The following is a 57671-nucleotide window of genomic DNA, read 5'->3' as shown; positions in this document are numbered from 1 at the left end:
TGTTAGCCATGTATGGCGAGATTGGATTCCTTGGGGTCATGGTTGGGTAGATGTCAAAAAGTCAGTAGAAGTATCCTGTGACTTTTTCTTTTACGATTTAGCCTACCACCTCGGTATAGATCGCATTAACGAAACCATGACAGAGTTTGGTTTTGGTGATTACACCGGAGTTGATATTTATGAAGAATCAGATGGAAATATGCCAAGCCGCGGTTGGAAAAAAGCACGCTATAACGAACCTTGGTACATCGGCGACACCATTTCGGTAGGCATTGGGCAAAGTTATTGGACCGCAACGCCACTGCAATTAGCAAAGTCGGTGAATACGTTGGTAAATAAAGGTAGACGAATTGTTCCTCAAATATTACGAGGAAGAATTGTAGAAAATGAAATGGTTTTAGATCCGCTAAAAGAACTCCAACCCATCCCCATAAAAAACAGTGAAAATTGGGATCTGGTTCTAGCGTCTATGTATGGAGTTATCCATGAACCTCATGGTACAGCGCGGGGCGCTTTTGTAGACGTTAATTATGAGCCTGCTGGCAAGACCGGTACTGCTCAAGTTGTGTCTATTGCACAAGATGCAAAATATGACGCTGAAAAGTTAGCAGAAAAACATAGGGATAACGCGATGTATATCGGTTTTGCGCCTTATGATGATCCGCAAATTAGCATTGCTGTCGCACTTGAAAATGCCGGTGGAGGTAGCTCCCAAGCTGCGCCAATCGCTCGAAAAGTGATGGATTTTTATTTTAAAGATAAACAGCATCAGTTGGTTAAAACTAACGTCGATGAATCTGAAACCGATAATCAGACACAACAATAAGCATTGACTATGTTAAGAACAAAATTAGAACCAAATAAACAATCCATTTTCACCAAAATACACATAGACGTTACTTTGTTGATTGGACTATTAGTTCTAATGGCTGTGGGTTTAGTCACTATATATTCTGCTGGCGGCCAAGATATGGCGTTGATACAACGACAAGTAATTCGACTTGGAGTCGCCCTATTAGTCATGTTCATGTTAGCGCAAATCCCCGTTTTGGCGTATCAACGAATGTCGGTGTATTTTTATATCGCAGGCGTGTTAATGCTGGTTGCAGTATTACTTTTTGGGGTGTCAGGAAAAGGCGCGCAACGCTGGCTAGATTTAGGGGTTGTGCGATTTCAGCCATCAGAAATAATGAAATTGGCCGTTCCGATGATGATTGCTTGGTATATTAGCCGCTACAACCTGCCCCCTAAAATCTGGAACATTTGTATCGGATTTTTATTTGTGGCTGTACCGACATTATTGATCGCCAAACAACCAGATTTAGGTACCTCACTGTTAATCGCCAGTTCAGGCGTATTTGTATTATTTCTAGCGGGCATGAGTTGGAGCCTGATATTAATGGTCACATTTTTGTTGTCGGCCTTTGCGCCAGTTATGTGGTTCTTCCTAATGAAAGAATATCAAAAGCAGAGAGTTTTGACTTTTCTTAATCCTGAGAGTGATCCCTTAGGATCCGGATACCATATAATTCAATCCAAAATAGCAATAGGTTCCGGTGGTGTTAGCGGCAAGGGGTGGTTGCAAGGAACACAGTCCCAATTAGAGTTTCTACCGGAAAGACACACCGACTTTATTTTTGCGGTATTTAGTGAAGAGTTTGGTTTGTTTGGAATATTGGCGCTGTTAGCCATATATTGCTACATCATAGTGGTTGGCTTGATGATCGCCATGCGAGCTCAAGATGCATTCGCTAAACTACTAGCTGGTAGCATCACCTTAACCTTCTTTGTTTACGTATTTGTTAATATGGGAATGGTCTCTGGTTTATTGCCGGTAGTGGGTGTGCCTTTACCACTCGTCAGCTATGGCGGAACATCAATGGTGACTTTATTAGCCGGATTTGGCATTCTAATGGCAATCAGTACCCAAAAACGTCTGCTTTCCAGACAATAATAACTAAATAAACGGCCTAAGCGGGCTGATTTCCAAGCGGAGAGAAAATGCGTGCGCTAACAAAATGTATATTGTTTTCCATTTTATGCCTGAATATGACACAGGGAATGGCTAACCAAGACGTCGATTCAAAAGTTGATGCGCAAATAGAAGAGTTCATTACAATGATGGCTGAAAAGCATCAATTTGATCCCGACTTTATAAAACAAACATTAAACGGGGCTAACAAGAACCAGACTATTTTAGAAGCCATTGCTAAACCTTGGGAAGCCAAACCTTGGCATCAATACTTCCCTATTTTCCTAACTGAAAAGCGTCTTGCCAAAGGACTAGCCTTTTGGCAAGAGCACCAAGAGGATTTGCAACGAGCTGAGCAAGAAACCGGAGTCCCTGCTCAAATCATTGTCGCGATTATTGGAGTTGAGACCTTTTATGGCACGTATAAAGGTAAATATTCGGTATTAGATGCATTGTATACGCTGGGTTTTTACTACCCTCCCCGTGCCACTTTTTTTAAAAGTGAATTAGCGGAATATTTTCTACTCACCCGAGAAGAAGGCTTCGATTTAGCCGATGTTAAAGGTTCTTATGCTGGGGCCATGGGCTGGGGTCAGTTTATCTCTTCTAGCTATCGGCATTATGCAGTAGATTTTGATGACGACGGCGTTCGCGATCTTTTAAACAATCCCACAGATGCGATTGGCAGCGTGGCTAATTACTTTAAACGTCATGGATGGCAATCAGGCGAACCTATTGCATTTAAAGCAACAGTTGCAACATCCAGTAATAAAGTTGATGATTTAGTCAGTAAAAGCTTAAAATATAAGCACACATGGCAAGAGTTAAATGACGCGGGCGTAAGACTAGATGACAAAACTTCCTTATCAGCACAACAAAGCGTGAAATTACTCGCATTTGAACAACCTGATAATACTGAGTATTGGGTAGGACTACCTAACTTTTACACGATAACTCGCTATAATCACAGCCCATTATATGCCATGGCAGTATTTCAGTTTAGTCAACAGCTACAACAAGCAATGGAATTAAAATGAGAATAATTGGTTGTTTGATACTTTGTGCGCTAATTGCGTCTTGTAGTAATACAGGTCGTTATAGCCAGCATTCAGATTCAAAACCAAAAACGATTAGTCGAGATATTGATTTTCGTGATGTGCAGCCTAAATACGAACCATATCTTGCCGCATCGATGCGACCGTACACTGTTTTAGGCAAATATTATAAACCTCTTACAACAGGAAAAGGCTACGTTAAACAAGGTATTGCATCTTGGTACGGACAGAAGTTCCACGGCCATTTAACCGCTAACGGCGAAGTCTACAATATGTTTGCCATGAGTGCCGCCCATAAAACCCTACCGCTGCCATCGATCGTCAAAGTGACAAACATAGAAAATGGTAAAATTGCTGTGGTACGAGTCAATGACCGAGGGCCATTCCATCACAATCGTATCATCGATTTATCTTATGCAGCAGCGATGAAAATTGGCGTGTTAGATACCGGAACGGCTCATGTGAAAGTAGAAGTAATGCACGTGGATCAAAATGGCATGCTGACTGTAGGTAATACACCAGCGCCATCAGCGTCTGAAATAGCATCAGCAAAAGCAAAAGCAGATAACCAGCTATTTATTCAAGTTGCGGCTTTACAAGATGCAACAAAAGTACAAGCATTAGCTCAAGGTCTTCAAAGCCAGTATCAAGTATCCGTCAACACACCAAACGAAAATGGTCTATTCAGATTGCATTTAGGTCCTTTGGATGATGAAAATCATGCAGAACAACTTTTGCAACAATTAAAATTAGATGGCTATAACAGTGCCTTTCGCATATACAGCCAAACGACTATGACCCCCTAATGAAGTTGTATACTGAGTTGAAAAACAAGTTAAACTTTTTTTAACTTTTAGTGGTCGTAACATGAGTTGTAATTAAGGGAATTGTGGATATTTAGTGAATACCCATGCGTCTATTGTTGAGCCAAATATGTCGTCCGCCATAAAATCTAAACGATTAAACGAACTTGAAGATATTTTTCACGAAAGTGATTGGCAGAAATGATATATTACGCACCGCTCAAGAAACACTTTTTAAAAGATTAATAATAATGGTAGGTCAATGAACAATATTAAGTCTATTTTTTTCGGGTTGTTTTGCTCAGTAAGCACAGCCGTATTTTCGGTTAGTGCATTTTCAGCTGTAGTCATCCCCCCTCCTCCGACCGTTGCCGCTAAAGGCTTCTTGTTGATCGATCATAATACCGGTCATGTGATTGCAGAACTAAATGCGGATATACAACTTGCTCCAGCAAGTTTAACTAAAATGATGACCAGTTATGTTATCGGCAATGAACTCAAGTTAGGTAATATTTCAGAATCCGATATGGTGACGGTATCTGAAAATGCGTGGGCCAAAAACTTTCCAGATTCATCGAAAATGTTTATTGAAGTCGGTAAGCAAGTTTCAGTACACGATTTAAATCGCGGCATTATCATTCAATCAGGTAACGATGCTTGCGTGGCCATGGCTGAACACATTGCCGGAACAGAGAGTGCATTTGTTAGTTTAATGAATGCCCATGCTGAAAAATTAGGCATGACATCAACCCATTTTGTTAATAGTCATGGTTTGCATGATGCGGATCACTACACGTCTCCTCGTGATATGGCTATTCTTGCTAGTGCACTAATTAATGATGTTCCTGAAGAGTACGCTTTGTATGAAGAGAAAGAATTTACTTACAACGATATAAAACAATATAACCGTAATAGTCTGTTGTGGGACAAAAGCTTAAATGTAGACGGGATCAAAACCGGTCATACTTCTGATGCTGGTTACAGCTTAGTTACATCTGCTACCCAAGGTGATATGCGCTTGGTGGCAGTGGTTATGGGCGCTGATAGTGAAAGAGCCCGTAAAAATGAAAATAAAAAATTATTAAAGTATGGATTCCGTTTCTTTGAAACCGTCACGCCATATAAAGCGGGTGACAGCTTTGTTTCCCACCGTATTTATATGGGTGATAAAGAAACTGTAGACTTGGGAATTAACCAAGACACCCCCATAACTATCCCTAGAGGTCAGGTCAAAAATCTCAAAGCAAACTTTGAACTAGAAAAAAGTTTGGAAGCCCCCATCGCAAAAGGTGAAGTGGTTGGTAAGCTATTTTTGCAACTAGAAGGTGAAGATATTGCTGAATACCCGTTAGTCGCCCTGCATGAAGTGCAAGAAGGCGGATTGTTTGACCGGGCATATGATTATATAAAATTACAACTTGGATTTGGTGACTAGTCAATTCACTAGCATTCAAATCCCTAAATTAGTGAAGAGTAAAAAGTGGATACTAAATTCGATCAATTGTTGGATTTTCCTTGTTTGCAGACATTCAAAGTAATGGGAGTTGCTCATGAGCAGCTTCCTAATGATGTTATTTCTTGTTTGCAGAACCATGCACCAGGTGATTACAGCCCAACAGTAAAACCCAGTTCTAAAGGTACCTACCATTCGCTATCTATTAGCGTAAAGGTGACTAGTAAAGAACATATGGAAACCATTTACACTGAGTTATCTAGCTTAGAATTAGTAAGAGTTGTGCTGTAATGAAATCGGTAGTGGCGTTTGCGTAATATGTCTTTAGTTGTTCGTCAATTAGGTAAACAAAGTTATCAGCCCATCTGGCAGGCAATGCAAGATTTTACCGATTCTCGAGACGCAACTGTTGCAGATGAAATATGGTTAGTTGAACACTTACCTGTGTTTACCCAAGGTCAGGCTGGTAAAGAAGAACACTTATTAGCACCTGGGGATATCCCCGTGGTGAAAGTCGACCGAGGTGGACAGGTTACTTATCACGGTCCAGGTCAGCAAACTATGTATGTTTTGTTGGACATTAAGCGGCGTAAGCTTGGTGTAAGGAACTTGGTAACTGCCCTTGAAAGCTGTGTTGTGAATACTTTGCAGGATTATGCAATCAACGCTTATCCTAAAGCTGACGCTCCTGGGGTATATGTTGACGAAAAGAAAGTCTGCTCAGTTGGGCTACGTATACGTAAAGGCTGCTCATTTCACGGCTTAGCATTGAATGTAAACATGGACTTGTCGCCATTTAATCGTATTAATCCTTGTGGCTATGCTGGCCTTGAGATGATAAATTGCGCAACTATTGGTGGCCCGCAATCTGTAAATGCAGCAGGCACTAAATTGGTTGAGCATTTTTGCAATTTGTTAAATATTGATCACAAAGAATATAAAGAAGGTTTTGATGAGTAACGCACGACCACAAGCTGGAGTAAAACTCCGCGATGATGAGAAAGTAAAACACATTCCCATTACGATTGTTCCCACAGAAAAAGAACAAATGTTGCGTAAGCCTGAGTGGATCAAAATTAAATTACCCCGTACAACGGAAAAAATTGATCACATCAAACAAACCCTGCGCAAAAATAATCTGTATTCTGTATGTGAAGAAGCAAGCTGCCCTAACTTAGCGGAGTGTTTCAACCATGGTACAGCTACCTTTATGATTTTGGGTGATATCTGTACCAGACGTTGTCCATTTTGTGACGTTGCCCACGGAAAGCCTTTACCTCCAAGTGCAGAAGAACCGATTAAACTTGCTAAAACCATTGCTGAGATGGGATTAAAGTACGTGGTCATTACGTCTGTTGACCGTGATGATTTGCGTGATGGCGGTGCTCAACATTTTGTCGATTGTATTAATGCTATTCGTGAACACAGCCCATCGACCAAAATTGAAGTACTGGTACCCGACTTTCGTGGCCGTATGGATCGCGCACTAGAAATATTTAAACAAGGTGTGCCAGACGTGTTTAATCATAACTTGGAAACCATACCTCGTCTTTATCGAGAATGTCGTCCAGGGGCAAACTATCAGTGGTCACTCGATCTTCTCAAAAAATTCAAAGAACAACATCCTGAGATCCCGACTAAATCAGGCTTAATGATGGGAATGGGTGAAGACAAGCAAGAGATAAGCGTAGTGTTAGACGATTTGCGTGCTCACAATGTTGATATGCTTACGTTGGGACAATATCTGCAACCTAGCAAACACCATTACCCTTTAAAACGTTATGTACACCCGTCTGAATTTGACGAATTAGGTGACTATGCTCACAGCATTGGATTTACTCACGCAGCCTGCGGACCTATGGTGCGTTCCAGTTATCATGCTGACAAGCAAGCCGCTGGGGTCGAAGTAAAATAGCCAAAAACCTAATTAAGTTTACGGATTAAACAAAGCCCGTTAATGTAGTCATTAACGGGCTTTTTTATACAAGGAATAACCATGAAACCTTTCACCACACTTTTAATCGTTGTTGCATTCTTTTCTTGTTCAGCTTTGAGTAAAGTTCAAACAGAATGGCGTGCACCTAGATTAGAAAACCAAGTTTATATGCAAACTGACGAAGGATTAGTGATCATCGAGCTTGCACCATTTATTGCGCCTAATCATGTTACGCGGTTTAAAAACTTAGTGAACCAAGGTTATTACGACGGCTTAGACTTTTATCGGGTGATAGACGGTTTTGTTGCCCAAGCAGGTGATCTTGAGGATAAAAAACCAACTCAATTTAATAGTCCATTAAAGGCAGAGTTTACCCGCCCTATTCCCCCCATTAGTGCCTTTCAACTGGAACAAAAAAATGATTTCATGGCACCTGAAACTGGCTATTTACATGAATTTCCTGCCGGTCGAGATTTACAAAGTAAAGAAGAGTGGCTTCTTCACTGCCCAGGTAATGTAGCCATGGCCAGGGATGTAAATAAAGACTCAGCCACTACCCATTTTTATATGGTCATTGGCCAAGCTACTCGACACCTAGATCGAAACATGAGCTCCTTTGGTCAGGTTATCTATGGCATGCCTGCCTTGCAATCCTTAAAACGGGCAAGTGTCAATGAAGCGAGTGGCGTTATCGAACAAGCTGAGCAGCGTAGTAAAATACATTGGATTAAAATGGCAGAAAATATTGCCCCTGAAGAGCGCATTAAAATTGAAATACAAAAACAGGACTCTGACGCCTTCCAAAAGCGTTTACAAAGCGCTCGTGGTTTAGAAAGTGAATTCTTTCACTTTAAGGGTAACGGTAACTTGGACATGTGCTACTACAAGCCCAAAACTTACATAAACGAATAACGGTTTTATCTACACCGAGTGGCTTTGAGCACTCAGAATGTCAAAATAGCCGGGCAATATTGACCTCAGTAATTCTTTACTTGTTGGAGTCAAAGATAGCAAAACTGCCCTTGCATCTTGCTTATCCTTTTTGGAAGACAATAACGAGGCTGCAATAAGCTTCTTTATGGCTCGACTCAATACCGGCTTTGATACATCTAACCTTTCTGTTATTTCATGGGCAAGGAGGTGATCACGATCCGGCTCACGATCAATCACCATCATGACTAAAAATCGTAATTGAGAAAGGTTGTGGCTAGCAAAGTAGTCCTCTAATTTTCGAATCAAAGTGCTGTATTCTCGCAGTCCTTGCAATTTTTTAGCGACATCTTCACTTCGCTCAGGAAAGTAATCTTCACTGTAGCGGTTTATCATTGCTTGAGTCGGTAGCTCTTTTAGAAAAAACATACTTTTAAACTTCTACCATTATTTAAGCAAAGCCATGGTTTTTATCTCAACAGGCTCAGCTAACCACTCTTGATAAGCAGCAAACACCTGTTTTGTATAATCTTGCTGATAATGTTGTTCAAGGGCACTTTCATCCTGCCATTGTTCATATAAAAATAGCTGTGTTTCACTTTGATTTGTGTGGACGTCAAATTGCAAGCAGCCTTCTTCTTTTCGAGTAGCCCCTAATATTCCAAGGATAGCTTTTTTTGCATATTTAAAATATTGGGGCTTTGGTGTAATGGTGGCAAAGATACAATGCACAGAGCAGTCCTTAATCAAAACAATATAGTTACCATGGTAACTACATGCACTAAGTTGTCAAGCAGATATGTTTTTTGTCTATTTATGCCATGGCTTTTTATATTCAGACTCGTTAAGCAGTTAACACCTCAATTTGACTACCCGCTCTGCCTGATTTCACATCAACTCGCAGGGCCATTTGACTTTTTAACTCACTAACATGGGAAATGATCCCAATCATGCGGCCAGTGGATTGCAAATCGATTAAAGTGCGGATGGCTAAATCTAACGACTCAGAGTCTAAACTACCAAACCCTTCATCTATAAATAATGTATCCAGTCGAATACCACCTGAATAGGACTGCACCACATCAGACAAACCCAAGGCTAATGATAAGGCAGCCATAAAGGACTCTCCCCCTGACAGAGTGGCAACAGGACGCGATTTGCCGGTGTAGGCATCATCTACTTCCAGTTCAAGTCCAGATGCTTTGTTGCCTTTCGCACGCTCTTCCTTGCGAATAAGTTGATATCGGCCTTTACTCATTAACGACAATCGCTGTGAAGCCTGTATCAATACATCATCTAACAAGACACTGAGCACAAATCGCTGCAAACTAACTTTATCACCGGTGAGTCCGTTAGATACCTCGTATAAGGTTCCTACGGTTTGATATTGCACTTCAAGTGCTTGGTTCTTTTTATGGGCAGCAATTAACTTGGTTTGCACCGAAAGAAGCTGATTTTTGCGCTCTTCTAATTCCCGCCATATGCGATCTTTTTCATTAAGCACTGAATTAGCCAAGGCAAGTTCGTCTTGGATCACAACAAGGTTAGGTTTGCTTTGGGCGGTTAACTCAGATTTAAGTTGGGAAACCGCTCCGGTTAAATTATCCAGCCTAGTTTTAAACTCTTCAATATTGGTTTGTAACTCAAGTTGTTGTTGATCACTTAGTTGCGCGGCTAAAAAAGCGTCTTCATTAATAAACTCACTTGCCCCTAAAGCGGTTTCCCAATTTTTTTCGGCCTCTCGACTTTCGGTTTCCAACTCAGCTAAATTTGCCTGTAATGCCTGGTTGTTGGCATGACCTTGGTCGAATTGAGATTGGGCGACTTCTTTGTCTTGTCGAGCAGACACTAAGGCCTCATTAAGCTGACTAATCTTACGTTTTAGACCATCTATATTGGATTCTAGCTCGGAAATATTACGTTGCTGAGAGGGGACTTGTTTTTCAAGTTGCGCAACATTCGCTTCAGCTGTGATCAAACCTTTCTCATCTACCGCTGCTTGGTCTTGCAAACCAGAGAGTTTAGCTTGGTACTCTTTGAGTGTGTTTTTATTGTTTTCTAGGTTTTCAGCTACAGTTGTCAGGTTTTTTTGAACCCTTAATAACTCACTGACTTTGTGCTGCTGAGTGTCGTGCTCAGTTTGCATCTCTTCTATGCTTTTAGATGCAATATCGCCTAACTCTTGGTTTAGGGAATCAATTAAGCTCTGTTTAACGGTTTCCTTGCTGACAGCGTTATCTAATAGTGCTTTTGCCTTATCTCGCGTGTTAGTTGCTTGTTGTTCTAGGGCTCTAACCTCATCGACTTTTTCTTTGCTGGTGAATTCAATAACACCTTGTGTCGTGGCAATATTAGGGTGCTGCAAACTACCACACACAGGACATGCCTCTCCGTCTTCTAACTCTTGGGCCAAAATAGCCGCTTGACTAGCATGCCAAGAAAACTCGGTTTTTTTAACTAAGCGTGAACTGTCTAATAAGCTATTTTGGGCTGAATCATAATCACGTCTGGCCAGAGCACTTTGCTGTTGCAGTTGCTTTAATTCGTCCCGTAATTTCTGTAAATTTTTACCCTTGGTCAAGTTTTGACTTAACTTTTCAAGTAATAGTTGTTGTGCTGCGATGGCGCTTACTTGCTCTGAAAGTTGCTGCCATTGTTGTTCTAAACCCATTATTTGTGAACTGATAGTGTCTATCTGACCTTGTTGCTTATTAAGTTTACTTTTACTCTCCGTCGCCTGTGATTGGGCCTTTTCTTTTAACACTGTGGCGGCGTTTAAGTTTTGCGCCACTTTTAAAAACTGTTCCAGTTGATTGAGTTGTTTTTGCACAGACTCAACTTGTTGCTGCTCAACTTGTGCGGCGCTAAATCTTTCTACTGCTTGTTTTAACTGGGCGTCATATTGGCTTAATGCCGATTGACTGTTAGCTAATTTTTCCTGCCCTTGAGCTAGTTTTGATGCCACGCTCTTTTTGTCTTTAAAAAGAGGTGCTAACTTTTGTGCAACTTGAGCAAGCCTCAGCTGTTGTTTTAGCTTGTCGAACGCGGGAATGGATTCTTTAAGTTGTTCTAACTCATGACTTTTCAACTCAAAGTCGGTGAACTTTTTAACTAATTGATTAGCCGCTTCTAAGGCTTTTTCCGTTTGTTTAACCTGGCTTTGTGCATCTTGTTTTTGAGTAAATGCCAGTACAAGTTCTGGTTTTATCTGCACAATGCTTGTTTCAACCTGCTCTTCTGAGTTAACGTCAGCACTTTGCAATATGCCTTTTATTTGGTTCTGATGTTGCTCCACCGCTTTTTTAATCTCTGCAGCTTGGAGTTTTAAACCATCTTCAATCCTCTTATAGATGGAAGTTTGAAATAACTGGCTAAATATTTTTTCGCGATCTTTAGAGTCCGCTAACAACAATTCTCTAAACTTACCTTGAGGTAACACCATAACCTGACGGAATTGTTCAACATCTAATCCAATAAGACTTCTAATCTGGTTGTCTGCTTCTTTCACGCTAGATGAAACTAGTAGCCGATTGTTCTCGCTACCATCAAGCTCCCAAAGGCTGGCTTTGGAATTTTGCGACGTGGTGCCTTCTCCAACACTCTTAGCCCTCTCTTGCATAGGGATCCGAGAAATACGATAAGCCTTATTGCCCAAGCTAAAATCTAAGGTTACCTCGGTCAGTAAATTTATATCGGCGAAATCACAGCGCATTTGCGAGGCTGAGCGTTCAGCCCCGGTTGTTTGGCCATATAAGGCAAAACAGATGGCATCAAGTATGGAGCTTTTGCCCGCGCCGGTCGGGCCATTTATCAAAAATAAGGGGTTAGATCCCAACTCCGCAAAATCAATACATTCAGTACCAGAAAAAGGGCCAAAAGCATGTACAGTCAGTTTAAGTGGCTTCATGTTAATGTCCCTATTTGGTTAATCGATTAATTAGTTCGGAGACCAATTTATCTTGATCCTCTGACATGGCTTGGCCGGCAATTTGCGAATAGAAATCTCGAAACATATCCAGCTCCCCTTGCTTTAACGACTCTTGATTTAATTGTGTTGAGTTGGTTTCTAGCATGCCAGGTTTTTCAAGGTGCAACACATTGGGGTACACCTCTCTTAACTTACCCATGGGATCTAAGATTGCGTGCTTATCTGTTAGCCTAACTAAAAGATAATCGTCATTGTTGGGGTCGACTTTACCTTGTTCTAAAATAGTGCTTAATTCACCTTCAATAATACGCATGTCTCTGAGTGGCTTAAGCGCTAGGTGTGTCATTGATACTGGCATTTCAGAGTCGAATTCAACAAGGGTTACACCTTTTTTCTGGTGCTGCTCTGAAAAACTATATTTCATGATCGAACCAGAGTAACGGATATGTTCTTTTCCTTTAAACTGCGGACTATGCAGGTGCCCTAAGGCCACGTAATCAAAGTCGATACAAGGTTGATAACTCACTCGGTCTGCACCGCCTATTTGTAATGGTCGTTCAGAGTCAGATTCGCTGGCACCATCAATAAAACAATGGCTGATCAACACATTTTTTTGTTTGTCTGACATCACTTTTTTAATTTCTTCGACCAAGTAACTGTGAGCCTCATCATAACTGCTAACCTCCACATCAAAGGTATTTCTAACCATTGCTGGCTCACAATATGGAATACCGTAAAAGGCGACTTCAAGTCCGTCAACTTCAATAACCGTTGGTTGGGTCACTTGCTGTAATTCACCCATAATATGTAAACCCGATTGTTTCATCTGGTTGGCACCAAATCGGATTCTTTCGGCACTATCGTGGTTACCTGGGATCAAAATAGTCGGTATTTTCAACTCCATGCAAATCGTACTTAACACCCGATCTAAAAGTTCGACCCCATTGGCTGGAGGTAATGCACGATCATATATATCCCCAGCTATAATTAGCGCATCAACTTCTTGTTGTTTAATGTACTCGATCAACTGATTAAGCACATATTGTTGATCTTCAAGTAGAGAAACGTTGTGGAATTGACGGCCAATATGCCAGTCTGAGGTATGTAAAAACTTCACAAAAGTCCTTTAAAATTACGATATTGGAAATTATTAAGGGAAATAAAAAGGCGAGACCTAAGCCTCGCCTATCATACTAACTCATCGAAAGAGCGCTGAAAACGCTGTAAAGCTAGCAAACCTTATGTGATTAACTTTTTTGACTCTCGATCCAACGATCAATTTTTGCTTCAAGAATTGGCATAGGTAATGCGCCATCTATTAGCACTTGGGTATGGAACTTACGCACGTCGAACTTATCACCCAGTGCTGCTGAGGCTTTATTGCGTAACATACGGATATGTCGTTGACCTATTTTGTAAGCGAGCGCTTGGCCGCCGATTGAAATATAACGTTCAACTTCTGCAACAACATCGCTTTTGGCCATAGATGAATTGGCTAACATGTAGGCGATGGCCTCCTCTCTAGTCCAGCCGAATGCATGTAATCCAGTGTCGACCACTAAACGCATAGCACGCAATTGTTCGTCGCTTAGTCGCCCGTACCACATATAAGGGTCAGTGAAGAGCCCTAACTCTTTACCTAAGCTTTCTGCGTATAACGCCCAACCTTCAGCAAACACAGTGTAACCACCAAATTTACGGAATTTTGGAAGGGATTCTACTTCTTGCTGAATCGCGATTTGGAAATGGTGCCCGGGTGCCGCTTCATGAATACTTAGGGTTTCTAGTGAAAACTTTGGTTGGCCTTTTAGATCACGGGTATTAATATAAAAAATCCCCGGTCTCGAGCCATCCGGTGCCGGAGGCATATAACTGGCTCCTGCTTCAGAAGCTTCCCTGTATGCCTCAACCGGTTTCACCACGTAATCCGCTTTAGGAAATACTTCAAACAGTAATGGTAGTCTTTCATTAATCTTTTCTTTTACTTCTGTATAACCATCAATGATCCCTTGCTTAGAATCGAAGTAAAATTGGTCATCTGTACGCAAAAACTCGAAAAATGCAGGTAAATCCCCTTCAAAGCCGACAGTTTCTTTTACTTTAATCATTTCTGATAAAATGCGAGCCACTTCTTGCTTGCCAAATTCATGTATTTCTTCAGCGGTTAAAGGTAATGTGGTATTCGTTTCGATTCGGTATTCATACCATTTTTTACCGTTAGGAAGTGCCGATAAGCCAACAGTATCACGGCCATTTTGCAGATATTCGCCTGCTACAAATTTTGCCACCTTGGCATATGCAGGAATAATGACTTGCTTAATAACGGCAATATATTCACTTTTTAATTTAGCTTTTTCATCTTCGGATATATTTTCATTATCCTCTAACGCGGCTACTGGGCCGTAAAAAACGCTTTTGCTAACATCATCTACAACATGAGCACTTAATTGCGGTATCAGCTTTTCAATAATAGGCTTGGGATGGACTACACCTTTTTTAATGCCTTCTTGCATAGTCGTAATTACGCTGTCCATGTAAGCAGAAAAGCCAACCGAGCGCTTCATAAAGTTACGATAATCTTGCGCGGTATTAAAAGGCTGTGCACTACTGCCTGAGCCTAACATTGCAAAATAACTATGTACGCCACCGAACTGACTTATTGGCATCAAGTGTTCAGGCAATCCAAACTCTCTGATACCTACTTCAAGATCCCGTTTAAATACTTCATAGCTCAATAAATCCTGACCACTCAATTTACTTGAATCGATAGTATTAACAGACGCTAAATATTTCTTCTCAAAGGCTAAACGTTTAGCGAAAACAGCTTCCGTTAGCGGTTCATCAAATTGATCGTTATATTTAGTTTCGCCAACAAAAGTAGAATAAATCGGATTAAACGCCATACTTTCATTAAAGTAATTTTCAGTTAATTCTTGGATTTTTTTCGACTCAGCTAATTGAGTCATTTTTTCAGCCGCCACCTGATTACCCGTTGAATTGTTCGTGCTGTTACCTGCACAACCCGCTAAAGCAATTGATACAGACATAGCGATCAGTGCTTGTTTTATCGCCATCGGCTTAATTCTAATTTTCATATTTTTTTCCTGTGTTAGTGCGTGTTTTTATTGTTAGATGTCAAGCATAACAAAGCACTTCGAGACTAGCTTGATAATATAAATCCTGTAACACTTTTTATTTCTAGAAAGTGTTATAAATCATGCTCTATTTAGGCTGAATTAGGTGGAGTTTTGTTTGCCGGCCATCTAGGTAATGCACTCCGCTACTATCAAAAAATGCATTTTCCTCTAACATAATCCGAATTTCCTTTTTCCATTCTGGAATAAAAGAAGCGGCATTCAATTCGATGGAATAAGCAGTGTTGAGGTGCAAGGGATAATCACCTGTGACCGGCACACCACCTTGAGAATCCCACATCCCAAGAGTGGTTCCAGCTGCATGACCATGATAACCAATTGGGTGAGTATAAATTGAGGGTTTAATACCCTCAGCAATAGCTTGCTCTCTAGACATCTTTAGTACTTCATTTCCAGTTCGTCCTGGTTTGAAGTTATTGGTAAAAATATCTTGTAATCGATTAGCTTTTGTAAATGCCTTTTGCAGATAGTCAGGTGCATCCGTCTCACCTGGTTTTAACACATAAGCATGCTGTTGTTGATCAGAATGTAAACGCAAATAAACCAATCCGAAGTCCACGTGCAAAAGGTCACCCGCTTGAATAACCTGTTCCGCATTGCTAGCTGTAAAGGCTTTTAAATGGTCAAACTTCACTGTACTTGAGCGTTGAATTGAAACGGATGGATGAAACCAATTGGTTAATTTTAGTTCTCTGCTTTTTTCCCTCAACCACCAAACCACATCTTCCGTAGTTGTTTCTCCGGGAGTAATAACCTGATTGGAAAAAGCCTCAGCAATTAAGCGATGACCGATTTTAATTAAGCTTGGATACACTTCCAATTCTTTGCCGCTACGGGTTTCTAACCACGCGATGGCTAAATTTTGTGATGAAACCACTTTGTTGGATAGCTCGGAAGGTAAAGCGTCCATTAACTCTTGGTATTCTGTTGCACTCAGACCATCAGCTAAAGCAAAATGAGCAGATTTATTGAGGGCTATTTTTTGTGGATTTTTTTGTTTTATTAATTCCACAAGGCGTTGCCATTGGTTGGGTTGTTTTTCTTTATCCCATCCTTTTCTAAACATGCTATCGACGTCGTATCGACTTACTGCAAGACGTTCCACAGCTTGTCCATTTCCGGGATTAAACAGCACCAAAATAGTTCTGCGTCTAGCCGATAGCCAGGTTGCTGGTAACATGGTTTTTAACACTGGATCTTCGTTATACTCCCTAGATATCAAAATCCACATGTCGATCCCTTCCCGCTCCATCAACTTGGGAAGCGTTCGCTCAAGACGATCTTTGAGTATGTCATCTATTAATGCTGCACGTTCGCGCATACTCAACACTTCTTCTGAGTGGGAAGTCGCTGCGAACAAAGTGCTTACTAGAATTATCGTTAATAAAGTAACTGTCTTTATATTAATCAAAATTTGTCCTTTGCTTTTGAAAAACTACCCACTTTAGATAGTTACCTCGTTATCATCATTTTTGTAAATACTCAGTGAAATTACAACAATATATCGTCAATAAGGGAATATTTCAGGTTAGAATGTCGGCATTGCATTAATAGACATAAAAAATAATGACTCACACTAAAAAACGAATTTACGTGGCCTATACTGGCGGCACAATTGGTATGCGCCCTTCATCCCATGGTTATGTTCCAGTCTCTGGTTTTTTGACCGAGACCCTTAATAATATGCCTGAATTTCATCGCCCTGAGATGCCCGAATTTACGATTCAGGAGTATCACAGTCTAATCGATTCTTCAGACATGAGCCCCCATGATTGGCAAAACATCGCCGATGATATCAGTGCTAACTATGCCGACTATGATGGTTTTATTATCTTGCATGGTACTGATACGATGGCATATACGGCTTCAGCGCTATCCTTCATGTTAGAAGACTTAGGCAAACCAGTGATTGTGACAGGCTCGCAAATTCCCCTTGCTGAATTGCGTTCAGACGGTCAAGTAAACCTGTTAAATGCCCTTTACATCGCGGCTAACTACCCTATTTCCGAAGTATCATTATATTTCAATAACCGTCTGTTTCGTGGAAATCGTAGTCGCAAAGTTGACGCTGATGGTTTTGACGCTTTTGGCTCACCAAATTATCCAGAACTACTTAGAGCGGGAATCGATATCGAACTTATTGCTGGGAAAATCAGCCAAGACAGCCAAAAAGTAATGAAGGTCAGCCCTGTAAATGCACAACCCATAGGTGTAGTAACCTTGTATCCGGGGATCAGTGCAGAAGTCATTAGAAACACCTTACAGCAACCAGTCAAAGCGTTAATTTTATTGAGTTATGGTGTCGGTAATGCACCGCAAAACCCGGCGTTGTTAGCACAACTCAAAGAAGCCCAGCAGAACAATATTATTGTACTAAATTGCACACAATGTTTTAGTGGTAAAGTGAACATGAGTGGCTATGCAAACGGTCATGTATTGCGTGAAGTTGGAGTGGTGTCTGGACATGATATGACACCAGAAGCAGCATTAGCGAAACTACATTATCTGCTCAGTAAAGAGCTTCCAGTGGAAGAAATAAAACGTCAATTAATAACAAATTTGCGCGGTGAATTAAGTTAATTCACCGGCCAATTTTTGCATTTAATTGATAAAGTGGGATTTTACCCGTTCGAGTAACTGCCGATCTTTATCACTCGCCTCTGCAGCTAATTTCCCTTGTTGAATAAACTGTAATAGTAATGTGTCTTTATCTAGCTGTTCACCGTGTTGTAACTTATCGGTCATCATTTGTAACTGCAGATTTCTACGCAATTGAGAATCCTCTTTTGGACTTTCTTCAGATCCAAGAATCTCCAACAAAACTGCAATTTGGTTACGGTTAAAATCAGTCGCTTTATCACTAAGGTAAGCTTGTCTCCATGCTTGGGGTAACTGCTCTACTATGTCTTTAGTTTCTTGCTCACTGATTGAGCCGCCTAACAATTCGAATACGTTATCTAACATTCGGCGCTGCTTATCACTAGTCACCGATCGTTTTTTGCTGGCGAGTTGTTTCTCAATTTTGATTAATTTACTGCTAAGCGACTTTAAGACCTGTTCATTATCATCAAGACTGGCTCTAAATTGCTGCAATTGTTCAACTACTTTCTCAATAGCAGATAAACTGTCGGCACCATCTGCTCCTTGTTGAATCCCCTGCAAAGCAACTTCAGCTTCTTCAATGCCTTTTTGCAATGCTTGTTTATTGTTGTTTTGAATGGCATTGCGTTTTGCAAATAACTGGTCATTAACATGTCTAAATTGTTTCCATAATAAAGCGTCTTGTTTGCGACCAGCATTACCGATTTCTTTCCACTGATGTTGCAGCTTTTTGGCTTGCTCAATTGCTTCATTAATATCTTCATGGGTAAGCAACACCTGCGCTTTGCTAATTAGCATTTGCTTAGATTCTGCGTTGTCATGGTGGAATTGCTGAATTTGCGCTTTTAGTGGTTTGAGTGCATTTGAATATGCCTCATTGATTGTATCTAAAATCTTATAATCCACTTTACCAATACGCTTCCACTGCTGTTGAATTTGACTGACTTCTTCTTCTATTGCACTGACTGATTTCTCTTCAGTTTGCAATAATTTGCAGCGCTCGATTAATGCTAACTTTTGCAGTTCATTGTCTTTGCGTTGAGACTCCATCTCAGCGAAATGTATGCGGCAAGGTTCAAATGCTTTTTCAATCGCCATATCAAAGGCTTTGTTAAGAATAGTGTCCGCCTCTGAGTCTGTATTGCCGAGACTATTCCAAGCACTTCTTAGGCGTTTAACCTCCGCGACTTGTTGTTCAACAGGCAATGGATGCAAAGCAATAGTTTCGGCTTCTTTGAGCACTGCAGGTTTACGAGGTTGAGCAATGTACTGCTGCCAATCTTTTAGATTTTCAACTTGTTCTTTAATTGCTTGGAGTTGACGGCTAACAATATGTTGATTGCGTTCAGGAAGTTGCTCATACCAACTTGTGACTTTTTCATACAAGCCCATTGCAGCATTATATTTACCTTGGGAAATCAGTCCGTCGATGGCTCTTAACTTGGCTTTACAGCGATTTTCGTTCTGTTTTACATCATCTAAAAGCTTTTTTAATCCCGCGTTAAACGCTTTACGGCAATCCTGCCACTCAACTTCAAGTTCCTTAGGCCAACCTGAACCGTAAGGCGCAGACAACGCTTTCCAATATGATGTTTGCTCAGTTAAATACTCTTTAGAGGCACTAATCTGGCTTATATCTGTAGGCGGCTTGAGACGTTTAAATTGCTCAATAAACTCTTTACCAAGAGTCACCGCTTTTTTAAATTCAGGCAAACGTTCTAAGGTTGAACGGCATTGAATAATTTGTGAAGAAATAGATTCCCAAATTCGTTTTAGTGCAATATCGTGGGATAGTTCAGGAAATATTATAGTTAATTGTTGCTGACAATCTTGCAAAGCATGTTCATAAGCTTCCACAGCCCCAAGAGTTACCTTTTCCACATCTTGTGACAACTCTTTATTCGCTTCAGCTAAAATTAAATTCACTTTTTGTGCAATTTTTTCTAGCTGTGCATTAAGCGCTTTAAATTGCTCTGCTGCTTCGAACTTGGGTGCTAATTGTTGAATTAAGCCGGTGACTTTGTGGCTAATCTCGTCGAAGCGCGTATTTAATTGCTCTTTTGTTTCGTCTTTTAAACAAGCAAAATCTTGTTGCAGAGCAGTAAATGAATCCGTCAGTTCTCGGTTTTGTTGTTTGATTAATGCATAGTCAGATTTATCTTTTAACGCCAATAAACGAGACAGTACTAATTTTGCGTCTTTCTCAATTTCTAAGGGCTTGAGTTTTGCTTCTTCGATTTTTTGAAGCTTACTGGTAATCGCGTCTTTTACTCCACTAAAAGCCGTTCTTTTTAACGCTTTATTTAGAGTAGCCTCATCATCTATCAATGCCAATAAACTCAGTTGTACCTTTTCATTATTGCTATTGATAAATTGTTGTTTGGTGACATGGGGCTTATTTAGCTTGTTTAATACCTTGAGCAATAAACCAGACTCATCATTTTTAACCGATGGTAATTGCAGCAGCTTTTCCAACAATGAATTACTTTTGCATTCAGCAATAAATCTTTGTCTTTCCTGGTCGGTGATCAACAAATCACCTTGTTCAAACAAAGCATTTTCCACTGTGATCTGTGCCCGTTTCTTAACCCGTTCAGACTTGGCTGTTTCAGCCATTTTACACCACAGCGCGAAACTATTTAGTCGCGTTAAAGCAGCCAAACTTACATTTGGATCTTCGTCATTAAAGGCGAGCTCGTGTAATTGAGTCTTATGTTGAGATTCTTCTGGGATTAAGTTTGCAATTGCTTGGATTCTAACTTGCGGATTAGGATCCTGATATTTGGGTCGAAAAAAGTGTTTAAAAATCATCCTGCTTGAACCGTGCTATGCTGCTTTGTGGAGCAAACTGCTCTTTAAGTTGTTGACGGCTTTTATGATTAATTTGGCCATCAGCATTTAACGTCATATGTTGATCAAGTTTTAAAACTTTAACCTGATACATCATAACCGCTTGCATGCTGCTCTCTCGTTGGCTTTCTGTCAAGGGCAAACCATCAAGCCATTTTCCCGTTTCCACTGCTTGTAGCAGCTTTTCATAGGTATCTTTTGTCATTGACGACACTAACGCATCTATACTCACTAATTAGCTCGCTTTATAAAAATTAATCGAATTCGATTGACCACGTACCAAACAAAACCAGTAACGGAAACGGCAATCGCCATAGTATGTTGCAGGTCACCGGGTTGCGCACCACCCCAATACATAAAACCAAAGCCAGCCACAAACATCAACATCGCCAGCAAAGACTGGTTTTGTATACTGTGTTGTTTCTTAAATTTGTTTAAATTCTTTTTTCGTAACAGATCTTCAGCAGATGCATCGCCCACCGGAAAATCACAATGGGAACAAGTATCCGCTTTATCGGAAATTTTCTTATTGCACGAAGGGCAGTCTATCAGTGCCATATTTATACTCCAAATACACGTTGACGGTAGTTTTACCTCCGTCAACGCTACACAAATCGATTATTGCTTATATTTTACTAAATCAGGATTTATTTTCTTTATTAAATCTTTCCCAATAATCCTTAACCGAACTTTTCATCTCTTTACTGAGCATTAAAATACCAAACAAGTTCGGTAAAGTCATGACAACGATAGCGACACTTGCCAATGTCCAAACTAACTCAGTGTCTGAAAATGAAGCCCAAACAAAACCGGCAACATAAACCACTCGGTATGGCATTACTGAGCGCGGCCCGAGTAAATAAGTCATTGCCCTATCACCATAATAAGACCACGCGATGGCAGTCGAAAAGGCAAACAACAGTAGTCCAACAGAAACTATGTATTGGCCAAAATCACCGAAAAAGCCTTTAGTAAATGCAATAGTGGTTAAGCGCGCCGAGTGTACCAAAGATTTCCCGGTTAAAATCAAGTTTTCTTTTACAATGCTGCCATCCACTATTTTGACTGAGCCGGTGAATAAATCTTCGTTTCCACCCACGGTAAACATCACATCTTCAGCCAAAGAACGAGCATGAATAATCGTAAAACCACTACTCACCGCTTTGCCAGATACAACTTGAATATCACCATTGTATTTTTCAACGCTTGAACTACCGATATTATTTAAATAGTGGTACAAGTTTTCTCTGTCTTGTGGATCTTCTTCAGAGTAACTACCCGCGACTATTTCTAAACTGGAGCGTTCGAATTGGTTGATATGTTTATCTTTCCAAACACCAGAAGATAAAATAACGAGACCGGTCAAAGTACAAATAACGATAGTATCGATAAACGGCTCTAATATTGAAACCATACCTTCAGACACAGGCTCTTTGGTTTTTGCTGCCGCGTGAGCGATGGGAGCTGAACCTTGACCCGCTTCATTGGAAAATAAACCACGATTCACACCTCGGTTAAATGCATACGCAATAGAAGCGCCTAAGAAGCCTCCCGTTGCTGCTGAACCAGTAAACAAATCTGAGAATATTGACGTAAATGAAGGTCCGATATTTTCTAAATTGGCGAAGATTACGGCTAAAGCTCCGATTAAATAAATCAGCGCCATAAAAGGCACAATTTTAGATGTAACCGCTGCTATACGTTGAATTCCACCTAAGATGACTAACGCAAGTAGAATCCCTAGTACACTACCAACAATCCAAGGTTCAAAGCCGAAGGTCTCTTCAATACTAGTGGCAATACCATTACTTTGCGGTAAATTACCTGTACCGAAAGAACTGATTACCGTTGCAATCGCAAATGCCACCGCTAACCACTTCATATTGAGACGTTTATCCATGTAATACATGGGGCCTCCAGCCATAGTGCCATCTTCGGTTTTTTCGCGATATTTATGAGAAAGGGTCACTTCAACAAATTTGGTAGTCATACCAAAAAATGCAGTCGCCCACATCCAAAACAATGCTGCTGGTCCACCGAGGAAAATAGCAAATGCTACACCACTAATATTTCCGGTACCGACAGTACCGGATAAAGCTGTAGTTAAGGCTCTAAAATGACTGGTATCACCGGGAGAATCATCACTATCAAACTTACCGGTAACCACTTTCCACGCATGCTTAAAATAACGTATTTGCGGAAAACCTAGAAAAATTGTAAAAAACAGACCTGTTCCCAACAAGATAAATGGAAACAGAGCATTGCCCCCTAAAAAACTATCTAATAGCTTTAAAAAATCATGAAAAACTTCCAAACGACTCCCCTTTTTTTATTGTTATATCGTGTTTAATACAAGTTTCTAATTGTGTTTTATTTCACTAACGTAAATCATCAATCACAGCATTCACGGCTACGAGTAAATCTTCACCTAACTGTTTGCATCTTTCTGGAGACCAGCCATAAGCCGCATCTGGCAAAAGCGCATTATCTTTAAATGGCATTTCCAAGGTATAAGCTAAACAATCATATAATTGTCCAACCGCATTAGTCGCCACTGTCATATTACCTTCACCAGGTGCATCTTTGTCGTAACCAAACTCATCTTGGAATTCCGGTGTGACCGTTAAAAAAGCTGACTTAAACGCATTTTCTAACTTTTCGATTCTTTTACTGTAGCCGGGATTTCCTTCAGCACCGGCGACAAAATTATAAGGTAACGATTCGTCTCCATGAATATCTAAAAACAGATCTACCCCTGTCTCACGCATTTTCTGCATAACCAAAAAGACTTCAGGGCTTTTTTCTAAACTAGGAGATTGCCATTCTCTATTCAGGTTTGTGCCAACTGCATTAGTGCGCAAATGACCACGAACGGAACCGTCTGGGTTCATGTTAGGCACAACGTAAAATATTGCTTTGTCTAGCAATCTTCTGGCCACTCCGTCATCAGGATCGAAAAGACGCATTAATAGCCCTTCAATTAACCATTCAGCCATGGTTTCGCCGGGATGTTGTCTTGCTGTTATCCAAACTACGGGTTTTTCTTCTTCGGCTTGCCCTATTTCTAACACTGACATGTCGCGACCATCCAATGTTTCACCTAAATGGTGCAATTGACAATCGTCATTCACTTGGGCGTTAGCTAATAAATCTAAATGTCGTTCGTAACTGTAGGGTGCAAAGTAAGCAAAGTAGGTGTGTTTATGCTCTGGGGTGAAGGAAATAGTTAGATTGTCACCATCAAAGACACTGTCGACTCTAAACCATTCCTGTCGGTCGTAAGACGCTACAGCTTGATAACCTTCCCACCCTTCAGGATAGGCGGATTTAGCCAAGTCACTAATTTTAATCTTATGCTCTAAAAAGGAAGTGGAATCTAATTTAAAATGAAACCATTGATAAAATTCAGACTGGTTGTCATTTCTTATTTGTAATTCGATTTGTTTTGGATTTTCTGCGTTGATTACGACGATATTGCCAGAATCAAAATTGCTGCTTATATTCACATTCAGACTCACTGATATTTTAACCGACATCAATCTACCATAATCTGATAAAAAATGGGTTAGGCTGAACCACTAATTTAGATAAAAAAATCAAATTGGCTCATAAATATAAATAACTAAAAGAGAAGTATTTCGCGCGGGGATATCGAGTAAAACAGCTTGCCGCCCTAATCAAATGGACTTTCTGACCAAAACGGCAAATCTGTGTATTTAATTTTTTAAGCTGGAATTGTTGGGTAAGTTAAACCTGCCATAGCTTGCACTACGCGCATAACCTGACAACTATATCCAAACTCATTATCATACCAAACATATAAGGTAGCACGATTACCTGCAACGATAGTGGCTTGCGAATCAACCACTGATGCTGCTCGTGAACCAACTAAGTCAGTAGATACAATTTCAATAGATGAAGTAAAATCTACCTGGTGTTGCAATGAAGAAAACAATGAAAGGTCGCGCAAGAAATTATTCATTTCCTCTTTATCTGTCGACTTATTCAAATTTAAATTCAAAATAGCTAGAGATACATTTGGCGTTGGTACACGTATCGCGTTGCCGGTTAATTTACCTTCTAACTTCGGATAGGCTTTGGATACGGCCTTTGCTGCGCCTGTTTCCGTAATAACCATATTTAATGCTGCACTGCGACCACGTCGCTCTGCTTTGTGGAAATTATCGATTAGGTTTTGGTCATTGGTAAATGAGTGAACCGTTTCAACATGACCGTTTTCAATACCAAACTGCTCATCTAAGGCTTTTAATACTGGTGTAATAGCGTTAGTTGTACAACTAGCGGCCGACAGAATAGTATCGTCGCTGGTAATATCACTATGGTTTACACCGTAAACAATATTTTTAACGTCGCCTTTTCCTGGTGCGGTCAAAATAGCCTTTTTAGTGCCTTTCGCTTTTAGGTGTAGACCTAAACCGTCGCGGTCACGCCAAATACCCGTATTATCAATGACAATGGCATCTTTTATACCAAATTGAGTGTAATCAACACTGTCTGGGGAGTCTGCGTAAATAACTTGAATAAATGAACCATTCGCTTTTATAGCATTGCGTTCGTGGTCAACTGTTATGCTGCCACTAAATGGACCATGAACAGAATCTCTGCGTAGTAAGCTGGCACGCTTTTCTAAGTCACCGTCTTTTCCGCCACGAACGACAATGGCTTTTAGGCGTAACTTATTGTTTTTACCTTGACGCTCAATAAGCAATCGAGCCAACAGTCTTCCAATTCGACCAAAGCCGTATAAAACCACGTCTTGAACTGGGTGATTATCTTGCTTTCCTGCAATACTAACTAGCTGTTCATCTAAGTAGGACTTGATGTCCATATCTTTAAATTTATCATCGTGATGATATGCGTAAGCTAATTTACCTAAATCAATGTGTGCAGGTGCTAATTGAAGCTTGCTCATTTCTTCTAGAATTGGCCAACTTTCTCTTAGTCGAAGTTTATCACCTGTATGACGTCTAACTTTACGGTGAGATTTTATAATGTCGATAGCGCTGGCACCTAACATAGGTCTTCCAAAAATCGAGATTTCAACAGCGCTGTCACGATATAATTTACCAAGTACAGGCTGCATCAATTCAGCGTATTCTTGACGCTCTTGCCAACTGCCCATGAGTTCCTGTTCAAACTGCTGATTCATTCTTTACTACCCTAATTTGTTAATAGCATCAAAAAACGCGGGTATTCTAAAGGTAGTTATGCATATCACCAAACTGGTATAAAGTTTCAATTTTTAGACAAAATAGTAATGAAAGCAGGTATTGAATGTAATTTTACCTCATAAATTTCCGTTATGAAGGAGAACAACGCCTTATGCAGGAAATTAGCTAGGAATTCCTGTAAAAATATTACAAAAATTATTTCTAACTATTTTAAAAAACTGCGATTTATTCCGCTTTTTCAGGGGAAAACCTAACGGAAATAGAATTAACGCAATATCGTTGCCCTGAAGGTGCTGGTCCATCTGGAAAAACATGACCTAGGTGAGCATCACAATTTTTGCACACTATTTCGATACGCTGCATGCCCAAAGTGTTATCTTCATGAAATGCAACATTATCGTGTTTAGTATGGGCAGAAAATGAAGGCCAACCACAACCTGAATCAAATTTGTCTTCAGAAGAAAAAAGAATACTGCCACAACAAGTACAGGTATAGTCCCCACTCTCTTTATTATGTAGCAACTCACCAGTAAAGGGTCTTTCAGTGCCTTTTTGACGGCATACTCTATACTCTTCTTCGCTTAACTTTTCTCGCCATTGCTCATCGGTTAATTTCATCACTATCTCCAAAGTAAACCTTAATACTGATTAATTACAGCTTCGTTTAAATACAGTAACACTTCGATAAGCTTGCAGGAATACATTCGATATTTTGGTTTTAGGTTGTAACGAGGGCTTCTTGTATCGCGTATCAAGTTCTAAGGTCCAAATTCCGCTTGGTAATTGAAAACGTACATCATGATCGTAGGTATTAAAAATCATCAACAAATGTTCGTCTGTATGTTTGGGGCATCCTTTCAATTCAACTGCAAAAGATTGTTTATGGGGATCTTGCCAATCAGAATCCAATTTATTTTCACCATCCGGTCGATACCAGTTTACTTCATCAACGTTATGGTGAAGGTTATACTCATCATCTTTTAACGCCAAGTCAGTTAAAATAATGCTGCTTTTTCGCAATGCTATCACTTGTTTACAGAATGCTAAAAAGTCTTGTTGTAATTCGTTTAATTGCCACTGAGACCAATTTACTTCGTTATCCTGACAGTAGGCGTTATTATTCCCTTGTTGTGTGCGGCTCAGTTCATCGCCGCCTAGCACATGGGGAATACCTTGGGAAAGTATTAAGGTCGCGAATAAATTACGTTTTTGTTTTTCGCGCAAAGCTATAATATTTTCGTCCTTTGTTGGCCCCTCAACGCCGTAATTAGCAGATAAGTTATGTCCATGACCATCTCGGTTATCTTCTAAATTGGCTTCGTTATGCCGACTCGAATAGCAAACTAAATCATGTAACGTAAATCCGTCATGATAAGTCACATTATTCACTGACGAATGAATTGAGCGCCGACCTTTTGGAAAAATATCTCTAGACCCTAATAAGCGAGTTGCAAATTCGCCGGTTAAACCGACATCACCTCGCCAAAAACCTTTTACCGTATCTCTGAACTTGTCGTTGACTTCTTGCCAGTTGGCAGGGAATTCTCCCAAACGGTAGCCACCATGGCCAATATCCCAAGGTTCAGCTATCAACTTAACGCCGGCTAAGATGGGATCTTGGCGCAATGTGGTTAAAAAACCTGAAGTGCTTGAAAATTCATAAGGATCTCGCCCTAACCCAGCGGCCAAATCAAATCTAAAGCCATCCACGCCCATATAACTAACCCAATACCGCAATGCATCCATCGCCATCTTCATGACATAAGGTGAAGCCGTATTGACACTATTGCCGCATCCAGAATAATTGACGTAATGCTCGAAATTCCTAAGATCGTGTTGATCTTTTTCAAACAGATAAAAAGACGCATTATCAAATCCCTTAAACGACAATATTTGGCCATCAAAGCCCCCTTCCGCGGTGTGATTAAATACCACGTCCAAAATTACCTCTAATCCCGCTTCGTGGTATTTGTTCACTAAGGTTTTGAATTCAGCAATAGGGTTATCAATGGCATAGCGCATCTCAGGGCAGAAATAATTAATTGGATTATACCCCCAATAATTTGTCAGTCCCTTTTCAGTAATATAAGGCTCTGGCATAAACGCCATAACAGGTAAAAATTGTACGGCTGTAACCCCCAGTTCTTTTAAATGCTGAATAATTGCTGGTTGGCAAGCACCAAGATACGTGCCTCTTAGGTTTTCAGGAACATCGGGATGGAGTTTTGTCAGGCCCTTAACATGGGCTTCGTATATGATAGTTTCACTCAACGGAGTGCGAGGTCTTTGGTGGTCGTCGGTTAAAGGCGGATTATTATCAGCCACAACCACACACTTGGGCATCATTAACGCGCTATCACCTTCATATTTTTTGCGGTTCCAATGTAGCGCGCGATTTAATTGCTTTGCGTATGGATCGATCAATAATTTTTCTGGATGGAAACAGTTACCATTACAGGGTTTGTTCTCGCCTTGGGTGCGATAGCCATATAACTGGCCTGCTGTAACACCTTCGATATGGCCGTGCCATACTTCACCCGTTTTTGCTTTCAATTCAAAATATTCTATTGGTTCTTCAGTGTCTTGCTTAAAAAGACAAAGCAACACTTGTTGAGCATTTGGACTGTGGACTGCAAAATTACAGCCCGTTTCTGTTAAAGTCGCACCTAAAGGAAGGCATTCACCTTCGCTTACTGAAAAACCATGTTGTTTTGAATTAGCCAAATTTTCACTCTGTTATCTGTAACATCAATGTAGCCAAAGGAGGCATATTAATACGAATAGAATAAGGTTGATTATTCCATTTTACCGCTTCGGATTGTACATTTTTAAGTACTTTGTAACCACTACCCCAATATTTTTTGTCGTCAGAATTAAGTATTAAATGGTATTCACCTTCTTCAGGAACCCCTACTCTAAATTCATCCCTTGGTACTGGCGTAAAGTTACTCACCGCAATCACCGTTTGCTGCCCATTTTTAGACTTTCTCAATAACGAAAGCATAGATTGCTCAGCATTCCCATGATCGATCCACGCGAACCCATCAGGGTCATGGTCACTTTCATATAGCGCTGGATAAGTGCGATATAGGTTATTTAGATCTCGATACAAAGATTGAATGCCTTTGTGTTTATCAAAATTAAGCAAATCCCATTGCAATGAAGCGTCATGATTCCACTCAGAACTTTGGCCAATTTCATTGCCCATAAAATTCAATTTTTTACCTGGGTGGGCATACATAAAGCCAGCATAGCATCTTAGATTGGCGGCTTGCTGCCATTCATCTCCAGGCATCTTTCTTAGTAATGCCCCTTTACCATGCACTACTTCATCGTGGGAGATAGGAAGAACAAAGCTCTCACTAAAGGAATAAACCATACTGAAGGTTATTTCACCATGATGATAACGTCGGTAAGAAGGGTCTTTACTGATGTAATGCAACGAATCGTGCATCCACCCCATATTCCATTTAAACCCAAAACCTAACCCACCTTCGAATACGGGTTTAGACACTTTAGGAAACGAAGTCGACTCTTCGGCGATGGTCATTGCCCGAGGGAACTTCTCATAAACCGCTCTATTCATCCATTGTAAAAAGCTGATCGCTTCGTAATTTTCGTTTCCACCATCAACATTGGGGACCCATTCACCGTCTTTACGGGAATAATCCAAGTACAACATTGATGCTACAGCATCTACGCGCAGTCCATCAATGTGGAAATGCTCTATCCAAAACAATGCGTTGGCCACCAAAAATTGACGCACTGTATCTTTACCAAAATCATAGATACAAGAGTTCCAATCTGGATGCCAGCCTTTACGCGGATCTTCGTACTCGTAAACATGAGTACCATCGAAACGAGCTAATCCGTGACCATCTTCGGGGAAATGCGCCGGTACCCAATCGATTATAATGCCAATACCATTTTGATGGCATTTATCTACGAAAAATTTAAAGTCGTCGGGATCGCCAAATCGACTAGTGGGTGAAAACAAGCCTACAGGTTGATATCCCCAAGAGCCATCGAACGGAAACTCAGAAATCGGCAATACTTCCAGATGAGTATACCCCATGTCTTTCACATAAGGGATAAGGTCATCGACCAATTCGCGGTAACTTAAATAGGTTTTATCTGGATCAGTTGGTCGCTTCCAGGAACCTAGATGCACCTCATAAATACTCATTGGCTGTAAGTATTTATCTGCTTTTGATTGCTCTATCCACTCAGCGTCATTCCATTGATAATCATTTTGATTAAATATAATTGATGCGTGAGATGGATACTGTTCAGCACTAAAACCCACAGGATCAGCTTTGTGAGGCAGTTGATTGCCATTCGCATCTTTAATTTGATATTTATATCGTTGGCCGGCAGATAAACCTGGAATAATTAAAACCCAATAACCCATTGACGTTTTTTGCATCGGATGGCAACTGCCATTCCAATAGTTAAAATCACCAATAACAGATACAGCCTTAGCGTTAGGCGCAAAGACCGCAAATCGAGTTGCCTCTATTTTTTTATCCAGTCCAACGTCTAAAGATATTAACTGTGCCCCCAATTGCTGATACACATTTTCAGGGGCATGATCAACATAGTGCACCGCATGGAATGCTTGTTCTTGAAACTGATAAGGGTCTATAAGGTCATAGGTAGTTTCTTTAGTTTCCACTTTCAAACCATAAACCAAATCTTCTTTGACCTTTTTAAACTGACCACAAAACAAATCTGTTTTGTTTTTTCGCTTTAGCTTGCCAACGTTTTTTCCAGAATCTAAGTCAAACACACTGACATTTTTTGCTCCGGGTAACCAAACATTAAATTGGGTTATTTCTTCAATGGTTTTTTTACCTAAAAATTCAAATGGTTCAGTACAATTAGCTTGCTTTAATTCTTCTTCTATTAACATTGATTCGCCTTATGGGTTAACGTCAGTTCAAAATATAGAACCTTAACCGTTTAAGTAAAGTATAATTACAGAATTACTTTGCGTTGTCTCTAGCCTTCGTTAGCTTTTTCGCTAAAAGCACAATATCGGGATCAGAGAATATTTGCTCTAAATCCTGATTTAGTTTGCGCTTCCAGTTTGGATATTCTTTGAAAATACCAGGTATGTTGACAGGTTTATCCATTTGTAACCAGTCTTCAAGTTGCAAACTGAGTAATGCGCTAGACCCAGTTGCCATATGCACCTGCATGTCATAGTTTAACTCTTTGCTCATACCAAGATGATCTACTTGACGATCCATCCATTCGGGAATGGCATGGTGTCCATGCAGACTATTCAAGATTTGCTGCTTATTACTGTGTCTACTGGCATACAGCCCCGACAATATTTCCTCAGTAGGATACAACCCCAGTTCTTTGCCAAGTTCTAAATCGTGACAATGCCAATATCCCGACAACGTTGGCATATCATGGGTGGTTAACGTTGACATAGATTGAACCGGATAATCTGATGGAGAATAAAAACCGCCGTCTTTAGCTTGTTCAAAAAAGAACACACGGTAAGAGTAAACACCGTTATCAGCTAATTTACTGCGGATTTCTTCAGGTACGGTTCCTAAGTCCTCACCAATGACTAAACTTTGATGACGCTGGCTTTCAAGGGCTAAGATACCTAATAAATCATCTACAGGATAATAAACATAGCCGCCATCTTTTGCATTGTCACCTTTTGCTACCCACCACAAACGAAGTAACGCCATCACGTGATCAATTCTTAACGCTCCGGCAGACCTCATATTTGAATCAAACAAATCAATAATAGGTTGATATTGCTGATGATAGAGTTTCTCTGGATCCATTGGAGGCAAGCCCCAGTTTTGTCCTAACGGACCAAGCACATCAGGCGGCGCGCCTACGCTAGCATCTGTGCAATACAAATCTTTATTTCCCCATATCTCTGCGCTGCCTTCACTCACACCAACAGCCAAATCACGATAAATACCAATAGACATGTTATTTTGTGTTGCGACTTGATTAGCTGCTTCTAGTTGCAGCGCGGCTTGCCATTGCAAAAACAAGTAAAATTTGACACGTTTTGCATTCTTTTTAACAAATTTAGATACCGCTGGCGACTGAAAATCAGCATATTCTTTGGGAAAAACAGGCCATCCCCAAGAGGGTTTTCCTTGGTTAGCCAAGTGCTCTTGCAAAGCATCATATGTGGCTAACATTTGCAGACTATCCCCCCCCTCTTTCACAAACTGTTTAAAGGCTTTATTCTGCTTAGTATTTTTACTTAAAAAGTGGCTATTTTGATTATCAAATACACGCTCAAGGGCACCTAATTTTAATTGAGTGACCGCTTCGTAATCCACATATTCCAAACTGCGCACATGATCTAGGCGCGATTGAAATTCTGCATTATTCACCAATTCTTGTACATCAGGACAGTTATAACCATCAATAGCTGTCACATCTAGATATATAAAATTAAGCCAACGTCTGGAAGAAGGTCCATAAGGGCTGCACGCATCTGGATTTGCTGGATAAAGTGCATGAATAGGATTCAAACCAATAAACTGTGCACCGTTTTTAGCAGCAGACGCAATCAATTGAGCCAAATCAGAGAAGTCTCCAACGCCCCAGTTATTTTCGCTTCGAAGGCAGTAAAGCTGTACGCTTAACCCCCAGACTTTGCGGCCATCTAGAATCGATTGAGGATGATAACAAGAAGAAGGTGCCATTATCATTCGCATTGCTGCAATCTGATCACCGTCATCCGCCAACAGTTTGAGTTGATGGTAACCTAGTGGTAAAGAATGATTTAGTTTAATTAGGTATTCTTGAAACTCTATATCTTCAATAATAGTCGCGTTGATTAAATCACCATCTATAGGTACAAACTTTTGTTGTAATGTACTTTTGTCTTCACAGTCGATGGCGATGACAAAGTCATCATTAACTAATTCTATTGGAAGCCTAACCGTAATAAATAACTCATCCGTATCACGATTTACTTGAACTGGATTAAGTGGAGACATCCAAATTTGTTGAAACTCTGTTTCTACCTGAGCGATTAACGATTCCTCGTCATCAACTTGGTAACCCATGGCGCTCAATAATTTGCGTTTACTTTGTTGTTTAACTATTTCGGGTTTGCCCCATGCATCAATGTAGTTCGATTCTACACCTTTTATATCTACAAGCTTGTCGATAAGAGGAGAAGTCATGCCGCTTTGTGTCCTATTAATATAGTACTTTGACGAGTTTTAAGAATAGCCTCGTCTCATATAAAACTGAAATTTTACTTAATAAGTGGTAAATGTGCGTTGATATATTGTCAATTTTTTCATTTACTACCTAAGTAGCGAATTTAAAGACTCACCATCATGCTTGATTAAATCCCTATTCATTGATCTTCAAAGACTATTAAATAGAACTTCGTTTCTCAAGTCTATATGAAGTTAACAGACCAACAAGGTACTAATTTTACCCCACAGACTCTGTTATGATGGTGTCTACATTATCCGTCATAATGTTAATAAATCGTTATTGAATACGTTTGCAGTGAATATATCGTAATAAAACAACAAATTTCAGGGTTTTTTTTGCCTTATAGGCAATTATGATCCATAATTTTTGTAATTATCTTACAACCAAATGTGAAATTGAGGAACCTTCATGGCAATCAAAATTGGAATTAATGGCTTTGGCCGAATTGGACGGTTTGTATTTAGAGCTGCATGCGAACGCTCTGATATTGAAGTTGTAGCAATAAATGATCTTCTAGATCCTGATTATATGGCTTATATGCTTCAGTATGATTCTACGCACGGAAAATTTAATGGCACTGTTGAAGTAGTTGACGGTCATCTAGTCGTAAATGGCAATACAGTACGCGTAACTTCAGAGCGTGATCCTGCTGACCTTAAATGGAATGAAGCGGATGTTGATGTGGTAGTGGAATGTACAGGTTTATTCCTTACCGATGAAACTGGACGTAAACATATACAAGCCGGCGCTAAAAAAGTGGTCTTTTCTGCACCGTCTAAAGATGCGACTCCTATGTTTGTTATGGGTGTTAATCATGAGACATACGCAGGTCAGGACATTGTTTCTAACGCCTCTTGTACAACCAATTGTTTAGCGCCATTAGCAAAAGTACTGAATGATAAGTTTGGTATTGTTGACGGTCTAATGACCACTGTTCACGCAACAACAGCTACGCAAAAAACGGTAGACGGTCCATCGCACAAAGATTGGCGTGGCGGACGTGGTGCAAGTCAAAATATTATCCCATCTTCAACTGGTGCTGCTAAAGCAGTGGGGAAAGTAATTCCTGCATTGAACGGTAAATTGACCGGAATGGCATTTAGAGTACCAGTGGCTGATGTTTCAGTAGTTGATTTGACAGTTAATTTAGAAAAGCCAGCTACTTACGATGAAATTTGTGCCGCAATGAAAGAAGCTTCTGAAGGTGAACTAGCCGGAATTTTAGGTTACACCGAAGATGCAGTGGTATCGCAAGACTTTATTGGCGATGTTAGAACATCTATTTTTGATGCTAAAGCCGGTATTGCTCTAACCGACACTTTTGTAAAAGTCGTTTCATGGTACGACAATGAAATTGGCTACTCCAATAAAGTGCTTGATTTAGTGGCTCACATCAGTAAATAAGTTTAATAAAATTTTTAAACGTAATAAAGCGACCTTATGGTCGCTTTTTTTATGTTATTCCAATCTACTTTAGTTAATAATTCTTATAGATCATATTATTACCCATCCCAAGGGTATTAATAATTACAATGTTTAAAATAGGTATTTGAGTATGAACACACCATCTAGTATCTCCACCAGTAAAAGAGGTGAGAACGATATATTGGAAATCAACAATGATTTTGCGAAAGCGACAATTTCTTTATTTGGTGGGCATATTCTAAGTTACATTCCCAAAACAGATAATATAGACAGACTTTGGGTCAGCGACGCTGCGATATTTGATAACAAAACAGCAATACGAGGTGGGATTCCAGTATGCTGGCCTTGGTTTGGCGATGGGCATAAACAAAATAGAGATGACCTGCCCGCTCATGGATTTGTCCGCAACCAAATTTGGTCTTTGGACTCAGCCGAAGAAAATGACCAGGGTACACAATTGGTATTGACGCCCAAATCCACACAAGGGCCTGGATGGGCATTTAAAACCACTTTAAAACTCAAGGTTACTGTGGGTAAAACCTTGGTGCTAGAATTGATTACACGCAACATGGACGCTGAAGATATTCATCTTGGGTGTGCACTACATACGTATTTTAGTGTGGACGATATTGATGGGGTAACGCTAGCCGGATTAAGCGGTCCCTATTTAGACAAAACTCAAAACTATGAACAATTTGAAACACCAGAAACCTACCGAATAAAAGAAGAAACCGATCGTGTCCATTTACATCCAGCGGTATTGGTTGAAATCAACAATGGCCATCATATCAGCGTACGTTCAACAGGACACGACAGTATTGTAGTTTGGAACCCTTGGAAAGATAACTGCCTAAGGATGAAAGACATGCAGCCGGATAGCTATGAAACCATGATTTGTGTTGAAACAGCTATTACACAAGGCAAAATACTTAAAAGCAAAGAAGAAGTTATTATCAAGCAGCAAATAATTTAACTAACAGACTGGTAAGTAATGTTGTTGCTAAAAGGATTTGAGACTAAAACGGATTTAATATTAGAAAGGATTGTTCTTAGGTGTAATTGTGCTTAGATGTGATTGTAACTAGATGTCTAGTGTTGTTTTAAATGGCGGAGTGGACGGGACTCGAACCCGCGACCCCCGGCGTGACAGGCCGGTATTCTAACCAACTGAACTACCACTCCGCATTTTAAAACAGAACAAATTTGCTGGCGGAGTGGACGGGACTCGAACCCGCGACCCCCGGCGTGACAGGCCGGTATTCTAACCAACTGAACTACCACTCCATTCGCAAATTTTCTTCAATATGTTGGCGGAGTGGACGGGACTCGAACCCGCGACCCCCGGCGTGACAGGCCGGTATTCTAACCAACTGAACTACCACTCCGCTGACCTATTGAAGCGCTGTTAACTAGTTTTGTATAACCCCCTAGTCAACCGCGGCGCAGATAATAAGGGTTCACTATTGGCGAGTCAACCAGTTTTTTCGTATATCCTAACCTTATCCATCTATTTGTTTTAATTTTGTGCAAAAGTGTCGAAGTTGCTCAATAATTACACGCCATTTATCGACCTACGGCGATAACGCATTTATTGGTTTAATCCTTTTTGGGAATAGAAAGATCGATAATTCCGCTTTCTTCACTATTCTCCTTGTTTGGAGTAATTTCTGGCTGTTGAACGTTTTTCTTCGAAAACTTATTTTTAATTTTATTAAGCATACCGACTTTTTGACTTTCAACTTGGGTGTTTTCTGGGTCTTTCGGTTTTTTAGGCGGTTTTAAATATAACCACAAAGTCACACAGCCAATAACAATGATGATGAAATTAATTCCGATAATTAGCCCCCAGAACATCAATTGTGACATTTGCTGTTCTTCAGGCTCTGGTTGACTAGATGGCGGAGATTGTTCTAACTGTGAGCTTGCATCAATATTATTTTGACCATCAGCCCCAGTCGTTTGCATTTGCGGCTCAATTACCACCTCAGGTTCTTCTACTAAATATGTATACTCTGGTACATCTAAGATGAAGTCCCGACCACTTTTGGTATTGCCATAAGCAGTTAGTTTGATGCGGTAGACGCCAGACTCATAATTAACAATTAAATATTCTCGTGCATTTGGCGTTTGTTCTGTTAATGAAAAGTTTTGTACATCACCATTTGGGAAACGTACTTTGCCATCAATCAACAGCGAATTCATATCTACGTATTCTCGCTCAGCATCAATCACCAATTTGTGATATCCATCCCCTCCTCCATCTTCGATCATACTAATCTTTATTGGATTTGGATAAAGCATCAGCGGCGGATCAACCTGTTCTCTGGTGAGCATGGGGGTATTTACCACAAACACCGGTGTCCACTCACCGTTGGCTACCGATAAATTAAATTGTCCAGTAAAGACTCCGTCTAGCGGCGTTTCATCCATACCGCGACCATTATCTTCAAAGGTCGCAATAGTCGCGACTTCAGCACCAAAATTATTGTAGTTGGGATTATTTGTACTTACAAATTTGATTTCCAAGGAAACAACATCGCGAAATTCAGTGCTGTCAATAGGTTCACCGCCATTGGTTAATTGCGCGCTTTGCTTTAAGATTTCCCCTGAAAATAGCACATCAGGAAGCGGTTTTGCGTGAAGTTCAATATCGGTTATCACCATCACTCGGCTATCAGGCAATATTTGCCCTACAGCCTGCCATGGACCGGGAGTGGGATTTTTGATGTTGACCAGATCATAAGTCGCCGCGTCATACCAAAAAATATTCTCGCCATCGGCGTCCGCTTCAAATATTTTTGAGCCATCGGGTTTTACAAGAACAACAGGAGCGCTGCCAAATTCACGAAAAAATACCATTGTGATTTCATCTACTTGGTAATCTATCCGGAAGCGATTTTGCAATAGCTTTATACTATTGTGATATTGATCACCTAATTCATGAAGTGGTTGCTGATTTTCTGCCGCAGGGGTTTGGGCATAAATTTGAGTTATGCTAAAAAGTGACAGCAATACAATTGCTGTCCAATGACCGATTAACTTAATTTGGCTGACGCCAGATACAAGAACCACTGCTGTCCTCTACAAGTTTTAAACGTGCTTGATGTTGTTCTAATTCATCGGCAGATGCTTGAATAACCTTGAATGGTTTTCGGTTTGGATCTAGACGTTGAATGATGTTTGCATTGTTATTGTTATTTTCATTTGCTTTATTGCCACTTAAATTTAAATCTGTTTGCCCGCCGGTCATCAACAAATAAACATCAGCCAGAATTTCTGAATCCAGCAAAGCGCCGTGCAATTCACGATGGGAATTATCTATTCCATAGCGCTTACAAAGAGCATCCAAATTATTTTTTTGCCCTGGATGTAACTCTCTGGCCAAGGCTAAGGTATCCAGAACAGTACAGATTTCTCTGCTTTTAATTGGGTTGATAGCATTCATCAACTGAAATTCATGATCCATAAAGCCGATATCAAAAGGCGCATTATGAATAACTAACTGGGCACCACGAATAAAATCAACGAAGCCTTGGCATATTTCTCTAAATTTGGGTTTATCTGCGAGAAATTCATTCGTTATACCGTGAACTTCTATGGCTTCTGCTTCTACAATACGTTCTGGATTTATGTACACATGAAAATGGTTGCCGGTAAGTTTACGGTTAACGAGCTCAACACAACCTATTTCAATTACCCTGTGACCCTGTTTAGGATCGATACCGGTAGTTTCCGTATCTAAAACGATTTGACGCATTTATATCAACTCAAGTGGAATTAGTAGTAGCAATCATTATACTTGCCTGTAACTTTAAATCACGAATATTTCCATGAAGCATATTACAATTTATACAGATGGCTCTTGTCTTGGTAATCCTGGCCCTGGCGGTTACGGTGCAGTTCTTAAGTTTAATCAGCATGATAAAGAAATAAGCCAAGGCTTTAAGCATACAACGAATAACCGTATGGAGCTATTAGCCGCAATCGAAGCCTTGAACACCCTCACAGAGCCTTGTCAGGTGACGCTCACTACCGATAGTCAGTATGTTAAAAACGGCATAAATCAATGGATAAAAAACTGGAAGAAAAATGGCTGGCGCACGTCAGACAAAAAACCAGTTAAAAATGCAGATTTATGGAAGAGACTTGATGAGCAAGCGCAAAAACATACGATAAAGTGGGAATGGGTCAAGGGACACTCAGGACACCCAGAAAACGAACGCTGTGATGTGTTAGCCAGAACCGCTGCCGAATCCTCGAATTTACTGGAAGACAGCGGTTTTCAATAACCTAATGCGAATTGTCTAAGAAGCAGGGGCCGTCCCCTGCTACCAAGTACAAATTAATTTGCCAATAGTGTCATTGTCTTCCATTCGAGTATGCGCCTCAGTAATCTTCTCAACGGCATAAACGGTATCAATTACAGGCTTCAATTTTCCAGTCTTAAATTCGTCTAAAAATCTTTGGCTAAACTCCGTAATTAACTTCGTTTTATACTCATCGCTGCGATTTCTGAGAGTAGACCCTTGGATTTTTGCTCGCTTACCTAACAATAAGCCCATATCCAAGTTATCGCCAAAGCGACCATTTAGCATGGCTAACTGAATAATACAGCCATCCATATTTAGCACTTTCAAACTGCGATTAGTGTATTCAGCGCCGATAAAGTCGATAACCACATCGGCTTTAAACCCCGTAGACGATAACGCATCGGCAAAGTCTTGCTGCTGATAGTTAACTAATGTACCTGCACCTAAATCAGCGCAGACTTGTAACTTTTCAGGAGAAGACGCAGTTACCGCAATGCTGGCACCGATCAAATAAGCCAGTTGAATTGCAGCAAGTCCTACTCCACTTGCGCCAGCATGGATTAATGCAGACTGACCTTGTTTAAGTTGACCAATATCACAAAGACTTTGATAAGCCGTTAAAAAGACTTCAGCAATGCCCGCCGCTTCAGCACAACTTAAGTTGTCAGGGGTTTTAAACACATGGTCACTCAGAATTTTGGCGTATTGCGCATAACCGCCGCCTGCCACTAATCCAAATACCCGCTCACCTTCTTTTACCGTTGTGACATTACTACCCACAGCCACCACAACACCGGCAATTTCCAAACCTAAAATTTCACTTTCACCTTTAGGCGGTGGATATTTTCCTTGGCGTTGCAAAGTGTCAGCTCTATTTACGCCAAAAGCATTAACTTTAACTAACACTTCGTTTGATTCAATTGTGGGGATAGTAGTGCTATTCATTTTAAGGGACTTCGGTGACTCACCTTTTTCAAAATCCACAAATGTCATGCTCTGTTGACTGTTCAAAAATTACTCCATATGTAAAAAATAGAATCGAATTTAGCTATCATATAGTGACTGCTGTACAATCTCAAAATTAGTCAATTTTGGAATTTTTATGAGTGCATCTGTCATTCTACACCCCGGCCGGGAAAAATCTTTATTACGTAGACATCCGTGGATATTTAACAGTGCTATCAAAGAACACAAAGGCGTTGTTCGTAATGGCGACACCGTAGATATATTCAGTGGTGAAGGTGAATTTCTTGCCAAAGGAGCATGGTCTACTGAGTCGCAGATCCAATTGCGGGTTTGGACATTTGATCGCCAAGAAGTGGTCGACAACGGTTTCTTTTTGCGAAAACTAGATCAAGCGATAGCATTGAGAGAGTCAATTGTATTAAAACACGGTTTAACCGGATATCGAATAGTCGCGGCTGAATCCGACGGTTTGCCGGGTATCACTATCGATAAATATGCCAATGTTATCGTCTGCCAATTACTCTCAGCTGGTGCTGAAAAGCACCGCAAAAAAATAGTTTGGGCATTAAACAAACGCTTTCCTGATTGCAGTATTTTAGAACGCAGTGATGTAGCAGTTAGAGCAAAGGAAGGCTTGCCAGAACTTGTTCAAACCTTACATGGTGATGTACCCGATGAGGTCATTATTGAAGAAAATGGGGTAAAAATCATTGTCGACCTCATTCAAGGACATAAAACTGGGTTTTATCTAGATCAACGAGATAACCGCGCCATTGCCGGAAGTTATGCTGACAATAAGAGTGTATTAAATTGTTTTAGTTATACTGGAACATTTGCCTGTTACGCCCTCAAAGGTGGTGCTAATAGCGTAGTCAATATGGATGTATCTGAAAATGCGTTAGCAACAGCCAAGCGTAATCTTGAAATAAATAAGCTAAATATATCTAAAGCGAGTTTCGTTAAAAAAGACGTGTTTGAAGCCTTGAGGGAATATCGTGACAATGGCACAACCTTCGACATGATCGTGCTTGACCCACCTAAATTTGTTGACTCTAAAGCATCTTTAAATAGAGCCTGCCGAGGATATAAAGACATTAATATGCTGGCAATGAAAATTCTCAATCCGGGCGGCATACTGTTAACCTTCAGCTGTTCAGGACTTTTGTCTTCCGATTTATTTCAAAAAGTGGTGGCAGATGCTGCTTTAGATGCGAATAAAACCGTACATTTTTTGGAAAGATTAGGGCAAGCTCCCGATCATCCAGTTGCCAGTAATTACCCAGAGGGTTTTTATTTAAAAGGGTTGGTTTGCAGAGTAAGTTAACTAAATTTGCAATATAAATAGCTAAAAGACCAAGTACATTATGCTGCTTGGTCGTTTAGCCAAAATGCTTGTTAATTCATTTCGATGATTTCAACACCAATAATACAACTACTATCTGTGCTGCTATCACAGCGAACAACTTTCGCTTTAGCACTTAGAGAAGGTATTTGACTGCTGGTCGATTCAATCGCGACGTCAACAAGTGTTCCTATTTCAACAGACTCTTCCTCAACTTCAAAAGACATGCCTGTGGCACTAATGTCCTTGCAAACTGCAGGCATAGAACGAGTCGATTCGTCATCGTGAACTGTCAACTCACAGGGTGAGTTCAACATCATCCGAAAAAAGTTTCGCTTGTCATCGTATCCCAACATCTTTTACCTCATCCTAACTATAAACACCTATCACTTTTATAGGGTGCATCTGCTATAAAGTCAACGAACATCGTTTAAAATGATAGCAATTGGTTTTCAATGCGCTTCATAGAAATCGGCATCGGTGTACCAAGTTGCTGAGCAAAAAAGGAAATACGCAACTCTTCTATCATCCAGCGAACAAATGCTAAGTCAGCAGGCACGGGTTTACCGTCTGGTATTTTGCTCAATGCGGCATTAAATCGAGATTGCACTTTTTCGATATTAAGCTGGTGCAACCGGTCTTTGTTAGGATCTATCGGTAATTTTTCCAAACGCCTAACAATACCTTTGATATAGCGATTCCAATCGTCAATTTTCTCAATACCAAATTGCGTGATAAAACCAGGGAAAACCAAAGAATTCAAATGTTGTTTTATATCCCCATGGGCACTAATCATATTAAGCGCTACATTACCTTTTAATTTCTTTTGGACCTGATGAGCTTGGGTTAAACCGACTTCCACTTTTTTGGCAATATCCAAGACTACATCATTGATATCTTTTCTGACGTAATCTCGAGCTTGATTAAACACCTCGGGTGAACGGATTTGCACATTATTATCACTCTCAAAACGCGTTATCAGGTGATCTACTCCGGCCTCGATACAATCGTTAATTAGCGCTTGTATTTGCCCAAAAGGATTAAAGTACAAACCCAACTTAGCTTTATTTGGTAGTTTTTCTTTTAGATAACTTAGCGGCGATGGAATGTTCAACATGATTAAACGTCGAAGACCTTGTCGATGCATGTTTAATGCCTTTTCGGGGCTTTCGAACAACTTAATGGCGACACTCTTTTTATCATCCACTAATGCCGGATAGGCCTTTACTTCGTACCCCTGAGAGTTATCGATATATTCTTCTTCAAGCGCTGTAAAATCCCACTGAGTTAGTCCGCTTTTTTCAATTTCTGGAGAAGCCGCCTGTTTTAAGGTGCTACTTATCTTTTCTTGCAAACCATATTTGAGAACGTGTAAATCACGCCCCTGTTTAAGTAAATTTCCCTTGCCATCGACCACTTTGAAATTGAACTTTAAATGATTAGGCAACGACTGCCATTGCCATTCTTCTTCAGCAACATTCACCCCGGTCATTTTTAGTAGTTTTTTGCTTAACGCGGTCAAAAATGGCAATGGATGGCCTTTATTATCTTTTGACTGCATATCTAACATACAAGCATCGGCAAAATTAGGAGCAGGCACAAAATTACGCCTTAACCGTTTGGGGAGCGATTTAATTAATGTCACAATTAATTCATGGCGAAACCCAGGAATAAGCCAGTCGAAGCCATTTTCTTCAAGCTGATTTAAAATCGGTAATGGAATGATTAAGCTAACACCATCATCAATTTGATTGGGTTCAAAACAATAGGTTAATTTCAGATTTAAATTATTTTGCTGCCAACTATCAGGGAAGTTGAGCTCATTAACTTGTTCCGCTTGGTGTTTTTTTAGTTGCTCAGGATCGTACTTCAAACTTTCTTGAACACTAGACTCAGCTTTGTTCCACCATTTTTTGAAGCCGCTTTCGCTACACACATGCTTTGGAATAGTTTGTTCGTAAAATGCCACCAACTCTTGTTCATCGACTAATACGTCGCGACGGCGGGATTTTTCTTCGAGTAATTGTATGTCCTCGATTAACGATTGGTTATAGTGAATAAAGTTGTAAGACAACTTTGTATCCGCATTCACTAATGCTTCTCTAATAAAAATTTCACGACTGATATCAGGATCTATTTGACTAAAATTAACATGTCGATTGCTTACTATAGTCAAGCCAAACAGTAGCACTTTTTCCAGTGCTTGCACTGCCCCACGTTTTTTCGACCAGACAGGTTCACTATATTGATACTTGGTCAAATGTTTAGCTAGGGGCTCTATCCATTCAGGTTCAATTTTAGCGGCAACACGCCCAAATAATCGGGAGGTTTCCACCAGTTCAGCGACCATTGTCCATTTAGGTGGTTTTTTCGATAAGTTTGAGCCAGGGAAGATTAAAAACTTAGATCCCCTAGCCCCCTCAAATTCTCGTTCTTTATCTTTAAAACCAATATGAGATAAAAGCCCAGAGAGGATAGCTTTATGAACATCATCAAAATCAGCTTCTTGTTTATTTAACCGAAAACCAACTTCGACTATGGATTTTTTAAGTTGGCTGACGACATCTTGCCACTCACGCATTCTAAGATAATTAATAAAATGTGTGCGACACCACTTACGCAATTGATTCGCGGTTAACTCTTTTTGTTGTAATTTGAAGTCTTGCCATAAATTTAACAGAGCAACAAAATCAGACTGCTTATCTGCATACTTCTCATGTTGTTGATCCGCCGCTGCACGTTTATCTTGTGGTCGCTCTCTTGGGTCTTGAATACTCAAGCCTGCAGCAATGATGATTAACTCAGATACACAATTATTGTGACCTGCTTCGACTACCATTCTAGCGTAACGAGGGTCTACTGGTAACTTTGCAATTTGACGCCCAGTCTCGGTCAAACTCAATTTACCGTGACGCTTTTCAACCGCAGTGAGCTCTTCTAAGAGACGAAATCCATCGTTGATAAACCGATTATCTGGAGGCTGAACAAATGGAAAATCTTGTATATCTCCGAGCTTTAACGATAGCATTTGCAAAATGACGGATGCTAGATTGGTTCTAAGAATTTCCGGATCGGTGAACTCCGGACGCCCATTAAAATCGTCTTCTGAATATAAACGAATACAAATCCCTTCGGAGACTCGACCACACCGACCAGCACGTTGATTAGCAGAGGCTTGAGAAATGGCTTCAATTGGTAATCTTTGTACCTTGCTTCGGTAACTGTAGCGAGACAATCTTGCAAATCCGGGATCAATCACATATTTGATACCAGGCACAGTCAACGAGGTTTCAGCCACATTTGTCGCCAGCACTATTCGACGATTGCCATGAGATTGGAATATGCGATTTTGTTCCGCCACCGATAGTCGAGCATAAAGAGGCAGTATTTCTGTGGCTTTGTAATTCTGTTTACTCAGGGCGTCAGCAGTGTCTCGAATTTCTCGCTCACCACTTAGAAAAACCAGGATATCCCCTCGCTTTTCGCGACTTAATTCATCAACGGCTTGGATAATTCCTTGAATTTGATCACTGTCTTCATCATTGTCTTGAAGTGGGTTATAGCGTATTTCAACTGGGTAACTACGTCCGCTAACTTGGATAATAGGGGCATTGTTAAAGTGTTTTGAGAAACGCTCAGGGTCGATAGTGGCTGAAGTTATGATTAATTTGAGTTCAGGGCGTTTGGGTAATAATTGTTTCAAATACCCCAAAATAAAATCTATGTTTAGACTGCGCTCATGAGCTTCATCAATGATTAATGTATCGTATTTACTTAAAAACCTATCCGCTTGCATTTCAGCAAGTAAAATACCATCCGTCATTAACTTGATGTAAGTATCATCACCAACCTGATCAGAAAAACGTACTTTAAATCCAACTTTTTCACCGACAGTCGTCCCCAACTCCTCGGCGATACGTCCGGCAACAGTTCTGGCAGCTAAGCGCCTTGGTTGAGTATGACCAATAAGGCCATCTACTCCGCGACCGAGTTGTAGACAAATCTTAGGTATCTGGGTGGTTTTCCCCGACCCTGTTTCGCCAGCAATAATAACAACTTGATGATTAGCAATAGCATCACTAATCGCATCTTTATGTTCGCTCACCGGCAAATCTGGATACTCTATATCCGGAATATTCTGCAATTTGAACTGGCGAACGCGTTTGGACTCCTCAATGGCAGTAGCAATTGCTTGCCACTGAGAGTCATTACTTTTGCCTGAAACTAAACGATTCAATCGTTTTTGAAGTCGAAAAATATCACTACCAAGGCAATCTTGTAACTGCTTTTGCAGCTCCTCGCGATTTGGAACGGCTGTATTTTGATTATTGGACAATATATTCTCAAAAAATTCGATGCTTTAAAACGCAACGGATCCTAGAAGAAACGCCAACAAATTTCCAGCAAAGTGAGCTATAAAACGGTTTTAAGCTCGTTTATATCCATCTCGCAGTTGCACATCGATAGCATAAAGGACATCAGCACGACTTATGGTGCCGATAAAATAACCATCATCGTCAACTACAGGATACAATTTAGTGCCTTCATTCAAAAAGCGTTGCGCCACTTCAATAATCGAATCATAGGATTTCACCGCCAAAACATCGGTTTTCATAATGTCTTTTACACGGGCTACTTGCTCTCGGTAATAACTCGAGGTAATCATACGAGCAATACAGTCTTTTTCCGACAAGAATCCGACTACTTTGTTGCGAGGATTGAGCACTGCCCCACCAGATTGCTTGCCTGTTAAAAGGCGTTCAACCGCCTCAGCGACAGGCATTTCATCGGTGAATGTAACAGGCCGCCGATTCATATAATGATTTACTTTTAATGATTCCACCCTTTCTCCTTAGCTTCGAAAGTGTTTTGTTTAGTTATCAATTTAATGATTAAACCGATCGCCTAATATAAAGATAGTCATAACCAATTAAAAAACATAACTTTTTTAATAATATTTAAATCTTTTTATAGTGAAAAACGAAGTAACTGCATTCTGCATAGCAGAACCTATTGGTTTCTGTATAATTCTTATTTTTCATATCTCGAATTCGACTCAAATAAAAACAGGTTGAAAATACGCCTTGTTTTAACGGTAGTTTCGAGTGAATCAATATTAGAGAGTGAGTACCTTGAACCCATCAATCCTTTGGCACGATTACGAAACATGGGGGGTCAACCCGCAAAAAGACTTTCCTTGTCAGTTTGCTGGGATAAGAACAGACCTTGAGCTAAATATTATCGATAAGCCGGTGAAATGGTACAGTCAAATACCCAATGATTATTTGCCTAATCCTCATGCAGCTTTAGTCACAGGTATTACTCCGCAATTAACCTTAAGAGACGGTTTGGTTGAAGCTGAATTTATCAAAAAAATTCTTCAACAGATGGCCACTCCAGGAACCTGCAGTGCTGGTTATAATAGTATTCGATTTGATGATGAAGTCACACGTTACACCCTGTATCGAAACTTATATGACCCTTACGCGCGAGAATGGCAAAATGGCAATAGCAGATGGGATATCATTGATTTAGTGCGAGCTTGTTATGCGCTAAGACCAGAGGGGATAAATTGGGTATATAAAGAAGATGGCACACCAAGCTTTAAATTGGAAGACCTTACCCAGGCGAATGATATTGCTCACGCAGATGCCCATGATGCCCTATCAGACGTATATGCAACTATTGCCATTGCCAAACTAATTAAACAGGCCCAACCTAAGCTTTATGACTACATTTTCAGTCTGCGCAATAAACGTAAGGTGGCTGAGCATATCAACATTGATGCACAAGTTCCCTTAGTGCATATTTCATCAAAATTACCGGCCCAAAATGGATGCTGTACCTGGGTACTGCCAATTGCTTACCATCCAGCAAATAAGAATGCGATTATATGTTTGAATCTTGGGTTAGATCCCAGCCCCCTCTATGATTTAGATATTGAAGAAATAAAAGCTCGATTATACCAACGAACTGCAGATATGCAGGAAGGTCAGCAAAGACTTCCGATAAAGCTTATTCACTTGAATAAGTGCCCCATTATCGCACCAGCTAAAACCCTTACCGAAGAAAATGCAGAGCGCTTGGGCATTGATCGCAATCTGTGTTTGCAAAATTTAGCTAAGTTGAAAAATGAACCCAGTTTATCAACAAAACTTACTGCGGTATTTGATGAAGAACGTCAATCTGATCCAACGATTGATCCGGACTACGCACTCTATACTGGTGGTTTTTTAAGTGATTCGGACCGACAAAAACTCGATCAAATTCATCAAATCGACCCAAGCAATCTAGGTCCAAAAGATTGGCAGTTTAGCGATCCAAGACTTAACACCCTAGTATTCCGTTACAGGGCCAGAAATTATCCTTTAAGCTTAAATGAAGAAGAAGTCATCAAGTGGCAGCGACATAGACAGTACCGCCTGACAGATCCAGACTCGCCGGCGAGTATACAGCTTCCCGAATACCTTGATTTATTAGAGCAACTCACTTTTGAGTATCAGAATAATCCTGAAAAAAGAGCGATAATTAGAGCACTACACCATTACGCTGAAAGTCTGTAGTTATGAAAAACAGAAAACATTTTTTAGCGCCAAATATAAATTTGGCTAATGCGCAGAAAAATCAAAGTAAGCTGACGAACCTAATGGTATATTTTGTCTATAATTAATATATTCATAAATATAGTCGATACAGCAGTAACAAATAGATCGGATTAATTTCAGGTGGTAGTAATGAAAGGCATTAATTTTAGGCTTGATGACAGTGGAACGTTTTTAAGCTTACTCATAAATCCAAGCGAAGTTGCGCCCAATATAGACGTGAAATCCCTTATTAATAGTTTTAATAACAGCAACTATTCAGCTTTGTATTTATCTGATGAAAATGTCATTAATGCCAATGATTTATTGACCAAAGCGCGAAAAGAAGGCAGCTATGAGGTTATTAGCGAAGTTATTGCGGAGAAAAAAGATGCGACAGTAAAGTTTCGCATTGAAGACAATGACATGGTGGCTTTTATCTCTGTCACTGCCGCATATGGAGGTCATTCCCCTACGGCTAGTGAATTAGTCAAAATAGCAAATGATAAAGGGGTTGTAAGAGGCCTAAGTGATAAAACCATCAATGAAATTGCAACAAAAGCAAAAGCGGCAAAACCGGGTTCAATCATTGAAGACTTAGTAGCAAAAGGCCTGCCGGTGAAAAATGGCAAAGATTCTAAATTGAACCCATTGGTCCCTAATGCACTAGAAAGAATTCTTAAACCACAGTCAAGTGGCTCTACTCGCGTAGACATGCGTAATTTAGGTGATGTCATTTGTGTCAAAGCCAATACAGAAGTGTTACGACGAATCGCTCCTACTAAAGGCCGCAGTGGATTTACCGTTAAAGGTGGAATAATTGCCCCTAAACCTGGCAATTGGATTAAATTCAAACCAGGTGAAGGTATCAAGAGTAGCGATCAGGATGAAAATTTATATCTAGCTGCTATAACCGGCATGCCAAAGTTTCAAAACGGCAAAATGTGGGTTGATGATACCTTCATTTGTAAAGGTGTAAATGTAGGCACAGGTAATATTAAATACGATGGTGCGGTGCTGGTAAATGGCGATGTTACTGAAAAGATGGAAATTACCGCCAGCGGTGATGTCACGATCAATGGCTTTGTTGAATCAGCAACCATCAAAGCAGGTGGCGATATCATCATAACGGAAGGAGCCATGGGCAAAGTCAATGAACATAGCACCGAATTTAGTACTAAGTTAATAGCCGAGGGCAGCGTCCATGTGCAACATGGTCAAGGTCTTAATGTGCAGTGTAGTGGAAATGTCACCATTGGTCGTCAATTGGCTTACAGTAAAATCAATTGCGGTGGTAGTGTCACTGTTGGTCCTATTGATAAACCAAATGGGAACTTATTCGCCTGTGATATTCAGTGCAAAGGTGCAATAACCGCAGGCACTCTTGGCGCTGTATCTGGAAGCCACCTGAATATTGATTTCAGCCACGGCTTTAATACTCTGCTGGAAAGAAAAGACACTGTTGATGAGCTTTTATTGCAACTGCGCGATAATAACCTTCGCCACAGGGGTAAATTCGAGTTAATGCGCGGCAAAAAAATCCATCCAGAATTACAACGTAAGTTTAAAGAAGCAGAGGAAATGTTCAAAAACGAGTCTCAATTATTGGAATGGTTAGAGGCTAAGTGTGAAAAAATGAAATTGGCAAAAGAATCCTATCAGCAGGATATTAAACTCATTGCCAATAAACGTTTGTACGCTGGTGTAGTGGTTAAACTCAATAACCGCACTTGGCGTGCTGAACGAGAATATGCAAAAGCGAAGGTCCATTATGCGGGACATCAATGGAATTACGAACCTCTTGTGTAATTCACATAAAAAGATGATTTAGGACGTTACCTAAATCATCTTTTAGTACGATAAAAACAGTACAAAATTAAACCTAAATAAAAATGCTCTATTGATCTGCTTCCTATCTATCACCATGATATATTACTTAAACAATGCTAGCTTAATACGCGAAATTTCAACCTAAGTATCCAATCCCTAGCGACATTAAAAATATAAACGAGAAAATTATGCCAAATACGATTTACGACTTTCAAATGCCCATGAATAACGGTGAAATAAAAGAGCTTTCCGATTATAAGGGCAAAGTTCTATTGATAGTCAACACCGCAAGTAAATGTGGCTTCACTCCTCAATATGATGGATTACAATCACTTTACACAAAATACAAGTCACAAGGATTAGAAATTCTTGGATTTCCATGCGATCAATTTGGTCATCAAGAGCCTGGTTCAGACTCTGAAATAGAACAGTTTTGTAGTTTAAATTTTAATGTCGACTTTCCGTTATTTAAAAAGTCAGATGTTAATGGTAAAGACGCATCACCACTTTATGAATTCCTCAAAGCTGAAGCTCCTGGGGTGTTAGGAAGTAAAAGTGTCAAATGGAACTTTACAAAATTTTTGGTCAATAAAGAAGGCAAAGTACTGGCAAGATACGCTCCCAAAACAAAACCCGAAGCGATTCAAAAAGACATCGAAGCATTATTGTAAATCGCTTTTTGTCATCCCAAAATCACAACTTGCGCACAAGGGACTAGCAGAATGAAAACACTTTTTTTCAGTAGTAAATCGCATGATATTAGTTACTTTAACAAACAAAACACGCTGTATAATTTCACCTTAGACTTTCAAGAAGCGAGGTTATCCATTGATACCGTTGCTTTATGTCAGGGATACGAAGCAATATGTGTTTTTGTGAATGACCAAGTTGATAGTCAAGTTATTGAACAGCTAAAAGAAATGGGTATAAAACACATTGCATTGCGCTGTGCTGGTTTCAATAATGTTGATCTACAAAAGGCAAAACAACTTGGAATAAGGGTATCTCGCGTTCCTGCCTATTCTCCTGAAGCTGTGGCTGAACATACTGTTGCGTTAATGATGACGTTAAATAGAAAATTGCATAAAGCCTACAACCGCGTTCGCGAGAACAACTTTAGTCTTAACGGATTAATTGGCTTCAACTTTCATGGCAAAACTGCAGGTATTGTGGGTTACGGAAAAATAGGAAAATGTACTGCTAACATACTTTTGGGACTGGGCTGCAAAGTAATCTGTTATGACCCCATCACGCAAACAAGCGACCAAAAGGACATCACTTTTGTTTCCCTCGACACCCTGCTGTGCGACTCAGATATCATAAGTCTGCATTGCCCGCTAACAAATGAAAGCCAACACATGATAAACGATGATTCAATTAGCAAAATGAAAGATGGTGTTATGCTAATTAATACTTCTCGTGGCGGTTTGGTAGATAGTAAAGCTGTGATCAGGGCTCTAAAGTCGCGAAAAATTGGTCAATTAGGCTTAGATGTATACGAAATGGAATCAGACCTCTTTTTTGAAGATAAATCTTGGGAAATAATGCAAGACGACGTATTTGATAGATTAGTAGGGTTTCCCAATGTTCTAATTACTGGCCATCAAGGTTTTTTCACCGACGAGGCATTACAACAAATTGCGCAAACGACCCTTAACAATATTGCGCTAATGGATAAACAACAATCAGATCCCCACACATTCTTAGTCTAAATCCGATTCATTGAGCATGGATGCTTAACATATGTGGTTTTGTTAAAGCCAACTTTAACAACGAACAATAAGGTGGAAATATTTACCTAACCATTTGTAGGGTTCGGTATGGCCATATTTTATTTCCGCTGCTTTTATATTTTCATATTCGTCTTGCTGTTTCGTTGTATCTTTCAAATAATCATGAAAACACCGAATCCCTGCACTGCTTATAATCTCTACTGGCAAGTTTTGTAAGTGACTTATGACTTTTTTTGGTTCTAACGCATTGTTAGGATTCAATCTCACTGTGTTTTTATTTTTCATGTCAGCAGCAACATAATCAAAATTACCATAAAGGAGATTACCGAAGCGGTGCGCATCTTTATTAAAAAAGCTTAACGACAAAATGCCACCTGGCTTGACTTGAGACACCAATGCGGAAATAGCTTCAAACGGTGAATTCAACCACTCTAAAACAGCGTGGCAAATCACCAAGTCATAGGTTTTGTTAGGTGGTAAGTCATTTAGAGAACCACAAACAAAAGTCACATCATCAAATTCAGCCAAGTTTTCCTTTGCCATTTCAACTGCTTCAGCCGACAAGTCATTAAACGTAAGGGTATGCCCCAACTCTAGCATTACCTTACTCATAATCCCTGTGCCACCACCAACATCGATTATATCGAGCGGTTTATTTGCAAGCTTGATATAATCGTGCAGGCTATTAACTAACAATTCATGGCGCAGTTTACCTTTACTCGAACCATAAATATTGTTGGCAAATTTATCCATCAACGAATCAAAGCTTTGATCTGAATTTTTACTCATAGGATTATAATATTGGGGTGAACAAGTTGCGTTCACTCTTAGTGACTTCATTGGAGATCATTTTACGTGGATTTGTTCTTAATTAAAAAGTTTATCGGTGTATTCTTAATGCCACTTCCGATTATTCTATTGCTTTTGTTAATCGCTATTTTCTATATCTGGCGGAAAAAATACGCTAAAGCCAATGTGTTTTTGAGTGCGGGAGTCATCGGTTTTATATTGGTTTCTTTTGCGCCATTGCCAAATACGCTATTGCATTCCTTAGAACGTCAATATCCACAATACGATCTTGCTAAAAAGGTCGAATATATCGTCGTACTCGGCTGTGGCCATGTCAATGATAGAGCTGTCCCTATTACGTCTCAACTTTCTCCTTGTTCGCTAATAAGAGCTACAGAGGCGATTAGAATATTGCAATATAATCCACAGGCAAAAATAGTGACGTCGGGAAATGTAGGACGCCAAACATTCAGTAACGCCTATATGAACGCACAGTTTTTGATTGCAATGGGAGTCCCATCAAATCGCATTATCGAGGTTTCGTTATCCAAAGATACCGAAGAAGAAGCGGCAAATTTGCGCGCCACCCTGAATAATAAAGCATTTGCCTTAGTCACATCAGCCTCTCACATGAAACGGGCAGTTAATTTGTTTGAACAACAAGGTTTAAAACCTATTGCCGCGCCAACGGAACACCTGGTGCGTGATTCTGAGGATGGCGACAGCGGATACTTGCTACCAAACGCCCAAAACGTATACAAGTTTGAGCGCTGGTGGTATGAATGGATGGGAAATACTTGGGTCAAAGTAAAAAGTTGGTTCTAACCTGTTGGTGACTATACCGGATTATCAATATCCACAAAAGTCACGTCTAAATCAAAGGATTTGGCCAAATACTCGCCTAAGGCTTTGGCTCCATAACGTTCCGTTGCGTGGTGGCCGGCGGCGATAAAATGGATCCCCATCTCCCTGGCGACATGCACCGTTTGTTCAGATATTTCGCCACTGATAAACGCATCTATGCCCTGCTCTGCTGCCATTTCAATATAACTTTGGCCGCCGCCTGTGCACCAACCAATTGATTTTATACTGTGCTCACCAGCACTAATGATTTGTGGTGTACGTTGTAATGACTGCTCAACAGTTTTAGCCAATTGCTGCAAGGTTAATGGTGTTTCGAATTGCCCATGCATGGCGACGCTTTGCGGATTTTGTTGTTCCAAACCTCCGATGACTTCTATATTTAACCTTTTTGCTAATTGCGCGTTATTACCTAATTCTGGGTGAATATCCAGCGGTAAATGATAACCGTAAAGATTAATATCGTGATTAATAAGCTGCTTAATTCTTTGACGTTTCATGCCAACAATACAGGGATTTTCACCACGCCAAAAATAGCCATGGTGAACAAAAATTGCATCTGCGTTCAACTCAACAGCACGGTCAATTAGTGCCTGACAGGCCGTTACCCCAGTAACAATCTTGCTAATTTCAGACACGCCTTCTACTTGTAACCCATTAGGACAATAATCCTTAACTTTTTCTGGTTTTAGCAGCTGATTAAGGTGGCTTAACAACGTTTGATTATTGATGCTCATATTCACTCTTTACAATTTAATAGCATTTTATACACATAAATGTCGAAATTAGACATCTTTCTGAAAACACGGTATAAAAGCATTTCAACAATATCAATTATTTTTAGCAAAAAAGGTGTAGACCCTACGATGAGCAAACTGGACAAAGAACAGGTTATCGAGAAATTTACCGAAGCATATAAATCCGCCCACGGCAAAGCGCCGACAATAGAAGCAAAAGGCGGTTGGTACAGTGTCGACGGCGGTAAAAATGTCCGTTTGTCAGCTCTCGAAGAAATGATTACTGAACTTGAATCAAGTGACTCTAAAGTTGAACCGGTTGAAAACAAAACTGCTAAACAACAAAAGCAACCTGCGGCAAAAGCAAAGGCAACCAAGAAAGCTAAATCAAAAAGTAGTTTCTCTGTTAAACAATATTGGCAAGATCAGATTATGGCGCAAAATCCTGGTTCAAAACTGCCACGTTAATTTGTACAATGCTAGGTGATAAACGATTTAGGCGGCTTATTAGCCGCTTTTTCATTTCTGTTTTTAAAAGGAAAAACACATGACTTTCAAACGCACTCAAAGTGCACTATTTGTTATTGCTGCCTTAGGTTTGGCTGCATGTGGGGATAAACAAGAAGCCTCCTCACAGTCTGAACCTCAAGCTTTAACTAAAAAAGATGCGCAGCAGTTTGTTGAAAAAGCGCAACAAGATCTTGCAGAAATGTTAGTACCTGCAGCTCAGGCTGAGTGGGCCTATCAAACATACATTAACCAAGATACTGCTGCGTTAAGTGCCTATTTTAACGAAAAAGTTACTTCCAAAGCGACCAGTTATGCCAAAGAGGCTGCAAAATTTAATTCTGTTGAAGTTGATGCAGATACACGACGTAAGCTTAATTTAATGTCTAATATCTTGGTGATGCCTGCCCCTGGAGATCCAGAGAAGTCTGCGCGTTTAGCCCAGATAGGGTCTGAGTTAGGAGGCATGTACGGCGCAGGTAAATATTGCCGTACTGAAGATGAATGTTTCAGTCTTCCTGAAATGTCTAACATTATGGCAACTGAGCGTGACCCTAAGCTACTTTTAGAAATGTGGGAAGGTTGGCGCCAAGTGTCTCCACCAATGAAAGCACTTTATGCGGAGCAAACTGAACTTGCGAACTTGGGTGCCCAAGAACTGGGTAAAAAAGATTTAAGCGAACAGTGGCGCGGCAGCTACGACATGGAAGCGGATGCATTTGGCCAAGAGCTTGACCGTTTATGGGGGCAAGTAAAACCATTCTATGAAGCACTTCATTGTCACGTTCGTGCAGAATTAGGCGAGAAATATGGTGAAGACATTGTTCCTCAAAATGAACCTATTCCAGCACATTTATTAGGTAACATGTGGGGGCAATCTTGGGGCAATGTTTATGACATCGTCAAACCCGAGCAAAAAATGGACGTAATTGATATAACCAAAGCCTTGGAAGAGCACAATTACGATGAAATTAAGATGGTTAAACAAGCAGAGTCTTTTTTCTCATCGTTAGGCTTTGATCCCCTACCAGAAACCTTTTGGGAACGCTCTATGTTCAAACAGCCAACTGAAAGAGATGCAGTATGTCATGCTTCAGCTTGGAACTTAGATAACGTAGAAGATCTGCGTATTAAGATGTGTATTCAGAAGAATGGTGAAGATTTCTCAACAATACATCACGAGTTAGGCCATAACTACTATCAACGAGCCTATAATAAGCAACCAACGGTATACCAAGGCGCTGCCAATGACGGCTTTCATGAAGCAATTGGCGACACAGTTGCTTTATCCATTACCCCAAAATATCTAAAGGAAATCGGTTTAGTGGATACTATTCCAGATGCTTCGAATGATATAGGCATGTTACTTAAACTGGCCTTAGATAAAATAGCATTCGTACCTTTTGGGTTAATGGTTGATCAATGGCGCTGGAAAGTATTCTCAGGAGAAGTCACGCCAGAACAATACAACACAGCTTGGTGGGAACTACGTGAAAAGTATCAAGGTTTGAAGGCACCAGTTGATCGCCCTGCCGATGCATTTGATCCAGGTGCTAAATACCATGTACCAGCCAATACTCCTTATACACGCTATTTCTTAGCTCATATATTACAGTTCCAATTCCACCGAAGCTTGTGTGAAATTGCCGGTGATAAAGGTCCTATTCATCGCTGTTCGATATACGGTAGCAAAGAAGCCGGAGCAGCTTTGAATAATATGTTGGAAATGGGTCAAAGCAAACCTTGGCAAGAAGCCTTGGAAACCCTAACCGGCAAACCTGAAATGGATGCCACCGCCATTCTTGATTACTTTGAGCCTCTTAAAGCTTGGTTAGATGAACAAAACCAAGGTCGACAATGTGGTTGGTAACAGTTAAAAATTAAGCATAAAAAAGAGCGACCTAGGTCGCTCTTTTCATTTCCATCTCTGTACGATTATAATTTTAAGCAACTAGCTCTTATTTAAAAAGGGTCTGGCTTTTTGACCATAGCTTTACAAAGGCGGACTCAATCCCAGTAGATGCGGCTTTACCTAACTTTTCAGCTAGACCCTTTTTCTTACTGTACTTAACTGAATAAATATTTCGGCTCTCTAATTTACTCATTAAAAAGTCATCAGAGGTTTGAATTGCATCAACCAAGCCTAGCTCTTTTGCACGACTACCATACCAGTATTCACCAGTAGCCACTTTATCAATGTCAAGCTCAGAGCGATGAGATGATACAAAGTCTTTAAACATCACATGCACTTCTTCAAGTTCTTGCTTAAACTTGTCTCTTCCCTGATCAGTGTTTTCGCCAAACAACGTCAATGTGCGCTTAAAATCCCCTGCGGTATGTTGTTCAAATTCAATATCGTTTTTCTTTAAAATCTTATTAAAGTTCGGTAACTGAGCAATCACACCAATTGAACCTATGATCGCAAATTTAGCACTTAATACGTTATCCGCCACACAGGCCATCATATAACCACCACTTGCCGCCACTTTGTCGACCGCAGCGGTGAGATGAATATTTTTATCTTTTAGACGCTGTAATTGAGATGCTGCCAATCCATAACCATGCACAACTCCACCACCACTTTCCAAACGCACCAACACTTCATCCTTTGGCTGAGCAGCGCATAAAATAGCCGTAATTTCTTCGCGTAAACTATCCACTTCGTGGGCATCCATTGAGCCTTTAAAATCCACTACAAATAAATTCGGTTTTTGGTCAGATTCATCTTTCTTTTTAGCGACTTTATCCGCTTTTTTCTGTTCTTTTTGCTTTTTCTTAAGTTGTTCTTTACTTAAAAGGAGATGTTGAGCATGTTCCTTTAACTCTTCAAACTGCTCAGAAACAGATTTAATTTCTAACTGTCCATTGCCCTGTTTTTGCTTTGAAGCAAGGGCAACGATACCGCCTACTGTCAGTAAAATTGCGACCACAATGGTGACTGCTTTGGCCACAAATAAACCATATTGAAATAAAAACTCCAAGCGTTACTCCTTTATCTTGATACAAGTATCAACTGAATAATATTACTAATTTGGGGATCAGCTCAAAAGCCGATCACAAGGTAATCCATCTATGTGGGGACAAAATGTGAGATTAAAAGCGCTTTATTTTCACATTCAGACACAGACCACGTATTTACAATTATCAGAATATAGCTGAGTTCGCAATTTAAGATAAGAGCAGGCAAAAAAAAAGCCAAGTCATAGACTTGACTTTTCTAATCACTTTGGCTTAATTGGCAACCACCAATGTGTCAGTGACAACAATAGTCCCGCCGGTTGCAAAAAACGCAGCGGCTTGTTTTTGCATTTCAGTTGTTACATCTGCACTAGGCGAAGGGCTCAATAAACTGGAGTGAACACCAGCAATAAAACGCACCAGTCCATTACCATCTGTGGTAGTTGAAACTCCGCTCAAGCCAGCGAATTTTGCCAATGGCTCAGTTCCCGCAAAGGTCGGTGAATTTACCGTTGAATTAGGAATGACCTGAT

47 protein-coding genes and 3 tRNA genes (2 of these 50 cut by a window edge) are annotated in these 57671 nt (G+C 40.2%); 21 read left to right on the top strand and 29 right to left on the bottom strand.

Going from position 1 to position 57671, the window contains the following annotated elements; all coding sequences use genetic code 11:
* From mrdA to ABWV72_RS02320, 9 genes are all read left to right on the top strand, one after another.
* Window positions 1–826 carry the 3' end of a penicillin-binding protein 2 gene (gene mrdA / locus ABWV72_RS02360; protein WP_216046480.1) on the top strand. The gene continues 1088 nt to the left of window position 1, outside the view, so the window shows 826 of its 1914 coding nt (coding positions 1089–1914); its start codon lies beyond the left edge, outside the window; its stop codon occupies window positions 824–826.
* Window positions 827–835: 9 nt separating this feature from the next.
* Window positions 836–1954, top strand: coding sequence for a rod shape-determining protein RodA (gene rodA, locus ABWV72_RS02355; RefSeq protein ID WP_216046479.1), 1119 nt, complete (start codon window positions 836–838; stop codon window positions 1952–1954).
* A 107-nt stretch (window positions 1955–2061) separates the two neighbouring features.
* Complete coding sequence (gene mltB / locus ABWV72_RS02350; RefSeq protein ID WP_502902110.1) at window positions 2062–3009, top strand: lytic murein transglycosylase B; 948 nt, start codon at window positions 2062–2064, stop codon at window positions 3007–3009.
* Window positions 3006–3833, top strand: a complete 828-nt coding sequence (locus ABWV72_RS02345; protein WP_353368504.1) for a septal ring lytic transglycosylase RlpA family protein — start codon at window positions 3006–3008, stop codon at window positions 3831–3833. The genes mltB and ABWV72_RS02345 overlap by 4 nt, the downstream gene beginning before the upstream one ends.
* 259 nt (window positions 3834–4092) lie before the next feature.
* Window positions 4093–5265 carry a serine hydrolase gene (locus tag ABWV72_RS02340; RefSeq protein ID WP_216046476.1) on the top strand — a complete coding sequence of 391 codons (1173 nt, stop codon included), beginning with the start codon at window positions 4093–4095 and terminating at the stop codon, window positions 5263–5265.
* Between the two features lie 45 nt (window positions 5266–5310).
* Complete coding sequence (ybeD, locus tag ABWV72_RS02335) at window positions 5311–5574, top strand: DUF493 family protein YbeD (RefSeq protein WP_216046475.1); 264 nt, start codon at window positions 5311–5313, stop codon at window positions 5572–5574.
* Between the two features lie 27 nt (window positions 5575–5601).
* The gene (gene lipB, locus ABWV72_RS02330) at window positions 5602–6243 is read left to right on the top strand and encodes a lipoyl(octanoyl) transferase LipB (protein WP_216046474.1); all 642 of its coding nucleotides are present in this window, start codon (window positions 5602–5604) and stop codon (window positions 6241–6243) included.
* The gene (gene lipA, locus ABWV72_RS02325; protein ID WP_216046473.1) at window positions 6236–7198 is read left to right on the top strand and encodes a lipoyl synthase; all 963 of its coding nucleotides are present in this window, start codon (window positions 6236–6238) and stop codon (window positions 7196–7198) included. Before lipB ends, lipA begins: the two co-directional genes overlap by 8 nt.
* An 81-nt stretch (window positions 7199–7279) precedes the next feature.
* The gene (locus tag ABWV72_RS02320) at window positions 7280–8131 is read left to right on the top strand and encodes a peptidylprolyl isomerase (protein WP_353368500.1); all 852 of its coding nucleotides are present in this window, start codon (window positions 7280–7282) and stop codon (window positions 8129–8131) included.
* Window positions 8132–8140: 9 nt separating this feature from the next.
* On the opposite strand, the gene ABWV72_RS02315 is transcribed toward ABWV72_RS02320, so the two are convergent.
* The 6 genes from ABWV72_RS02315 to ABWV72_RS02290 form a co-directional block, all read right to left on the bottom strand.
* Entirely contained in the window at window positions 8141–8578 is a 438-nt protein-coding gene (locus ABWV72_RS02315; protein WP_216046471.1) for a MarR family winged helix-turn-helix transcriptional regulator, read from the bottom strand.
* A gap of 18 nt (window positions 8579–8596) precedes the next feature.
* Window positions 8597–8881, bottom strand: coding sequence for a putative quinol monooxygenase (locus ABWV72_RS02310; protein ID WP_353368498.1), 285 nt, complete (start codon window positions 8879–8881; stop codon window positions 8597–8599).
* Between the two features lie 112 nt (window positions 8882–8993).
* A complete protein-coding gene (locus ABWV72_RS02305) occupies window positions 8994–12056 on the bottom strand; it encodes an AAA family ATPase (RefSeq protein WP_342808092.1) in 3063 nt (1020 codons plus the stop codon).
* A gap of 10 nt (window positions 12057–12066) precedes the next feature.
* Window positions 12067–13194, bottom strand: a complete 1128-nt coding sequence (locus ABWV72_RS02300; protein WP_353368496.1) for an exonuclease SbcCD subunit D — start codon at window positions 13192–13194, stop codon at window positions 12067–12069.
* Between the two features lie 130 nt (window positions 13195–13324).
* Entirely contained in the window at window positions 13325–15172 is a 1848-nt protein-coding gene (locus ABWV72_RS02295; protein ID WP_353368494.1) for a DUF885 domain-containing protein, read from the bottom strand.
* Window positions 15173–15299: 127 nt separating this feature from the next.
* Entirely contained in the window at window positions 15300–16634 is a 1335-nt protein-coding gene (locus ABWV72_RS02290; protein WP_353368658.1) for a M24 family metallopeptidase, read from the bottom strand.
* 164 nt (window positions 16635–16798) lie between these two features.
* Between ABWV72_RS02290 and ansA the strand changes: the two genes are divergently transcribed.
* Entirely contained in the window at window positions 16799–17812 is a 1014-nt protein-coding gene (ansA, locus tag ABWV72_RS02285) for an asparaginase (protein WP_353368492.1), read from the top strand.
* Window positions 17813–17833: 21 nt separating this feature from the next.
* On the opposite strand, the gene ABWV72_RS02280 is transcribed toward ansA, so the two are convergent.
* From ABWV72_RS02280 to malQ, 10 genes are all read right to left on the bottom strand, one after another.
* On the bottom strand, window positions 17834–20644 hold the full coding sequence (locus ABWV72_RS02280) for a DUF349 domain-containing protein (RefSeq protein WP_353368490.1): 2811 nt from the start codon (window positions 20642–20644) through the stop codon (window positions 17834–17836).
* Complete coding sequence (locus tag ABWV72_RS02275; protein ID WP_216046465.1) at window positions 20634–20915, bottom strand: YeaC family protein; 282 nt, start codon at window positions 20913–20915, stop codon at window positions 20634–20636. Before ABWV72_RS02275 ends, ABWV72_RS02280 begins: the two co-directional genes overlap by 11 nt.
* On the bottom strand, window positions 20915–21241 hold the full coding sequence (locus tag ABWV72_RS02270) for a hypothetical protein (protein ID WP_216046464.1): 327 nt from the start codon (window positions 21239–21241) through the stop codon (window positions 20915–20917). Before ABWV72_RS02270 ends, ABWV72_RS02275 begins: the two co-directional genes overlap by 1 nt.
* Window positions 21242–21323: 82 nt before the next feature.
* Window positions 21324–22997 (bottom strand): alanine/glycine:cation symporter family protein, encoded by a 1674-nt coding sequence (locus tag ABWV72_RS02265; protein WP_216046463.1) that lies wholly within the window; start codon window positions 22995–22997, stop codon window positions 21324–21326.
* A 64-nt stretch (window positions 22998–23061) separates the two neighbouring features.
* Window positions 23062–24189, bottom strand: a complete 1128-nt coding sequence (locus tag ABWV72_RS02260; RefSeq protein WP_353368656.1) for a M14 family metallopeptidase — start codon at window positions 24187–24189, stop codon at window positions 23062–23064.
* A 218-nt stretch (window positions 24190–24407) separates the two neighbouring features.
* Window positions 24408–25853 carry a glyceraldehyde-3-phosphate dehydrogenase gene (locus ABWV72_RS02255; protein WP_216046462.1) on the bottom strand — a complete coding sequence of 482 codons (1446 nt, stop codon included), beginning with the start codon at window positions 25851–25853 and terminating at the stop codon, window positions 24408–24410.
* A 247-nt stretch (window positions 25854–26100) separates the two neighbouring features.
* A complete protein-coding gene (gene msrB / locus ABWV72_RS02250; RefSeq protein WP_353368486.1) occupies window positions 26101–26493 on the bottom strand; it encodes a peptide-methionine (R)-S-oxide reductase MsrB in 393 nt (130 codons plus the stop codon).
* A 30-nt stretch (window positions 26494–26523) separates the two neighbouring features.
* Window positions 26524–28599 (bottom strand): glycogen debranching protein GlgX, encoded by a 2076-nt coding sequence (glgX, locus tag ABWV72_RS02245; protein WP_353368484.1) that lies wholly within the window; start codon window positions 28597–28599, stop codon window positions 26524–26526.
* Between the two features lie 4 nt (window positions 28600–28603).
* On the bottom strand, window positions 28604–30787 hold the full coding sequence (glgB, locus tag ABWV72_RS02240) for a 1,4-alpha-glucan branching protein GlgB (protein ID WP_353368482.1): 2184 nt from the start codon (window positions 30785–30787) through the stop codon (window positions 28604–28606).
* 73 nt (window positions 30788–30860) lie between these two features.
* Window positions 30861–33056: a 4-alpha-glucanotransferase gene (malQ, locus tag ABWV72_RS02235; protein WP_353368480.1), complete on the bottom strand. Its 2196-nt coding sequence runs from the start codon at window positions 33054–33056 to the stop codon at window positions 30861–30863.
* A gap of 451 nt (window positions 33057–33507) precedes the next feature.
* Here malQ and gap point away from each other — a divergent pair, with 451 nt between their 5' ends.
* Complete coding sequence (gene gap / locus ABWV72_RS02230) at window positions 33508–34503, top strand: type I glyceraldehyde-3-phosphate dehydrogenase (RefSeq protein WP_216046457.1); 996 nt, start codon at window positions 33508–33510, stop codon at window positions 34501–34503.
* Window positions 34504–34654: 151 nt separating this feature from the next.
* The gene (locus ABWV72_RS02225) at window positions 34655–35497 is read left to right on the top strand and encodes a D-hexose-6-phosphate mutarotase (protein WP_216046456.1); all 843 of its coding nucleotides are present in this window, start codon (window positions 34655–34657) and stop codon (window positions 35495–35497) included.
* 132 nt (window positions 35498–35629) lie between these two features.
* Here the strand turns inward: ABWV72_RS02225 and ABWV72_RS02220 are convergent.
* The 5 genes from ABWV72_RS02220 to dnaQ form a co-directional block, all read right to left on the bottom strand.
* Window positions 35630–35706, bottom strand: a tRNA-Asp gene (locus ABWV72_RS02220).
* 25 nt (window positions 35707–35731) lie between these two features.
* Window positions 35732–35808 (bottom strand) — tRNA-Asp (locus tag ABWV72_RS02215).
* A gap of 24 nt (window positions 35809–35832) precedes the next feature.
* Window positions 35833–35909: transfer RNA gene (locus tag ABWV72_RS02210), tRNA-Asp, on the bottom strand.
* A 211-nt stretch (window positions 35910–36120) separates the two neighbouring features.
* Complete coding sequence (locus tag ABWV72_RS02205) at window positions 36121–37533, bottom strand: TIGR03503 family protein (protein ID WP_502902109.1); 1413 nt, start codon at window positions 37531–37533, stop codon at window positions 36121–36123.
* A 31-nt stretch (window positions 37534–37564) separates the two neighbouring features.
* The gene (gene dnaQ / locus ABWV72_RS02200) at window positions 37565–38281 is read right to left on the bottom strand and encodes a DNA polymerase III subunit epsilon (RefSeq protein ID WP_216046455.1); all 717 of its coding nucleotides are present in this window, start codon (window positions 38279–38281) and stop codon (window positions 37565–37567) included.
* A gap of 73 nt (window positions 38282–38354) precedes the next feature.
* On the opposite strand from dnaQ, the gene rnhA reads away from it, so the two are divergent.
* The gene (gene rnhA / locus ABWV72_RS02195; protein ID WP_216046454.1) at window positions 38355–38813 is read left to right on the top strand and encodes a ribonuclease HI; all 459 of its coding nucleotides are present in this window, start codon (window positions 38355–38357) and stop codon (window positions 38811–38813) included.
* A gap of 39 nt (window positions 38814–38852) precedes the next feature.
* Here rnhA and ABWV72_RS02190 read toward each other — a convergent pair whose 3' ends face one another.
* Entirely contained in the window at window positions 38853–39827 is a 975-nt protein-coding gene (locus ABWV72_RS02190; RefSeq protein WP_353368652.1) for an NAD(P)H-quinone oxidoreductase, read from the bottom strand.
* Between the two features lie 109 nt (window positions 39828–39936).
* Here ABWV72_RS02190 and ABWV72_RS02185 point away from each other — a divergent pair, with 109 nt between their 5' ends.
* Window positions 39937–41124, top strand: a complete 1188-nt coding sequence (locus ABWV72_RS02185; RefSeq protein ID WP_353368477.1) for a class I SAM-dependent methyltransferase — start codon at window positions 39937–39939, stop codon at window positions 41122–41124.
* Between the two features lie 71 nt (window positions 41125–41195).
* On the opposite strand, the gene ABWV72_RS02180 is transcribed toward ABWV72_RS02185, so the two are convergent.
* The 3 genes from ABWV72_RS02180 to ABWV72_RS02170 all read right to left on the bottom strand — a co-directional run bounded on the left by ABWV72_RS02180 (window position 41196) and on the right by ABWV72_RS02170 (window position 45985).
* Window positions 41196–41498: a PilZ domain-containing protein gene (locus tag ABWV72_RS02180; protein WP_216046452.1), complete on the bottom strand. Its 303-nt coding sequence runs from the start codon at window positions 41496–41498 to the stop codon at window positions 41196–41198.
* A 74-nt stretch (window positions 41499–41572) separates the two neighbouring features.
* Window positions 41573–45478 (bottom strand): ATP-dependent RNA helicase HrpA, encoded by a 3906-nt coding sequence (gene hrpA, locus ABWV72_RS02175; protein WP_216046451.1) that lies wholly within the window; start codon window positions 45476–45478, stop codon window positions 41573–41575.
* A 90-nt stretch (window positions 45479–45568) separates the two neighbouring features.
* Window positions 45569–45985, bottom strand: a complete 417-nt coding sequence (locus tag ABWV72_RS02170; protein ID WP_216046450.1) for a CBS domain-containing protein — start codon at window positions 45983–45985, stop codon at window positions 45569–45571.
* Between the two features lie 289 nt (window positions 45986–46274).
* Here ABWV72_RS02170 and sbcB point away from each other — a divergent pair, with 289 nt between their 5' ends.
* From sbcB to ABWV72_RS02150, 4 genes are all read left to right on the top strand, one after another.
* A complete protein-coding gene (sbcB, locus tag ABWV72_RS02165; RefSeq protein WP_502902106.1) occupies window positions 46275–47705 on the top strand; it encodes an exodeoxyribonuclease I in 1431 nt (476 codons plus the stop codon).
* Between the two features lie 171 nt (window positions 47706–47876).
* On the top strand, window positions 47877–49532 hold the full coding sequence (locus ABWV72_RS02160; RefSeq protein ID WP_216046448.1) for a flagellar assembly protein A: 1656 nt from the start codon (window positions 47877–47879) through the stop codon (window positions 49530–49532).
* 209 nt (window positions 49533–49741) lie between these two features.
* On the top strand, window positions 49742–50224 hold the full coding sequence (locus ABWV72_RS02155; RefSeq protein WP_216046447.1) for a glutathione peroxidase: 483 nt from the start codon (window positions 49742–49744) through the stop codon (window positions 50222–50224).
* 51 nt (window positions 50225–50275) lie between these two features.
* Window positions 50276–51265, top strand: a complete 990-nt coding sequence (locus ABWV72_RS02150; protein WP_342808074.1) for a 2-hydroxyacid dehydrogenase — start codon at window positions 50276–50278, stop codon at window positions 51263–51265.
* 54 nt (window positions 51266–51319) lie between these two features.
* Here ABWV72_RS02150 and ABWV72_RS02145 read toward each other — a convergent pair whose 3' ends face one another.
* The gene (locus tag ABWV72_RS02145) at window positions 51320–52126 is read right to left on the bottom strand and encodes a methyltransferase domain-containing protein (protein WP_353368471.1); all 807 of its coding nucleotides are present in this window, start codon (window positions 52124–52126) and stop codon (window positions 51320–51322) included.
* A 15-nt stretch (window positions 52127–52141) separates the two neighbouring features.
* Here ABWV72_RS02145 and elyC point away from each other — a divergent pair, with 15 nt between their 5' ends.
* Complete coding sequence (elyC, locus tag ABWV72_RS02140; RefSeq protein WP_342808070.1) at window positions 52142–52900, top strand: envelope biogenesis factor ElyC; 759 nt, start codon at window positions 52142–52144, stop codon at window positions 52898–52900.
* An 11-nt stretch (window positions 52901–52911) separates the two neighbouring features.
* On the opposite strand, the gene ABWV72_RS02135 is transcribed toward elyC, so the two are convergent.
* Complete coding sequence (locus ABWV72_RS02135) at window positions 52912–53673, bottom strand: Nif3-like dinuclear metal center hexameric protein (RefSeq protein ID WP_303501054.1); 762 nt, start codon at window positions 53671–53673, stop codon at window positions 52912–52914.
* A 129-nt stretch (window positions 53674–53802) separates the two neighbouring features.
* Between ABWV72_RS02135 and ABWV72_RS02130 the strand changes: the two genes are divergently transcribed.
* Both ABWV72_RS02130 and ABWV72_RS02125 read left to right on the top strand, forming a co-directional pair.
* Window positions 53803–54141 carry a hypothetical protein gene (locus tag ABWV72_RS02130; protein WP_303501052.1) on the top strand — a complete coding sequence of 113 codons (339 nt, stop codon included), beginning with the start codon at window positions 53803–53805 and terminating at the stop codon, window positions 54139–54141.
* A gap of 79 nt (window positions 54142–54220) precedes the next feature.
* Window positions 54221–56050, top strand: coding sequence for a M2 family metallopeptidase (locus ABWV72_RS02125; RefSeq protein WP_353368468.1), 1830 nt, complete (start codon window positions 54221–54223; stop codon window positions 56048–56050).
* A gap of 88 nt (window positions 56051–56138) precedes the next feature.
* Here the strand turns inward: ABWV72_RS02125 and sohB are convergent, their stop codons facing one another.
* Together sohB and ABWV72_RS02115 are read right to left on the bottom strand one after the other, a co-directional pair.
* On the bottom strand, window positions 56139–57161 hold the full coding sequence (gene sohB, locus ABWV72_RS02120) for a protease SohB (protein WP_353368466.1): 1023 nt from the start codon (window positions 57159–57161) through the stop codon (window positions 56139–56141).
* A gap of 250 nt (window positions 57162–57411) precedes the next feature.
* Window positions 57412–57671: the end of a VolA/Pla-1 family phospholipase gene (locus tag ABWV72_RS02115; RefSeq protein WP_353368464.1), read on the bottom strand. 2320 nt of this gene lie beyond the right edge of the window; the window shows 260 of its 2580 coding nt (coding positions 2321–2580); the start codon falls outside the window, past its right edge — the gene reads right to left on this strand; it ends in the stop codon at window positions 57412–57414.

It is taken from the genome of Aliiglaciecola sp. NS0011-25 (genome assembly GCF_040370605.1).
Taxonomy (GTDB): domain Bacteria; phylum Pseudomonadota; class Gammaproteobacteria; order Enterobacterales; family Alteromonadaceae; genus Aliiglaciecola; species Aliiglaciecola lipolytica_A.
This window is presented reverse-complemented; position numbering and strand designations above follow the sequence as displayed.

Bases quoted from the DNA above. Each gene is read 5' to 3' on its own strand.
- ABWV72_RS02155 (WP_216046447.1), top strand. From the start codon at position 49,742: ATGCCAAATACGATTTACGACTTTCAAATGCCCATGAATAACGGTGAA.
- ABWV72_RS02305 (WP_342808092.1), bottom strand. From the start codon at position 12,056: ATGAAGCCACTTAAACTGACTGTACATGCTTTTGGCCCTTTTTCTGGT.
- ABWV72_RS02145 (WP_353368471.1), bottom strand. From the start codon at position 52,126: ATGAAGTCACTAAGAGTGAACGCAACTTGTTCACCCCAATATTATAAT.
- ABWV72_RS02280 (WP_353368490.1), bottom strand. From the start codon at position 20,644: ATGATTTTTAAACACTTTTTTCGACCCAAATATCAGGATCCTAATCCG.
- ABWV72_RS02125 (WP_353368468.1), top strand. From the start codon at position 54,221: ATGACTTTCAAACGCACTCAAAGTGCACTATTTGTTATTGCTGCCTTA.
- ABWV72_RS02320 (WP_353368500.1), top strand. From the start codon at position 7,280: ATGAAACCTTTCACCACACTTTTAATCGTTGTTGCATTCTTTTCTTGT.
- rodA (WP_216046479.1), top strand. From the start codon at position 836: ATGTTAAGAACAAAATTAGAACCAAATAAACAATCCATTTTCACCAAA.
- ABWV72_RS02345 (WP_353368504.1), top strand. From the start codon at position 3,006: ATGAGAATAATTGGTTGTTTGATACTTTGTGCGCTAATTGCGTCTTGT.
- ABWV72_RS02340 (WP_216046476.1), top strand. From the start codon at position 4,093: ATGAACAATATTAAGTCTATTTTTTTCGGGTTGTTTTGCTCAGTAAGC.
- ABWV72_RS02180 (WP_216046452.1), bottom strand. From the start codon at position 41,498: ATGTTGGGATACGATGACAAGCGAAACTTTTTTCGGATGATGTTGAAC.
- dnaQ (WP_216046455.1), bottom strand. From the start codon at position 38,281: ATGCGTCAAATCGTTTTAGATACGGAAACTACCGGTATCGATCCTAAA.
- mltB (WP_502902110.1), top strand. From the start codon at position 2,062: ATGGCTAACCAAGACGTCGATTCAAAAGTTGATGCGCAAATAGAAGAG.
- rnhA (WP_216046454.1), top strand. From the start codon at position 38,355: ATGAAGCATATTACAATTTATACAGATGGCTCTTGTCTTGGTAATCCT.
- ABWV72_RS02255 (WP_216046462.1), bottom strand. From the start codon at position 25,853: ATGAATCAGCAGTTTGAACAGGAACTCATGGGCAGTTGGCAAGAGCGT.
- ABWV72_RS02130 (WP_303501052.1), top strand. From the start codon at position 53,803: ATGAGCAAACTGGACAAAGAACAGGTTATCGAGAAATTTACCGAAGCA.
- ABWV72_RS02270 (WP_216046464.1), bottom strand. From the start codon at position 21,241: ATGGCACTGATAGACTGCCCTTCGTGCAATAAGAAAATTTCCGATAAA.
- ABWV72_RS02185 (WP_353368477.1), top strand. From the start codon at position 39,937: ATGAGTGCATCTGTCATTCTACACCCCGGCCGGGAAAAATCTTTATTA.
- lipA (WP_216046473.1), top strand. From the start codon at position 6,236: ATGAGTAACGCACGACCACAAGCTGGAGTAAAACTCCGCGATGATGAG.
- malQ (WP_353368480.1), bottom strand. From the start codon at position 33,056: ATGACTTCTCCTCTTATCGACAAGCTTGTAGATATAAAAGGTGTAGAA.
- ABWV72_RS02315 (WP_216046471.1), bottom strand. From the start codon at position 8,578: ATGTTTTTTCTAAAAGAGCTACCGACTCAAGCAATGATAAACCGCTAC.
- ABWV72_RS02135 (WP_303501054.1), bottom strand. From the start codon at position 53,673: ATGAGCATCAATAATCAAACGTTGTTAAGCCACCTTAATCAGCTGCTA.
- ABWV72_RS02150 (WP_342808074.1), top strand. From the start codon at position 50,276: ATGAAAACACTTTTTTTCAGTAGTAAATCGCATGATATTAGTTACTTT.
- ABWV72_RS02295 (WP_353368494.1), bottom strand. From the start codon at position 15,172: ATGAAAATTAGAATTAAGCCGATGGCGATAAAACAAGCACTGATCGCT.
- ansA (WP_353368492.1), top strand. From the start codon at position 16,799: ATGACTCACACTAAAAAACGAATTTACGTGGCCTATACTGGCGGCACA.
- ABWV72_RS02225 (WP_216046456.1), top strand. From the start codon at position 34,655: ATGAACACACCATCTAGTATCTCCACCAGTAAAAGAGGTGAGAACGAT.
- ABWV72_RS02160 (WP_216046448.1), top strand. From the start codon at position 47,877: ATGAAAGGCATTAATTTTAGGCTTGATGACAGTGGAACGTTTTTAAGC.
- msrB (WP_353368486.1), bottom strand. From the start codon at position 26,493: ATGAAATTAACCGATGAGCAATGGCGAGAAAAGTTAAGCGAAGAAGAG.
- ABWV72_RS02190 (WP_353368652.1), bottom strand. From the start codon at position 39,827: ATGACATTTGTGGATTTTGAAAAAGGTGAGTCACCGAAGTCCCTTAAA.
- glgB (WP_353368482.1), bottom strand. From the start codon at position 30,787: ATGTTAATAGAAGAAGAATTAAAGCAAGCTAATTGTACTGAACCATTT.
- lipB (WP_216046474.1), top strand. From the start codon at position 5,602: ATGTCTTTAGTTGTTCGTCAATTAGGTAAACAAAGTTATCAGCCCATC.
- gap (WP_216046457.1), top strand. From the start codon at position 33,508: ATGGCAATCAAAATTGGAATTAATGGCTTTGGCCGAATTGGACGGTTT.